This is a genomic window from Enterobacter sp. ECC_219_Taxon_10, assembly GCF_058354905.1.
In genome coordinates this window covers 1,142,642-1,199,679 of sequence record NZ_CM178005.1, presented here as the reverse complement: position 1 = coordinate 1,199,679, position 57,038 = coordinate 1,142,642, and the positions used below count along the sequence as shown (strand labels likewise).

The 57,038-nt window shown below is 56.8% G+C and carries 53 protein-coding genes and 1 other annotated feature (1 of these 54 cut by a window edge); of the genes, 30 read left to right on the top strand and 23 right to left on the bottom strand.

Annotated features, from left to right (window positions below; translation table 11 throughout):
* The 4 genes from AC4ICF_RS05575 to fimA all read right to left on the bottom strand — a co-directional run.
* On the bottom strand, positions 1-650 hold the start of the coding sequence (locus AC4ICF_RS05575) for a fimbrial biogenesis usher protein (protein ID WP_316380793.1). 1,912 nt of this gene lie to the left of the window's left edge; the window shows 650 of its 2,562 coding nt (coding positions 1-650); its start codon is at positions 648-650; its stop codon lies beyond the left edge, outside the window.
* A gap of 14 nt (positions 651-664) precedes the next feature.
* Positions 665-1,357 (bottom strand): type 1 fimbria chaperone FimC, encoded by a 693-nt coding sequence (gene fimC, locus AC4ICF_RS05570; protein ID WP_116341493.1) that lies wholly within the window; start codon positions 1,355-1,357, stop codon positions 665-667.
* Positions 1,358-1,391: 34 nt separating this feature from the next.
* Positions 1,392-1,937, bottom strand: a complete 546-nt coding sequence (fimI, locus tag AC4ICF_RS05565) for a type 1 fimbrial protein subunit FimI (protein ID WP_116341495.1) — start codon at positions 1,935-1,937, stop codon at positions 1,392-1,394.
* A 68-nt stretch (positions 1,938-2,005) separates the two neighbouring features.
* Complete coding sequence (gene fimA, locus AC4ICF_RS05560; RefSeq protein ID WP_028012226.1) at positions 2,006-2,569, bottom strand: type 1 fimbrial major subunit FimA; 564 nt, start codon at positions 2,567-2,569, stop codon at positions 2,006-2,008.
* A 309-nt stretch (positions 2,570-2,878) separates the two neighbouring features.
* Here fimA and folD point away from each other — a divergent pair, with 309 nt between their 5' ends.
* The 5 genes from folD (at position 2,879) to AC4ICF_RS05535 (ending at position 7,391) form a co-directional block, all read left to right on the top strand.
* Entirely contained in the window at positions 2,879-3,745 is an 867-nt protein-coding gene (folD, locus tag AC4ICF_RS05555) for a bifunctional methylenetetrahydrofolate dehydrogenase/methenyltetrahydrofolate cyclohydrolase FolD (RefSeq protein WP_116341497.1), read from the top strand.
* A gap of 1 nt (position 3,746) precedes the next feature.
* Positions 3,747-3,959, top strand: a complete 213-nt coding sequence (gene ybcJ / locus AC4ICF_RS05550; RefSeq protein ID WP_116341500.1) for a ribosome-associated protein YbcJ — start codon at positions 3,747-3,749, stop codon at positions 3,957-3,959.
* Positions 3,960-4,190: 231 nt separating this feature from the next.
* Positions 4,191-5,690: a PTS transporter subunit EIIC gene (locus AC4ICF_RS05545; protein ID WP_028012223.1), complete on the top strand. Its 1,500-nt coding sequence runs from the start codon at positions 4,191-4,193 to the stop codon at positions 5,688-5,690.
* An 83-nt stretch (positions 5,691-5,773) separates the two neighbouring features.
* Positions 5,774-6,790 carry a Mal regulon transcriptional regulator MalI gene (malI, locus tag AC4ICF_RS05540; protein ID WP_316380794.1) on the top strand — a complete coding sequence of 339 codons (1,017 nt, stop codon included), beginning with the start codon at positions 5,774-5,776 and terminating at the stop codon, positions 6,788-6,790.
* A gap of 73 nt (positions 6,791-6,863) precedes the next feature.
* Complete coding sequence (locus tag AC4ICF_RS05535; RefSeq protein WP_316380796.1) at positions 6,864-7,391, top strand: metal-dependent hydrolase; 528 nt, start codon at positions 6,864-6,866, stop codon at positions 7,389-7,391.
* Positions 7,392-7,470: 79 nt separating this feature from the next.
* Here the strand turns inward: AC4ICF_RS05535 and cysS are convergent, their stop codons facing one another.
* Positions 7,471-8,856 (bottom strand): cysteine--tRNA ligase, encoded by a 1,386-nt coding sequence (gene cysS / locus AC4ICF_RS05530; RefSeq protein ID WP_316380797.1) that lies wholly within the window; start codon positions 8,854-8,856, stop codon positions 7,471-7,473.
* 175 nt (positions 8,857-9,031) lie between these two features.
* Here cysS and ppiB point away from each other — a divergent pair, with 175 nt between their 5' ends.
* The 7 genes from ppiB to AC4ICF_RS05495 all read left to right on the top strand — a co-directional run bounded on the left by ppiB (position 9,032) and on the right by AC4ICF_RS05495 (position 14,960).
* On the top strand, positions 9,032-9,526 hold the full coding sequence (gene ppiB / locus AC4ICF_RS05525; RefSeq protein ID WP_000256009.1) for a peptidylprolyl isomerase B: 495 nt from the start codon (positions 9,032-9,034) through the stop codon (positions 9,524-9,526).
* Positions 9,527-9,529: 3 nt separating this feature from the next.
* Positions 9,530-10,252, top strand: coding sequence for a UDP-2,3-diacylglucosamine diphosphatase (gene lpxH / locus AC4ICF_RS05520; RefSeq protein WP_116341510.1), 723 nt, complete (start codon positions 9,530-9,532; stop codon positions 10,250-10,252).
* A 137-nt stretch (positions 10,253-10,389) separates the two neighbouring features.
* Positions 10,390-10,599 carry a YdgH/BhsA/McbA-like domain containing protein gene (locus tag AC4ICF_RS05515; protein WP_302218844.1) on the top strand — a complete coding sequence of 70 codons (210 nt, stop codon included), beginning with the start codon at positions 10,390-10,392 and terminating at the stop codon, positions 10,597-10,599.
* 171 nt (positions 10,600-10,770) lie between these two features.
* The gene (gene purE, locus AC4ICF_RS05510) at positions 10,771-11,280 is read left to right on the top strand and encodes a 5-(carboxyamino)imidazole ribonucleotide mutase (protein WP_116341514.1); all 510 of its coding nucleotides are present in this window, start codon (positions 10,771-10,773) and stop codon (positions 11,278-11,280) included.
* Positions 11,277-12,344 carry a 5-(carboxyamino)imidazole ribonucleotide synthase gene (gene purK / locus AC4ICF_RS05505; protein WP_316380799.1) on the top strand — a complete coding sequence of 356 codons (1,068 nt, stop codon included), beginning with the start codon at positions 11,277-11,279 and terminating at the stop codon, positions 12,342-12,344. The genes purE and purK overlap by 4 nt, the downstream gene beginning before the upstream one ends.
* 84 nt (positions 12,345-12,428) lie before the next feature.
* Positions 12,429-13,499, top strand: a complete 1,071-nt coding sequence (gene mnmH / locus AC4ICF_RS05500) for a tRNA 2-selenouridine(34) synthase MnmH (protein ID WP_316380800.1) — start codon at positions 12,429-12,431, stop codon at positions 13,497-13,499.
* 132 nt (positions 13,500-13,631) lie between these two features.
* Positions 13,632-14,960: an IS4 family transposase gene (locus AC4ICF_RS05495; RefSeq protein ID WP_491466159.1), complete on the top strand. Its 1,329-nt coding sequence runs from the start codon at positions 13,632-13,634 to the stop codon at positions 14,958-14,960.
* A 102-nt stretch (positions 14,961-15,062) separates the two neighbouring features.
* Here AC4ICF_RS05495 and AC4ICF_RS05490 read toward each other — a convergent pair whose 3' ends face one another.
* The 3 genes from AC4ICF_RS05490 to ybbA form a co-directional block, all read right to left on the bottom strand.
* Positions 15,063-16,208 carry a porin gene (locus tag AC4ICF_RS05490; RefSeq protein ID WP_316380362.1) on the bottom strand — a complete coding sequence of 382 codons (1,146 nt, stop codon included), beginning with the start codon at positions 16,206-16,208 and terminating at the stop codon, positions 15,063-15,065.
* Between the two features lie 183 nt (positions 16,209-16,391).
* Positions 16,392-18,806 carry a putative ABC transporter permease subunit YbbP gene (gene ybbP, locus AC4ICF_RS05485; protein ID WP_163331044.1) on the bottom strand — a complete coding sequence of 805 codons (2,415 nt, stop codon included), beginning with the start codon at positions 18,804-18,806 and terminating at the stop codon, positions 16,392-16,394.
* Complete coding sequence (gene ybbA, locus AC4ICF_RS05480; RefSeq protein ID WP_041912055.1) at positions 18,803-19,489, bottom strand: putative ABC transporter ATP-binding protein YbbA; 687 nt, start codon at positions 19,487-19,489, stop codon at positions 18,803-18,805. The genes ybbP and ybbA overlap by 4 nt, the downstream gene beginning before the upstream one ends.
* Between ybbA and tesA the strand changes: the two genes are divergently transcribed.
* Genes tesA through AC4ICF_RS05465 form a run of 3 tightly spaced genes read left to right on the top strand, consistent with a single transcriptional unit; the run spans position 19,460 to position 21,796 of the window.
* The gene (gene tesA, locus AC4ICF_RS05475; RefSeq protein ID WP_061098994.1) at positions 19,460-20,083 is read left to right on the top strand and encodes a multifunctional acyl-CoA thioesterase I/protease I/lysophospholipase L1; all 624 of its coding nucleotides are present in this window, start codon (positions 19,460-19,462) and stop codon (positions 20,081-20,083) included. The genes ybbA and tesA overlap by 30 nt on opposite strands.
* 28 nt (positions 20,084-20,111) lie before the next feature.
* Positions 20,112-20,882 carry an SDR family oxidoreductase gene (locus AC4ICF_RS05470; protein ID WP_316380360.1) on the top strand — a complete coding sequence of 257 codons (771 nt, stop codon included), beginning with the start codon at positions 20,112-20,114 and terminating at the stop codon, positions 20,880-20,882.
* 59 nt (positions 20,883-20,941) lie between these two features.
* The gene (locus AC4ICF_RS05465) at positions 20,942-21,796 is read left to right on the top strand and encodes a co-chaperone YbbN (RefSeq protein ID WP_116341526.1); all 855 of its coding nucleotides are present in this window, start codon (positions 20,942-20,944) and stop codon (positions 21,794-21,796) included.
* Between the two features lie 49 nt (positions 21,797-21,845).
* On the opposite strand, the gene fetB is transcribed toward AC4ICF_RS05465, so the two are convergent.
* Together fetB and fetA are read right to left on the bottom strand one after the other, a co-directional pair.
* The gene (gene fetB / locus AC4ICF_RS05460) at positions 21,846-22,628 is read right to left on the bottom strand and encodes an iron efflux ABC transporter permease subunit FetB (protein WP_316380359.1); all 783 of its coding nucleotides are present in this window, start codon (positions 22,626-22,628) and stop codon (positions 21,846-21,848) included.
* The gene (gene fetA, locus AC4ICF_RS05455; RefSeq protein ID WP_116341530.1) at positions 22,621-23,292 is read right to left on the bottom strand and encodes an iron efflux ABC transporter ATP-binding subunit FetA; all 672 of its coding nucleotides are present in this window, start codon (positions 23,290-23,292) and stop codon (positions 22,621-22,623) included. The genes fetB and fetA overlap by 8 nt, the downstream gene beginning before the upstream one ends.
* Positions 23,293-23,538: 246 nt before the next feature.
* Between fetA and AC4ICF_RS05450 the strand changes: the two genes are divergently transcribed.
* The 3 genes from AC4ICF_RS05450 to AC4ICF_RS05440 all read left to right on the top strand — a co-directional run bounded on the left by AC4ICF_RS05450 (position 23,539) and on the right by AC4ICF_RS05440 (position 25,870).
* Positions 23,539-24,396 (top strand): hypothetical protein, encoded by an 858-nt coding sequence (locus tag AC4ICF_RS05450; RefSeq protein WP_316380358.1) that lies wholly within the window; start codon positions 23,539-23,541, stop codon positions 24,394-24,396.
* Positions 24,397-24,506: 110 nt separating this feature from the next.
* The gene (locus tag AC4ICF_RS05445; protein WP_061099000.1) at positions 24,507-25,421 is read left to right on the top strand and encodes an SPFH domain-containing protein; all 915 of its coding nucleotides are present in this window, start codon (positions 24,507-24,509) and stop codon (positions 25,419-25,421) included.
* Positions 25,418-25,870 carry an NfeD family protein gene (locus tag AC4ICF_RS05440; RefSeq protein ID WP_116341534.1) on the top strand — a complete coding sequence of 151 codons (453 nt, stop codon included), beginning with the start codon at positions 25,418-25,420 and terminating at the stop codon, positions 25,868-25,870. Before AC4ICF_RS05445 ends, AC4ICF_RS05440 begins: the two co-directional genes overlap by 4 nt.
* Here AC4ICF_RS05440 and cueR read toward each other — a convergent pair.
* Entirely contained in the window at positions 25,867-26,277 is a 411-nt protein-coding gene (gene cueR, locus AC4ICF_RS05435) for a Cu(I)-responsive transcriptional regulator (RefSeq protein ID WP_080328025.1), read from the bottom strand. The two genes, AC4ICF_RS05440 and cueR, sit on opposite strands and share 4 nt — an antisense overlap.
* A gap of 108 nt (positions 26,278-26,385) precedes the next feature.
* On the opposite strand from cueR, the gene copA reads away from it, so the two are divergent.
* From copA to AC4ICF_RS05415, 4 genes are all read left to right on the top strand, one after another.
* The gene (gene copA, locus AC4ICF_RS05430) at positions 26,386-28,884 is read left to right on the top strand and encodes a copper-exporting P-type ATPase CopA (RefSeq protein ID WP_316380357.1); all 2,499 of its coding nucleotides are present in this window, start codon (positions 26,386-26,388) and stop codon (positions 28,882-28,884) included.
* A 50-nt stretch (positions 28,885-28,934) separates the two neighbouring features.
* Positions 28,935-29,729, top strand: a complete 795-nt coding sequence (locus AC4ICF_RS05425) for a TraB/GumN family protein (protein WP_166710300.1) — start codon at positions 28,935-28,937, stop codon at positions 29,727-29,729.
* A 198-nt stretch (positions 29,730-29,927) separates the two neighbouring features.
* On the top strand, positions 29,928-30,407 hold the full coding sequence (ybaK, locus tag AC4ICF_RS05420; RefSeq protein WP_163331038.1) for a Cys-tRNA(Pro)/Cys-tRNA(Cys) deacylase YbaK: 480 nt from the start codon (positions 29,928-29,930) through the stop codon (positions 30,405-30,407).
* Positions 30,408-30,557: 150 nt separating this feature from the next.
* On the top strand, positions 30,558-31,715 hold the full coding sequence (locus AC4ICF_RS05415) for a DDE-type integrase/transposase/recombinase (RefSeq protein ID WP_316380356.1): 1,158 nt from the start codon (positions 30,558-30,560) through the stop codon (positions 31,713-31,715).
* An 85-nt stretch (positions 31,716-31,800) separates the two neighbouring features.
* Here AC4ICF_RS05415 and ushA read toward each other — a convergent pair whose 3' ends face one another.
* On the bottom strand, positions 31,801-33,453 hold the full coding sequence (gene ushA, locus AC4ICF_RS05410; RefSeq protein ID WP_316380355.1) for a bifunctional UDP-sugar hydrolase/5'-nucleotidase UshA: 1,653 nt from the start codon (positions 33,451-33,453) through the stop codon (positions 31,801-31,803).
* Between the two features lie 169 nt (positions 33,454-33,622).
* Between ushA and AC4ICF_RS05405 the strand changes: the two genes are divergently transcribed.
* Together AC4ICF_RS05405 and ybaL are read left to right on the top strand one after the other, a co-directional pair.
* A complete protein-coding gene (locus AC4ICF_RS05405; protein ID WP_316380354.1) occupies positions 33,623-34,843 on the top strand; it encodes an MFS transporter in 1,221 nt (406 codons plus the stop codon).
* 232 nt (positions 34,844-35,075) lie between these two features.
* Positions 35,076-36,752, top strand: a complete 1,677-nt coding sequence (gene ybaL, locus AC4ICF_RS05400; RefSeq protein WP_116341546.1) for a YbaL family putative K(+) efflux transporter — start codon at positions 35,076-35,078, stop codon at positions 36,750-36,752.
* Positions 36,753-36,867: 115 nt separating this feature from the next.
* Here ybaL and AC4ICF_RS05395 read toward each other — a convergent pair whose 3' ends face one another.
* The 9 genes from AC4ICF_RS05395 to AC4ICF_RS05355 all read right to left on the bottom strand — a co-directional run bounded on the left by AC4ICF_RS05395 (position 36,868) and on the right by AC4ICF_RS05355 (position 46,269).
* Positions 36,868-38,172 (bottom strand): inosine/guanosine kinase, encoded by a 1,305-nt coding sequence (locus AC4ICF_RS05395; protein ID WP_116341548.1) that lies wholly within the window; start codon positions 38,170-38,172, stop codon positions 36,868-36,870.
* A gap of 62 nt (positions 38,173-38,234) precedes the next feature.
* Complete coding sequence (hemH, locus tag AC4ICF_RS05390) at positions 38,235-39,197, bottom strand: ferrochelatase (RefSeq protein WP_316380353.1); 963 nt, start codon at positions 39,195-39,197, stop codon at positions 38,235-38,237.
* A gap of 124 nt (positions 39,198-39,321) precedes the next feature.
* Entirely contained in the window at positions 39,322-39,966 is a 645-nt protein-coding gene (adk, locus tag AC4ICF_RS05385) for an adenylate kinase (RefSeq protein ID WP_006809841.1), read from the bottom strand.
* 228 nt (positions 39,967-40,194) lie between these two features.
* Complete coding sequence (gene htpG, locus AC4ICF_RS05380; RefSeq protein ID WP_116341552.1) at positions 40,195-42,069, bottom strand: molecular chaperone HtpG; 1,875 nt, start codon at positions 42,067-42,069, stop codon at positions 40,195-40,197.
* Between the two features lie 110 nt (positions 42,070-42,179).
* On the bottom strand, positions 42,180-42,785 hold the full coding sequence (recR, locus tag AC4ICF_RS05375) for a recombination mediator RecR (RefSeq protein ID WP_006809843.1): 606 nt from the start codon (positions 42,783-42,785) through the stop codon (positions 42,180-42,182).
* Complete coding sequence (locus tag AC4ICF_RS05370) at positions 42,785-43,117, bottom strand: YbaB/EbfC family nucleoid-associated protein (RefSeq protein ID WP_003858972.1); 333 nt, start codon at positions 43,115-43,117, stop codon at positions 42,785-42,787. Before AC4ICF_RS05370 ends, recR begins: the two co-directional genes overlap by 1 nt.
* Positions 43,118-43,171: 54 nt before the next feature.
* Positions 43,172-45,100 (bottom strand): DNA polymerase III subunit gamma/tau, encoded by a 1,929-nt coding sequence (dnaX, locus tag AC4ICF_RS05365; protein ID WP_316380352.1) that lies wholly within the window; start codon positions 45,098-45,100, stop codon positions 43,172-43,174.
* Positions 43,778-43,842, bottom strand: a sequence feature (DnaX frameshifting element). (Overlaps the previous gene by 65 nt.)
* Positions 45,101-45,188: 88 nt before the next feature.
* Positions 45,189-45,740 (bottom strand): adenine phosphoribosyltransferase, encoded by a 552-nt coding sequence (apt, locus tag AC4ICF_RS05360; protein ID WP_012016353.1) that lies wholly within the window; start codon positions 45,738-45,740, stop codon positions 45,189-45,191.
* Between the two features lie 151 nt (positions 45,741-45,891).
* Positions 45,892-46,269 (bottom strand): DUF454 family protein, encoded by a 378-nt coding sequence (locus tag AC4ICF_RS05355; RefSeq protein WP_116341556.1) that lies wholly within the window; start codon positions 46,267-46,269, stop codon positions 45,892-45,894.
* 50 nt (positions 46,270-46,319) lie between these two features.
* Here AC4ICF_RS05355 and priC point away from each other — a divergent pair, with 50 nt between their 5' ends.
* Positions 46,320-46,847: a primosomal replication protein N'' gene (gene priC / locus AC4ICF_RS05350; protein ID WP_316380351.1), complete on the top strand. Its 528-nt coding sequence runs from the start codon at positions 46,320-46,322 to the stop codon at positions 46,845-46,847.
* 14 nt (positions 46,848-46,861) lie between these two features.
* Entirely contained in the window at positions 46,862-47,038 is a 177-nt protein-coding gene (gene rsmS / locus AC4ICF_RS05345; protein WP_316380350.1) for a pleiotropic regulatory protein RsmS, read from the top strand.
* Positions 47,039-47,089: 51 nt separating this feature from the next.
* Here the strand turns inward: rsmS and mscK are convergent, their stop codons facing one another.
* A complete protein-coding gene (gene mscK / locus AC4ICF_RS05340) occupies positions 47,090-50,458 on the bottom strand; it encodes a mechanosensitive channel MscK (protein ID WP_166710290.1) in 3,369 nt (1,122 codons plus the stop codon).
* Between the two features lie 112 nt (positions 50,459-50,570).
* A complete protein-coding gene (acrR, locus tag AC4ICF_RS05335) occupies positions 50,571-51,224 on the bottom strand; it encodes a multidrug efflux transporter transcriptional repressor AcrR (RefSeq protein ID WP_116341564.1) in 654 nt (217 codons plus the stop codon).
* Between the two features lie 140 nt (positions 51,225-51,364).
* On the opposite strand from acrR, the gene acrA reads away from it, so the two are divergent.
* From acrA to hha, 4 genes are all read left to right on the top strand, one after another.
* Positions 51,365-52,558, top strand: a complete 1,194-nt coding sequence (gene acrA, locus AC4ICF_RS05330) for a multidrug efflux RND transporter periplasmic adaptor subunit AcrA (RefSeq protein WP_061099016.1) — start codon at positions 51,365-51,367, stop codon at positions 52,556-52,558.
* Between the two features lie 22 nt (positions 52,559-52,580).
* A complete protein-coding gene (acrB, locus tag AC4ICF_RS05325; protein WP_061099017.1) occupies positions 52,581-55,727 on the top strand; it encodes a multidrug efflux RND transporter permease subunit AcrB in 3,147 nt (1,048 codons plus the stop codon).
* Between the two features lie 510 nt (positions 55,728-56,237).
* The gene (tomB, locus tag AC4ICF_RS05320; protein WP_008499288.1) at positions 56,238-56,612 is read left to right on the top strand and encodes an Hha toxicity modulator TomB; all 375 of its coding nucleotides are present in this window, start codon (positions 56,238-56,240) and stop codon (positions 56,610-56,612) included.
* A 27-nt stretch (positions 56,613-56,639) separates the two neighbouring features.
* On the top strand, positions 56,640-56,858 hold the full coding sequence (gene hha, locus AC4ICF_RS05315) for a hemolysin expression-modulating protein Hha (RefSeq protein ID WP_008499287.1): 219 nt from the start codon (positions 56,640-56,642) through the stop codon (positions 56,856-56,858).
* The last annotated feature ends 180 nt before the right edge of the window (positions 56,859-57,038 follow it).

Below are 57,038 nucleotides of genomic sequence, written 5' to 3'. Positions count from 1 at the left end.
CGCTTGCCGTTATTTTGCGTGTAGCGCCATGCGCCGTTGTTACGTAAACGCCAGGCACCATAGTTCAGCCCGCTCTGCAGGTTCAGGTAATAGCTGTCGTCTTCGCTTCCCCGGTTGCCCGTGAAGCTGTAGTTCACCAGCGCGGCGGGAATGCCTTCATCCCACTGTTCAGGCGGAATATAGCCGCGCGCGCTGTTCTGCATCGCCACCTGCGGGAGGCTGACGTTAAGGCGCTGCGAGGCAAAGTTAAATACCGTTTCGCTGCCGGGAATGGCCGTGGTCAACGGAACGCACGTTTCACCCTGCACGTTAGCCAGTTCGGGAAATGCGGCAACGTTGACGCCAAAGCGATCGAGCATCGCGCGCGTAATGCACGGCGACAAACCGCCCGCCATCGGCGGCATGTTCTCGGCCTGCTCAAAACGCACGTCCTGGGTGCCGATAAACTCATCGTTACGCCAGATATCCACGCGATAAATGCCGGGCGCCTGCTGGTGCCCCTGTTCAAAACGCGACAAATCCGCCACGCTGGCGGTGTCGTCGGACAAGAAGGCCGGGTTGAAGTAGCTTTCGCTCCAGCCGGCCTGCGGCCAGAGCGCGGCCATCAGCGCCAGTGCAACCGGGCAGTAACGTCCCTGGTGATTTTTCATCGCCCTGACTCTGCTCACAGGTTGACGCTGCGCGCTGGTGTAATGGCGCCGTAGTCATTCACGCTCTGCCAGGAGAGCGTACCGCCGGCCCCGGCGGGCAGCACCTGCTGAGCCGAGTTTTTCGGCGCCACCATCAGGTTTTCCAGCGTCTGGCCGCCCAGCTTCAGGTTGACCAGGGTGATGTAGTACGGAGAGGCGTTGCTGACTTTAAGATGGTTCCCCACGCGCTCAAAACGCAGCTGGGACAGCGCCTCATCCGGCTGCATCGCCAGGTTAGTCGGGCGCACAAACAGCTTGATGCGTGAGAGGATCGCCAGCTGCAGCACGTTATTGTTTTCTGTTTTCGCTTTGTTCACTGACGGGATCGCCTTCACGTTCATGTAAAAGAGCGATTCGCGATCGGCAGGCAGCGCCGGACCGGCGTAAATAATACGCAGCGTGTTTTCACTGTCCGGCTCGCTAACGAACAGCGGCGGCGTGACGGCAAAGGTTTTTTCCTTTTGACCGCTGGCATTTTCGATCCACGCGTTAATTAAATAGCGTTCTTGTTTATTGCTGTTGGTGATCGCCAGCGACGTTTGCTTCGCATCCGCCGGATAAATAACGCGCGTGGCCCCCAGCGCAATACCGCCGGAAGCATTCGCGCAAGCAGAAACCATCATTAAAATAAACGATAAAAGCAGTCCTGGTTTAATTAGCATATTCATCAAAACCGTACCTTTAATAATGTGTTCGCAGGTGTTATGGATAAATCAACGTAAACCAGACATCCGACTGTATATTGCCTGGCACGAGGTGTTCGGAAATAGCGCGATAGCGGGCGCTAAAATGAAATGCGAGCTCGCTGGTATTGACCGGCAGCCAGCTAATGGCCGTCGCATTCGGGATAATCTGACGCTGCTGCTCATCAAAAAGCGCCAGCCCCACGCCGCTGCTGACAGGCGTTTCACCTGGCCGCGATGTCGCCAGAAAAACCTGCGGATCTTCCGCGGGCGTCACGCCCTGAAACTGGATCCCCACGGTGCGCGAGACATCCACGCTGCAGTCCAGCAGCCGCACGGTGAAAGGCACATTAACCGTTGAAAAGCTGCCCACACCGGAAAATGAATTGGTTCGGTACTGCCCCATGTCGATGCGCATATTCTGGCTGTCGGGCGCCACGGCGCAGCCGCCGTTTACCAGCTCCCCCCGAAGATGCACCTTGCCGCCTTCGATCACCACGGTATGTGCCGATGCCGGGCAAGCCATCGCGAGGGTTAACAGCAGTAGTGTTCCAGTCCTTGTCATCCTTCGTTCCTGGCAGTAGCGTATGACGGGCCTCGTCCCTGAGGCCTGAACATCCCTGTGCGAGGGTATTATTCGTATTTCATTACGAAGGTGGCGTCAGCGTTCGCCTGGCCTGGCTCGGTGGTCGCAGCCGTTGATTTGTAGCGCGCGGTGAATTGCAGGGTGTTAGTCCCTTTAATCAGGTCTTTCGCGGCAGAGAAGGTCGCACCGTCCGGGGTCAGCACGCTGGATTTGCTGTCGAGGATTTCAATACCCACGCCTTTCGCGGTGTTGTCGTTGTTACCGGACGTCACGGCCAGCAGGGTTTTGTCAGTCGCGTCGATCTGGCCGGTGAAGGCAACGGCAGCGGTTTTAGCAACCAGCGGATCGCAGTCATTCAGTTCGATGTTGAACGGAATATTAGAGGTGGTGTCGCCCACTTTGGTGAATTTCGCGGTACGATACTGACCGAGATTAACCGTCTGCTCGGAAGAATCGGTATTTACTGAACAAGCAGCATTAACCAGTTCACCTTTAAAATGCACGGTACCGCCATTTACGGTAACCGGCGTAACCGGGTCGGCTGCATTAGCGGCACCCGCGACCAGGGCCAGTGTTGCAATAACAGAAGAAGCAATGTTGCTGAGTTTCATGTCTATTCCTTTAAAATGTAAATAACCCTTCCCGCGAAAATCGGGAATAAGAAATACGTTCAATTGATTAATTGAAAGCTTATTTCGGAGAAGACAAAGTAGCTCAGGACGTGATTTTTAAATATGTCAAAACACTGCCATTTCGCCAGGTCACATCCTAATACCGCCTAAGAAATTGACCATCCCTTAAGAAGGGTTTTTGCGCCTCGCGGATGAAAACTCGTAAAGGGTGACTGACAGCGGCGCTCGCTTCTGACAAAATACACGCCATCCCCCCTTTCAAACGTTACAGACGGAATCTTCTCTCTGATGGCAGCAAAGATTATTGACGGTAAAACGATTGCGCAGCAGGTGCGCTCTGAGGTCGCGGAAAAAGTGAAGGCGCGTAAAGCGGCAGGATTTCGCGCCCCCGGGCTGGCCGTTGTGCTGGTTGGCAGCAACCCGGCATCGCAGATTTATGTCGGCAGCAAACGCAAAGCGTGTGAAGAGGTGGGGTTCGTCTCCCGCTCTTACGATTTGCCGGAAACCACCAGCGAAGCGGAACTACTGGAACTTATTGACACTCTGAATGCCGATAAAGAGATCGACGGCATTCTGGTTCAGCTGCCACTGCCGGCAGGTATCGATAATGTGAAGGTGCTGGAGCGTATCGCGCCGGATAAAGACGTTGACGGTTTCCATCCGTATAACGTGGGTCGCCTGTGCCAGCGCGCGCCGCGTCTGCGCCCGTGCACCCCGCGCGGCATCGTGACGCTGCTGGAGCGTTATAACATCGACACCTACGGCCTGAACGCCGTCGTCATCGGTGCGTCCAACATCGTGGGCCGCCCGATGAGCATGGAGCTGCTGCTGGCGGGCTGCACCACCACCGTGACCCACCGCTTTACCAAAAACCTGCGTCACCACGTCGAGAATGCCGACCTGCTGATCGTCGCAGTGGGCAAGCCGGGCTTTATTCCGGGCGAGTGGATTAAAGAGGGCGCGATTGTCGTGGATGTAGGGATTAACCGTCTGGAAAACGGCAAGGTGGTCGGCGACGTGGTCTACGAAGATGCGGCGGCTCGCGCCTCTTACATCACGCCAGTACCGGGCGGCGTTGGCCCGATGACCGTCGCAACGCTGATTCAGAATACTTTGCAGGCATGCGAAGAGTACCACGATGTAGAGGAAGCATAAGATGGCCACATTTTCATTAGGCAAACACCCGCACGTTGAGCTGTGCGATCTGCTCAAACTCGAAGGCTGGAGCGAAAGCGGCGCGCAGGCGAAAATCGTTATCGCCGACGGGCGGGTTTTAGTCGACGGCGCGGTGGAAACCCGCAAGCGCTGCAAGATTGTCGCGGGACAGACCGTGAGCTTTGAAGGTCAGAGCGTGACCGTGACGGCCTGAGTCCCCCCCTCACCCTAACCCTCTCCCCAAAGGGGAGAGGGGATCAAAAACCCCCTACCTCCATCACGGTTAATTATCGATCAACTTCAAATAATCACTATTTCATCTGTTGAAAGGTGAGAATTCAGTTGCGCAGTTTTCACTCTTTCCCCACGATAAGTAGAACGTTCTACTAAAACGTTCTACTTACAATAACAGCGCCAAAAAAAGCGCTACTCGGGGGAAATCAGCATGAGTCTGATATCAGGGTTTGTTAAATCGCTGTCTAAATTATCAATGATTGGTCGCGCCTTAATGCTGCCAATTTCACTGCTTCCCGCCGCGGGCCTGCTGCTGGCCTTCGGCGATAAGTTCCACCTGCCGCTAATGATGAACGCCGGCGGGGTTATCTTTGATAACCTGCCGATGCTGTTTGCCATAGGCTCCGCCGTGGGTCTGGCGTCCGAATCCGGCATCGCGGCGCTCTCCGCGGCAGTCTCGGTGTTTGTCACCAACATCACCATCAGCACCGTGCTGAGCATTACGCCGGAAATGGCCTCACAGGGCGGGAAATACGCCATGGTGGTTGGTATCCCGACGCTGCAGATGGGCGTCTTTGGCGGTCTTATCTGCGGGATCCTCGCAGCCTGGTGCTATAACCGCTTCCACACCATGCAGCTGCCGGAGTTCCTCGGCTTCTTCTCCGGGAAGCGCTTTGTGGCAATCGCCACGGCGTTCCTCTCTTTCCTGATGGGGCTGCTGCTGCCGTACGTCTGGCAGCATATTCAGGCCGGTATCGACGCGCTCTCCGTGATCGTGAACGGCGACAACCAGGCGGCATCGACCTTTATCTTCGGCCTGGTGGAGCGCGCGCTGATCCCGCTCGGCCTGCACCATATCTGGTATCCGTCCTTCTGGTATTCGTTCGGGGATTACACCACCCAGGCGGGCCAGGTGATCCACGGTGACCAGACCATCTGGTTCAAGATGCTCGAAGAGGGCGTGAAATCCTTCAGCAGCGACACCTACCAGAACGCCGGTAAGTTCATGCAGGGCGAGTTCCCGCTGATGCTGTTCGCGCTGCCTGCGGCGTGCCTGGCGATGTACCACGAAGCGCACACCAAAAATAAGAAAATCGCGGCCGGTATTCTGTTCTCTGCGGCGCTCACCTGCTTCCTGACGGGGATCACCGAGCCGGTAGAGTTCACCTTCATCTTCGTGGCGCCAATTCTGTACGTCTTTAACGCCATCATGGCGGGCCTGGCGTACATGACCATGTACCTGCTGCACGCGCATATCGCCAAATCGTTCTCGGCGGGCTTTATCGACTACCTGTCGTTCGGGATCCTGCCGTCGTTTAACGGCTATCAGACCAACTTCCTGAGCGCCATTATCATCGGCATCCCGATGGCGCTGATTTACTACTTTACGTTCCGCTTCGTGATCCGCCGCTTCGACGTGAAAACGCCGGGCCGTACGGAAGTGACCGCCAGCGCGAATGACAAGTCCGATTCCGAACTTGCCACTGAAATCATCGGCCTGCTGGGCGGCGCGCAGAACATTGACTCCGTCGGCTCCTGCATCACCCGCCTGCGTTTGGAAGTGGCGAAGAGCGATGCGGTGGACAGGGACGGACTGAACGGTCTCGGCGCGCGCGGCGTGGTCTTCGTCGGCGATAACGGGATTCAGGTGATTTTCGGTGCCAGAGCACAGTTTATCGCCCAGACCATGTCCACCATGATCGGCAAATAATAAGATGCCTGAACGACACGTCTCCTGTACGCTGGGAGCCGTGTCTTATCCGGCTGATAATCGGTAAATTTCAGGGAGCGGTTTTGAAGAAAGTCAGCATCATTGATGTCGCAAAGCACGCGGGCGTGTCGGTCTCTACCGTCTCGCTGGTGCTACGCCAGAAAGGGAAAATCTCAGAGGCGACGATCGAGAAGGTCAATGCCGCCATCACGACGCTGGGCTATGTTCATAACGTTGCCGCTGCCAACCTTCGCGCCAACACCTCCAATCTGATCGGCCTGATCCTGCGTGACTTCAGCGACAGCTTTTCCATCAAGGTGATGGCGAGCATCGTTCAGGAGCTGGAGAAGCAGGGTTATATGGTTTTTCTCGGCCAGCCGCTGAACGACCGTGAACATCTCGAACGCACCCTGCTGTCATTTAAGCAGCAGGGCGTCGCGGGCGTTATTTATCTGGCGTCTGACACCTGTAACGCCGCTTTACCGGAGCAGATCCGCCAGTGCCCGCTGCCGCTGGTGGTGGTCTCGCAGTCCCTGCTGGATGAAAAATGCAATCTGGTCATGCGCGACAACCGCCAGGCGGCGAACCTGGCCGCGCGCTATCTTATCGAGCGCGGACACCGCACGATCGCCTACATTGGCGGGCGCGAGGGTTGTCTTATCCGCGAGCAACGCCTGCTCGGCTTTCGTAGCGCGATGACGCAAAACGGGCTGGTCTGGCGCGATGAATATTCACCGGCCTGCAGCGACGACACCCAGGCCGCCGCGATGGCGACGCGCCAGCTGCTGGAAAAAAACAACGCCATCACCGCCCTGCTTTGCCACTCCCCGGATGCGATGATCGGATCCATTTCCGGCATTCATCAGGTGGGCCGCACCGTGGGGAAAGACGTCTTCTTAACCCAGCAGGTCGCGCTGATCGGTTTTGAAGATATGCTGCACGTTAACCTCACCTCCCCTTCCTTCACCTACGTCTCCTCGGCCAGCGATGAAACCGGGCGACAGGCGGCAGTGCTGATTATCCGCAAGCTTAAGGAGCCGGATCTGCAAACCCAGCGCATTACGCTTTCCGGGCAGCTTATCGCACGCGAGTCGGCGTAAAATCAGAATTTAGCACCGGTTTGCCGCAGCGAATTCGCTGCTATATTGCCATGATTTGCCATGGATAAATGTAATGCCTACCGTTATTACTCACGCTGCTGTCCCTCTTTGCCTGGGCTTAGGTCTGGGAACCAAGGTCATCCCTCCCCGCCTGCTGTTTGCCGGTATCGTTCTCGCCATGCTGCCGGACGCCGACGTGCTGGCGTTTAAATTCGGCGTTGCCTACGGAAATGTTTTCGGTCATCGCGGCTTTACCCACTCCCTGTTGTTCGCCTTTGCGGTGCCGATACTTTGCGTGCTGATTGGCCGACGATGGTTCCGGGCCAGCCTGACGCGGTGCTGGCTATTTTTAACGGTGTCATTGCTGTCGCACAGCCTGCTGGATTCGATTACCACGGGCGGGAAAGGCGTCGGCTGGTTATGGCCGTGGTCGGATGAACGCTTCTTTGCGCCGTGGCAGGTGATTAAGGTCGCGCCGTTTGCGCTGTCGCGCTATACCACGCCGTACGGGCATCAGGTGATCGTTTCAGAATTGCTGTGGGTGTGGCTGCCGGGGGTAGTGCTGATGGGGTTGCTGTGGTGGAGAAAGCGTGCGCGCTGATGCCCTCCACCCACAGTGAGAGGGAGACAACCGAACGATCCCCTCTCCCTTAGGGAGAGGGTTAGGGTGAGGGTGGAAATTACTTACGACGCCAGGTCGTTCCCTGCGGGCCGTCTTCCAGAATGATGCCCATCTCGGTCAGACGGTTACGCGCCGCATCTGCCGCCGCCCAGTCTTTCGCCTGACGCGCTTCCAGACGCGCTTTGATAAGCCGCTCAATTTCCGCCACTTCGCCGTCGTCCGCCTGCGCGCCGCTCTGCAGGAACACGTCCGGCTCCTGCTCCAGCAGGCCGAGCACGGAAGAGAGCTTGCGCAGATGGGACGCCAGCGCATTCGCCGCGGCCATGTCCTCTGACTTCAGGCGGTTCACTTCACGCGCCATGTCGAACAGCACGGAGTAGGCTTCCGGGGTGTTGAAGTCGTCGTTCATCACCTCAACAAAGCGCGCTTCGAATGCTTCGCCACCAGACGCAGGCACTGATTTGTCGGTGCCGCGCAGGGCGGTGTACAAACGCTCCAGCGCCGAGCGCGCCTGCTTCAGGTTCTCTTCGCTGTAGTTCAGCTGGCTGCGATAGTGACCGGACATCAGGAAGTAGCGCACGGTTTCCGCGTCGTAATACTTCAGCACGTCGCGCACGGTAAAGAAGTTGCCCAGCGATTTCGACATCTTCTCGCGGTCAACCATCACCATCCCGGAGTGCATCCAGTAGTTCACGTACTCGCCGCCGTGGGCGCAGGTGGACTGCGCGATTTCGTTTTCGTGGTGCGGGAACATCAGGTCCGAACCGCCGCCGTGAATGTCGAAGTGCTTGCCCAGCTGTTTGCAGTTCATCGCGGAACATTCAATGTGCCAGCCCGGGCGGCCTTCGCCCCACGGGGATGGCCAGCTTGGTTCGCCCGCTTTGGACATTTTCCACAGCACGAAGTCCATCGGGTTACGCTTCACGTCCACCACGTCCACGCGCGCGCCGGCCTGGAGCTGATCCAGATCCTGACGGGAAAGCGAACCGTAGGCTGGGTCCGTCGGCACCGAGAACATCACGTCACCGTTGTCAGCAACGTACGCGTGACCGCGCTCAATCAGCTTCTCGGTGATCTCGATAATTTCGTGAATATGGTGGGTCGCGCGCGGCTCGCTGTCCGGACGCAGAATATTTAAGGCGTCGAAGTCTTTGTGCATCTCAACGATCATGCGATCCACCAGCGCAACAAAGCTTTCGCCGTTTTCATTAGCGCGCTTGATGATTTTATCGTCGATGTCGGTAATGTTACGCACGTACTTCAGGTTATAGCCCAGGAAGCGCAGGTAGCGAGAGACGACGTCGAACGCGACAAAGGTACGGCCATGGCCGATATGACAGAGATCGTAAACCGTAATACCACACACGTACATGCCGACTTCCCCGGCATGGATAGGTTTAAATTCCTCTTTCTGGCGCGTCATTGTATTAAAGATTTTTAACATCGAAGATTCCATGTAAACACGTGTGTGGGTTGTTTGTTCCCTATAATACCCATAATTCGGAATAGGATCAGCACACAATGCAAGGTGATCGCGTCCTGTGGTTATGCTATAACAAGCCCCTATATATGACCCGAAGGCGGGTCGACGTACCACAATAACGGAACAGGATGCAAAAATGGTTACTTTCCACACTAATCATGGCGATATCGTAATCAAAACCTTTGATGACAAAGCGCCTGAAACAGTTAAAAACTTCCTGGACTACTGCCGCGAAGGTTTCTACAACAACACCATTTTCCACCGCGTGATCAACGGTTTTATGATTCAGGGCGGCGGTTTCGAGCCTGGCATGCGCCAGAAAGAGACCAAAGAAGCGATCAAAAACGAAGCGAACAACGGCCTGAAAAACACCCGCGGTACGCTGGCAATGGCCCGTACTCAGGCACCACACTCTGCCACCGCGCAGTTCTTCATCAACGTGGCGGATAACGACTTCCTGAACTTCTCTGGCGAAAGCCTGCAGGGTTGGGGCTACTGCGTCTTCGCAGAAGTGGTTGAAGGGATGGACGTGGTTGACAAGATCAAAGCCGTCTCTACCGGCCGCAGCGGTATGCACCAGGACGTTCCTAAAGAAGACGTTGTGATTACAAGCGTGACCGTCAGCGAGTAATTCGTGGCGACACTCTTTATTGCGGATCTGCATCTGCAAACAGAAGAACCGGCGATAACCGCCGGTTTTCTGCGTTTTTTACGCGGTGAAGCGAAAAGCGCCGATGCGCTGTACATCCTGGGCGACCTGTTTGAAGCCTGGATTGGCGACGACGACCCAAACCCGCTGCACCGTGAAATGGCTGCCGCCATTAAAACGCTGGTGGATTCCGGCGTCCCCTGCTACTTCATTCACGGCAACCGTGATTTCCTGCTCGGCAAGCGCTACGCCCGTGAAAGCGGTATGACGCTGCTGCCGGAAGAGCAGGTGCTCGACCTCTATGGCCGCAGGGTGCTGATCATGCACGGCGATACGCTCTGCACCGACGATACCGGCTACCTGGCGTTTCGCGCCAAAGTCCACACCCCGTGGATCCAGAAGCTGTTCCTTGCCCTGCCGCTGTTTATCCGCAACCGCATCGCCGCCAGAATGCGCGCGGGCAGTAAAGCCGCCAACAGCAGCAAGTCCCTGACCATCATGGACGTTAATCCGCTGGCGGTGGTGAACGTGATGGAAAAGCATGGCGTTCAGTGGTTGATCCACGGTCATACCCATCGTCCTGACGTGCATTCCCTTATCGCCAACGGTGAACCGGCCCATCGCGTGGTACTGGGCGCGTGGCACAGCGAAGGCTCTATGGTCAAAGTCACGCCAGAGGGCGTGGAGCTTATCGCGTTTCCGTTTTAACCCCCTCACAAGTATTTCTATTTTTTTGAATAATATCGGCAAATTGTTTCGATTTTAATCAGCCCGTGGTCGGCCTATTATTTATCACATCAGGGCAACACGCCCTATCCCAGACAAAATATTTAAGGAATACGACCATGAAATCCATCAAAACTTTCGTTGCAGTTACTGCTCTCTCCCTGGTTTCTTTCGGTTCTTTCGCTCAGAGCGTGAGTGCAACCGGCTCAACCCTTGACCGCGCAGAAGCGAAAATTGCTGCCCAGGCTGCTGAACAAGGTGCGTCATACAAAATCACCAGCGCGCAGTTCAACAACCGCGTGTACATGACCGCAGAACTGACGAAATAATGATTGTCGCTCGACGAAAACAGACCGCCAGATCGCGGTCTGTTTTGTTATGAATTGATGGCAACAACGGCTCAAGATTTAACCGCGCAACCGTTTTCCTTGCCCGTATAACATGCTATTCTCTGTGCCCTCGAAAGCAGTGTGTTTCGCACCACAGGAGTTTTAAGACGCATGTCTTCCCGCAATAATCCGGCGCGTGTCGCCATCGTGATGGGGTCCAAAAGCGACTGGGCTACCATGCAGTTCGCCGCCGAAATCTTTGAAATCCTGAATGTACCGCACCACGTTGAAGTGGTCTCCGCGCACCGTACGCCGGACAAACTGTTCAGCTTCGCCGAAAGCGCTGAAGAGAACGGTTATGAGGTGATCGTTGCCGGTGCGGGCGGCGCAGCACATCTGCCAGGCATGATTGCCGCTAAAACCCTGGTGCCGGTTCTGGGCGTCCCTGTTCAAAGCGCCGCGTTAAGCGGTGTCGATAGCCTTTATTCCATCGTCCAGATGCCGCGCGGTATTCCTGTCGGCACGCTGGCGATTGGCAAAGCGGGCGCGGCGAATGCCGCTCTGCTGGCCGCGCAAATTCTTGCAACGCACGACAAAGATTTACGCCAGCGTCTGGCGGCGTGGCGTAAAGCCCAGACCGACGAGGTGCTGGATAACCCGGACCCGCGGGGTGCAGCATGAAGCAGGTTTGCGTCCTCGGTAACGGCCAGCTGGGCCGTATGCTGCGTCAGGCCGGTGAGCCGCTGGGTATTGCTGTCTGGCCCGTCGGGCTGGACGATGAACCTGAGGCCGTCCCGTTCCACCAGAGCGTGATCACGGCAGAAATCGAACGCTGGCCGGAAACCGCGCTGACCCGCGAGCTGGCGCGCCATAACGCCTTTGTGAACCGCGACGTGTTCCCGATTATTGCCGACCGTCTGACGCAAAAGCAGCTGTTCGACAAGCTCGGTCTGCCGACCGCACCGTGGCAGCTGTTGTCCGACAAAAGCGAGTGGAATGACGTGTTCGCGATGCTGGGCGAACTGGCGATTGTAAAGCGTCGCGTGGGCGGCTACGACGGCCGCGGCCAGTGGCGCCTGCGCGCGCATGAAACCGCCGAGCTGCCGGACGACTGCTACGGCGAGTGCATCGTTGAGCAGGGCATCAACTTTAGCGGCGAAGTGTCGCTGGTTGGCGCGCGCGGGCACGATGGCCGCACGGTGTTTTACCCGCTGACGCATAACTTGCATCAGGACGGCATTCTGCGCACCAGCGTCGCCTTCCCGCAGGCCAATGCCGACCAGCAGGCGCAGGCGGAAGAGATGCTTTCCGCCATCATGCACGAGCTGGGCTACGTGGGCGTCATGGCGATGGAGTGTTTCGTCACACCATCGGGTCTGCTGATCAACGAGCTGGCTCCGCGCGTGCACAACAGCGGCCACTGGACGCAAAACGGCGCCTCCATCAGCCAGTTCGAACTGCATCTGCGCGCGATCACCGACCTGCCGCTGCCGAAGCCCGTCGTTAACAGCCCGTCGGTGATGATCAACCTGATCGGGACCGATCTGAACTACGGCTGGCTAAAGCTGCCGCTGGTGCACCTGCACTGGTATGACAAAGAGGTCCGCGAGGGTCGTAAGGTCGGTCACCTGAACCTGAACGATACCGATACGGACCGCCTGAGCGCCACCCTGGAAGCGATCGTTCCTCTCCTGCCGCCGGAATATGCAAGCGGCATTGTCTGGGCACAGTCAAAGCTTAAGTAAGACATCCACGCCGGGGAGTTGACCTTCCCCTTCCCCGGCGTACAATCCCCGCCCATTGCTGCTGAGTTTTCTTCTGGAATAACCATGAACGATGGAACGGACTATCGCGCGATCCTCGCGTCTGATACCCCTTTAATCGACGTTCGCGCGCCGATCGAATTTGCCCAGGGCGCGATGCCTGCGGCAGTCAACCTGCCCTTAATGAACGACGACGAGCGCGCCGCCGTTGGCACGTGCTACAAACGCCAGGGCCCCGAAGCCGCGCTCGCGCTCGGCCATCGCCTGGTGAACGGTGAAACGCGCGACGCGCGTATCCGCGCCTGGCGGGAAGCCAGTCTTGCCCATCCTGAGGGCTTTCTCTGCTGTGCGCGCGGCGGCCAGCGCTCGCATATCTCGCAGGCCTGGCTTAAAGAGGCTGGCGTCGACTACCCGCTGATCCGCGGCGGCTATAAGGCCCTGCGCCAGATGGCGATTCAGGTGACGATCGAGCAGTCGCAAAAGCCGATGGTGCTAATCGGCGGCTGTACCGGAAACGGTAAAACGCTGCTGGTGAAGCAGCACCCGCAGGGCATCGATCTGGAAGGGCTGGCACACCATCGCGGTTCGTCGTTTGGCCGCACGCTCACGCCGCAGCTTTCCCAGGCCAGCTTTGAAAACCACCTTGCGGTTGAGCTATTGAAAAAAGACGCTGCGCGCTGGGTGCTGGAAGATGAAGGCCGGATGATTGGCTCCAACCACCTGCCGGAGTGCCTGCGCGACCGCATGGTTGAAGCCCCTATCGTTGTCGTCGAAGACCCGTTTGAAATTCGTCTTGAACGCCTGCGCGAAGAGTATTTCGACCATATGTGGGCGGACTTTTCTGCTGCCTACGGCGAGGAAGCGGGCTGGAAAGAGTACAGCGAGTATCTGCATCACGGCCTGTTCGCCATTCGCCGCCGTCTGGGGCTGCAGCGGTATGCAGAATTCACCGCGCTGTTAGATTCCGCGCTGTTGGAACAACAACGCTCTGGCAGCACGGACGCGCACTTCAGCTGGCTTGCACCGCTGCTGAAGGACTATTACGACCCGATGTACGGCTATCAGCTGGAGAAGAAAGCGGAGAAGATTGTGTATCGCGGGACGTACGAAGAGATTGCTGAGTGGCTTGATCGCTGAAAAAGAAAGCCGGGTGGCGAGGTAAAAGCAAAACGGCAACCAGGGTTGTAATGCCGATCAGTTAAGGATCGGTTGACCGATCCAGTGGCTGTGTAAGAATCCGGAAATGCTCACCCGTTTCCGGATTTTTTTATGCACATTGGACAGGCTCTTGATCTGGTATCCCGTTACGATTCTCTGCGTAACCCTCTGACTTCTCTGGGCGACTGTCTTGACCCGGAACTGATTTCCCGCTGCCTTGAAGAATCCGGCACCGTCACGTTACGCAAACGGCGCCTTCCTCTGGAAATGATGGTCTGGTGCATTATCGGTATGGCCCTTGAGCGCAAGGAGCCGCTTCATCAGATCGTTAACCGGCTGGATATCATGTTACCCGGCAACCGTCCGTTCGTTGCCCCCAGCGCCGTGATCCAGGCCCGTCAGCGGCTGGGAAGCGAAGCCGTCCGCCGCGTGTTCACGCAAACAGCGCAGCTCTGGCATAACGCCACGCCGCATCCGCACTGGTGTGGCCTGACCCTGCTGGCCATCGATGGTGTGTTCTGGCGAACACCGGACACGCCGGAAAACGACAGCGCCTTTCCCCGCCAGACGCATGGCGGAAACCCGGCCCTCTACCCGCAGGTTAAAATGGTCTGTCAGATGGAGCTGACCAGCCATCTGTTGACGGCAGCGGCCTTCGGCACGATGAAAAACAGCGAAAATGAGCTCGCGGAGCAACTGATAGAGCAGACCGGCGATAACACCCTGACGTTAATGGATAAAGGCTACTACTCGCTGGGGTTGCTGAATGCATGGAGCCAGGCAGGAGAACACCGTCACTGGATGCTCCCTCTCAGAAAGGGAGCACAGTATGAAGAGGTCAGAAAGCTGGGTAAAGGCGACTATCTGGTGAAGCTGAAAACCAGCCCACAGGCACGAAAAAAATGGCCGGGTCTGGGAGATGAGATGACAGCCCGCCTGCTGACCGTGACGCGCAAAGGGAAAGTCAGCCATCTGCTGACGTCGATGACGGACGCCATGCGCTATCCCGGAGGAGAAATGGCAGACCTGTACAGCCATCGCTGGGAAATAGAGCTGGGGTACAGGGAGATAAAACAAACGATGCAACTGAGCAGGCTGACGCTGAGAAGTAAAAAGCCGGAGCTTGTGGAGCAGGAGTTATGGGGCGTGTTACTGGCGTATAATCTGGTGCGATATCAGATGATTAAAATGGCGGGCCATCTGAAAGGATACTGGCCGAATCAGCTGAGCTTCTCAGAATCATGCGGCATGGTCATGAGAATGCTGATGACGCTGCAGGGCGCTTCACCAGGGCGTATCCCGGAGCTGATGCGTGATCTTGAAAGCATGGCGCAACTGGTAAAGTTGCCGACAAGAAGGGAAAGGGCCTTCCCGAGGGTGGTAAAGGAAAGGCCCTGGAGATACCCCACAGCCCCGAAAAAAAGCCAGTCAGTTGCTTAACTGACTGGCATTACAACCAGGGTTGCCGTTTTTAATGTTTGTTCCCTCTCCCCGTGGGAGAGGGTCAGGGTGAGGGCATCAGGCCGCACCCTACAAGACCACTTAGAAGTCGTAACGCAGACGCACCAGGTTCATGTCGCCCAGGTTGTCGGTGCTGGAGGTGAACACGTGTTCGTAATCCACGCGGAAACCGTAATCCAGCAGGAAGCTGATACCCACGCCGTTGTCGATACGCTGGTAGTTGCGGCCGTTCACGTACTCAATACGGTCACCCATGAAGTAAGGCTGGATGGATTTCACCGCGTACTGACCGATTGGGAATTTATACCCTGCGAAGTACTCAATACCCCACGCGTCGCCCGCAAAGTAGTCGTTAACAGACACTTTTTTGGTGGTCAGGAAGTTCTGGTACCAGCCGCCGCCCGCGGAGAAGGTCCAGTTGTCCGGCGTCCAGCTCAGTGCGGTACCGACGATATTCTGATCGTAGGTTTTGCTGTCGCCGTTGTCCGGGTTACGCATGTCGGCGCGGGTGTAGTTCCACGCTGCGCCCCAGGTCAGATCGGTGGTCAGGTGGTAATCGATACCCAGCGAGCCGCCGCCTTTACGCTTGTAGCGCAGGCCGTTGCCCGGCAGGTATTCGCTGTCTTCAAACAGGTAGGATGCGTAAATGTCCGCATCGCCCACGGTTTTCTTATATTTCAGCATCTGGCGTGAACGGTAAGAGCCGTCGTAGTCGCCGTTGATCCCGTTACCCGGTGCCTGACCGATCATGTCGTAGTCCCAGATATCGGTTTTCACGCCAACCACATCATAGTAAACGCTGTTCTGTTGACCGAAGGTCAGCGTACCCCAGGTATCGCTCTTCAGACCGGTGTAGAGCATACGGCGAGTGGTGTCGTGGGCGCCGTCTGCATAGTGATGATCCCAGTTAAACTGGGCAGGAATGTTCACTCCCAGCTCGTAGTAGCTGATCCAGCTAATGTCATCAAACAGGTAGTAATCAGCCGCGAAACGGAAACGGGTGCCGCCGTCAAAGCCGTTACGCTTGTAGCTGTTTTTACCGTCGTCGCCGGTCATGTTCTGGAACTGAGGACGGATACTGCCGCCAACGGTGAAGTTCAGACGGCTCAGCGGGTTACCCGCCTGAGGATCCTGCTTAAGAACGGTGATTTCAGCCTGAGAGGCGAACGTCGTTAATGCCACTGCCGCGCCAATCGTTACCGCCAGCGCTGATTTTTTTATAGTCATTATTTTTCCTTAATAGACACGCTGCTAAATATTTAGCTGGTGAATATTAACTGGAAATAATCGGGCTGTGGGGACGGGTTTTTAATGTTTTGTGCTACTAAATGAGTGGGTATTATCATTTTGTGCTATTTAAACATTACGCGCCGGCATTAAAACCCGGCGCGCAACTATCACCGTGCTAAATCAACTCACAAACTGACGGAACAGCGCTTTACCCTTTAACAGCCGCGTGCCGAGCCAGCCTCCGCAAAGAGAAAGCAGCACCGCACCGCAGAGCGGCAGGATCAACCAGAGGCGCCAGTCAGGCTCCCACGGGAAGTCGAAGACCTTTGTCTGCAGCACCGCCAGCGCCGTCTCAGCGCCAATCGCCGCGACCAGACCCGCCACCAGCCCCAGCAGCGCAAACTCGCTCCAGAGGGTCATGCGCAGCAGGCGCTTACCCGCCCCGAGCGTGCGGTAAACTATCAGCTCCTGATGACGCTGCCGCATGCCCACCTGCACCTGAGCCAGCAGCAGCAGCACGCCGCAGATCGTCACCAGCACGACCATGACCTCAAGCGCGCGGCTGACCTGCTCCAGCACCTGCCCCACCTGTTTCAGGATCGCGCCAATATCCAGCAGGCTGACCGTCGGGAATTCCCGGTTAAGCTGCGTCAGCATGCCGTTGCCGTTTTCCCAGCGGAAGCTGGTCAGCCAGCTCTGCGGCTGTCCGTCCAGCGCGCCCGGCGGGAAGATAAAGAAGAAGTTTGGTCGCAGGCTTTCCCAGTCCACTTTACGCAGGCTGGTAACTTTCGCGGTAAAATCCTGGGTATCACCGGTGAAGGTCACGCTGTCCCCGAGCTTCACCTTCAGGCGCGTCGCCAGCCCCTCTTCCATCGACACCTCCCCCGCTTTCGGCGGCCAGCTACCGGCCGTAATCGGGTTATGGTCTGGACGTTTCTCCTGCCACGTCAGGTTCAGTTCGCGGTTCAGCGACTCGTCCTTGTTCCCCTCGGTTGACTGGCCGTTGATCTGCGTCAGACGCGCGCGAACGATGGGGTAGAACGACTCGGGGATAATGTGATGCTCCGACAGGAAGCCCTTCAGCGGCGCGACCTGTTCCGGCGCGATGTTGATCAGGAAATAGTTCGGGCTTTCCGGGGGAAGCTGCTGCTGCCAGCGATCCAGCAGATCCCCGCGCAACACTAAAAGCAGCGCCAGCAGCATAAACGACAGAGAAAAAGCCGACAGCTGGCTTAGCGTTGACCAGGGCTGATGCAGCAGGCGGTTGACCGCAAGCCGCACGGGCAGGGATTTTACCGTCAGCCTTTTCAGGACGTTGAGCAGTATCCAGCCCAGCACGCCGCACAGCAGCGCCAGCACAACCGCCCCGGCCAGCACCGCCCACAGCAGCGTGCTGCCGCCCATCAGCCAGGCCAGCAGCCCGACAGCGACGGCAATAATCACCGGAAGATAGAACTTCAGCGGCCAGACGTTCGCCACCACATCATTGCGCAGCACGCGCAGAGGCTGCGTCGCGAGCAGCAGCCTGTACGGACGCAGCCCCACCAGCACCGAAATCACCGTCATCGCGCCAATCGCCCACAGCCACGGCCAGAGGCTGGCCGGGGGCAATGCGGTCGGGAGTACCGGTTTCAGCATCACCATCAGCAGCTTTTCAAACAGCAGCCCCATTATCCCGCCGCTGAATGCTGACAGCACCAGCAGCATCAGCCACTGGCCAACGATCAGCTTGCGCAGCTGCTTGCGCCCCGCGCCGAGGGTTTTAAGGATCGCCACCAGGTCGTAGCGGCTGCGGCAGTAATGCCCCATAGCCACGGCAACCGCCGCCACCGCCAGCAGCAGGGTCAACAATGCCGACAGCAGCAGGAACTGCTGAGAACGCTCCAGGGATTTACCGAGCGCCCCCTCGTCCTGCTCCAGCCCGTACCAGCGGTGCTCCGGCTTGAGCTGCGGCAGAAGCCATTTTTCATACGCCTCAAGTTGGGCAGGCGTGCCGCCAAACTTGTAGCGCCAGGTCACGCGGCTTCCCGGCTGGACGGCATGGGTTGCCGGAACATCCGCGGTGTTCATCAACAGGCGCGGCGCAAGCTGGAACGGGTTAAAGCCGGAGTCGGGCTCCTGCACCACTTCCCCGGCGATTTTCAGCGTCGCGTCGCCCACGTCGATACTGTCGCCGGGTTTCAGGTTCAGAAGCGCCATCAAGCGCGATGCCAGCAGCACCGTACCGGGCATCGGCTTTAACCCCGGCGGGCTGGTTTGTAATTCACCGTACATCGGGTAGACGTCGTCCACGGCTTTCACGCTGGCGAGCTGAGGGGTGTCTCCCGCGAAGGTCATGGTCTGGAAGGTGATTTGCTCCCCCACCTTCAGCCCTTCTTTGCGCGCTTCCTCAATCCAGCCAGGCGGAACAGGACGCGAGCTTTGCAGCGCCCGGTCCCCTGCCATAAATTCGCGGCTCTGCTGGCTAAGCCCTTTTTCCATGCGGTCGCTGACGCTGCCGAGCGCCAGCACGCAGGCCACCGCCAGGCTTAACGCCAGCCAGACAATCAGCAGCGAGGGCGAGCGCCACTCGCGCCAGAACCAGCGGGCAATCATGCTTCCTCCTGAAGGATACCGTTCACCAGCCGCAGGCGACGGTCGCAGCGGGCGGCCAGCTGCGGATCGTGCGTCACCAGAATAAGCGTGGTGCCATGTTCACGGTTCAGCGAAAACAGCAGGTCAGCAATTTTGTCGCCGGTTTTACGGTCAAGGTTGCCGGTGGGCTCATCGGCAAACAGCACCTCGGGGCGTCCGTTAAAGGCGCGCGCCAGCGCCACGCGCTGCTGCTCGCCGCCGGAAAGCTGGGCGGGAAGATGGTCGAGGCGCTTGCCCAGACCGAGCTGTTCCAGCAGCGCCTTCGCATGCGTGCGGCTTTCGCGACTCTTTTCGCCGCGCAGCAGCGCCGGGAGCTCGACGTTTTCCAGCGCGTTCAGCGTCGGGATCAGCATAAAGGACTGAAAGACAAAACCGATATGACGCGCGCGCAGCGCGGCTCGCGCCTCTTCATCAAGCTGGTGCAGCGGCTGCCCGACAAGGTGGACTTCTCCGCTGCTGCCGTCATCCAGACCGGCCAGAATCGCCAGCAGCGTGGATTTGCCGGAACCGGATTCGCCAATCAGCGCGATGGTTTCGGCGCGTTTGACAACGAGTTCAACTCCGGTAAGGATTGAAAGCTCCTGCTCCCCCTGACCGACGGACTTCTTAAGACGATGAACTTCAACACTGTTTTCCGCTGGCATTTGCCCTTCCTGTTTTTGATGCTGATGACCTTCCGCGCGGCGGCAGCGGACACGTTACTGATTCTTGGCGACAGCCTGAGCGCGGGCTACCGCATGGCGGCCAGCGCGGCCTGGCCGGCTCTGCTCAATGACAAATGGCAAAGCAAGACAACCGTTGTCAACGGCAGCATCAGCGGCGATACCTCTCAGCAAGGGCTGTCGCGCCTGCCTGCGCTGCTCAAGCAGCATCAGCCGCGCTGGGTGCTGGTTGAGCTGGGCGGTAATGACGGCCTGCGCGGCTTCCAGCCTCAGCAAACCGAGCAAACGCTGCGCACCATTTTGCAGGACATCAAGGCGGCAAACGCCCAGCCGCTGCTGATGCAAATTCGCCTGCCCGCCAACTACGGTCGTCGGTATAATGAGGCCTTTAGCGCGATCTACCCTAAGCTTGCCAAAGAGTTTGATATTCCGCTCCTGCCATTTTTCATGGAAGAGGTCTATCTCAAACCCCAGTGGATGCAGGACGACGGTATCCACCCCAATCGCGATGCGCAGCCGTTTATTGCCGACTGGATGGCAACGCGGCTGGCTCCTTTAGTTAAACATGACTCCTGATTAAGCGGAGATCCTGACAGGTAAAGTTATGCAAAAATCGGTCTTAATTACAGGATGTTCCAGCGGAATCGGTCTTGAAAGCGCGCTCGAATTAAAGCGCCAGGGATTTCGGGTGCTGGCAGCCTGCCGCAAGCCTGACGATGTCGAGCGCATGAACGCAATGGGCTTCACCGGCGTACAGCTGGATATGGACTCGCCGGAGAGCGTTGAACGCGCCGCCGACGAGGTGATAGCCCTGACCGACAATCGTCTGTACGGGCTCTTTAACAATGCCGGCTACGGCGTATATGGCCCGCTGGATACGCTCTCGCGTGAAACGCTGGAGAAACAGTTTTCAACCAATTTCTTTGGCGTGCATCAGCTCACCATGCGTCTGCTCCCGGCCATGCTGCCGCACGGCGAAGGGCGCATCGTAATGACATCGTCGGTGATGGGGCTGATTTCTACCCCGGGGCGCGGCGCCTACGCCGCCAGTAAATATGCGCTGGAAGCCTGGTCCGATGCCCTGCGCATGGAGTTACGCCACAGCGGCATCAAGGTCAGCCTGATTGAGCCCGGCCCGATCCGCACCCGCTTTACCGAAAACGTGAACCAGACGCAGGCGGATAAGCCGGTCGAAAACCCCGGCATTGCCGCACGCTTTACCCTCGGGCCAGAGGCGGTGGTTGCCAAAGTGCGCCATGCTTTTGAGAGTGAACATCCGAAGATGCGCTACCCGGTGACGCTGGTCACCCATGCCGTAGGCTGGTTAAAGCGCCTGCTGCCGGGCAGGATAATGGACAAAATTTTACAGGGTTGAGTTGAAGCGACGACGCTTATCCCCCATGTAAAGAACAAACCGACAAAAGAGAAAGCCGCATGTCCGTACAGAATATCGTCAATATTACTGAAGCAAACCTGCAACAGGTCCTCGAACAGTCAATGACCAAACCGGTGCTGTTCTACTTCTGGTCTGAGCGCAGCCAGCATTGTCTACAGCTGACGCCGGTGCTGGAAAGCCTTGCCGCCCAGTACAACGGGCAGTTTATTCTCGCTAAGCTGGACTGTGACGCCGAGCCGATGGTCGCGTCGCAGTTTGGTCTGCGCGCCATTCCAACCGTCTACCTGTTCCAGAACGGTCAGCCTGTTGATGGCTTCCAGGGACCGCAGCCGGAAGAGGCTATCCGCGCCCTGCTGGATAAGGTGCTGCCGCGCGAAGAAGAGCTTAAAGCGCAGGAAGGCATGGCGCTGATGCAGGAAGGCAAATACGACGAAGCACTGCCTTTGCTGAAAGAGGCGTGGCAGTTGTCGAACCAGAACAGCCAGATTGGCCTGCTGCTGGCGGAAACGCAGATTGCCCTGCACCGTTCAGAAGACGCAGAAGCCGTGCTCAAGACGGTTCCAATGCAGGATCAGGACACCCGCTATCAGGGACTGGTAGCGCAGATTGAGCTGCTGAAGCAGGCAGCGGACACCCCGGAAATTCAGCAGCTGCAGCAGCAGGTCGCCGACAACCCGGCGGATGCCGCGCTGGCAAGCCAGCTGGCGCTGCAGCTGCATCAGGTAGGACGTAACGAAGAGGCGCTGGAGCTGCTGTTCAGCCACCTGCAGAAAGATCTGGCAGCCGCAGACGGCCAGGCGCGCAAGATGTTCCAGGAGATCCTGGCCGCGCTGGGCACCGGAGACGCGCTGGCGTCGAAGTATCGTCGTCAGCTGTACGCGCTGCTGTACTGATAAAAAAGCCCGGTGGCGGCTCCGCCTTACCGGGCCTACAAAAGACGGTTTACACCGACTTTTTCAACTGCGTCACCACCAGTTGGTGACGCGCGTTGTAGAACTTCCGATACGTCAGGTAGCAGGCAATGATGGTTGACAGGCTCGCCGTGGAAAGCAGCATAAACGTCACCATAATCTGATACTTAATCGCTTTTACCGGATCGATACCGGCAAAGATTAGCCCCGACATCATGCCCGGCAGGCTCACCAGCCCCACCGTTTTGGCTGAATCCACGGTAGGGATCAGCGATGAGCGAATGCTCTCACGGATCAGCCGCGCCGAGGCCACCTTTGGCGTCGCCCCCAGGCTTAACTTCTCCTGCAGCTGCTGCTGTTCGCTGCTGAAACGCTGGCCGAGGTTGTTGTAGCACAGCCCAACGGCCACCATCGCGTTCCCCGCAATCATCCCGGAGATAGGGATAACCTGCATCGGCGTAAACTCAATCGAGCCGGAGAGCACCAGCACCGCCAGGGTGAGCGCCGTCCCGGTGGTAATCGCCATAAACGACGAGATAAACGCCTTATCAATATATTTACTGCGTTTCTGCGCGTTCCACGCCGCGTTAAAGCAGATAAAGAGCACCATCAGCAGCGTCAGCACCGCGTGGTTGACGTTGAAAATATACTTAAGCACATAGCCGACGATGATGAGCTGAATCACCGCGCGGCAGATGCTCCAGACAATATCTTTTTCCAGCCCCAGCTTTTCCCGGTAGCTGACCACAATTGCAATCAGCACCAGCACCATCGAAAACGCCAGAGATTCATTGGTAATGTTATGCTCACCCACGGTTGGCCTCCTGCATTTTCCCGCCGTGCGGCTGGAGCGTAATCACGTCATCCGCATGGGTAATTTCGTTTGAGTCATGCGTCACCCACAGCACGGCAATATTCTGCTCGCGGGCGTAACGATGAATAATCTCGTTGACGTTGCGTTTGTTGGCGTCATCGAGCGCGCTGGTGATTTCATCCAGCAGCAATACTTTCGGTAAGAACTGCAGATTACGGATCAGCGAGACGCGCTGCTTCTCTCCGCCCGATAGCTCACTGACGGATTTGGTCAGCGTCTCCTTCGCCAGGCCAAAACGGGCCAGATCGTTGATGAATTTTTCCGGCTCCGGCGTTTTATTGCGGATTTGCCACGGAAAAATCAGGTTGTCAAAAACCGTGTCGCCAAAAAGCGTTGGCGTTTGTACGCAATAAGAGACCTGCTGGCGATAGCTTTCCGGAGAAAGGGACGCAATATCTTGCCCTTCAAACAGAATGGTCCCCTCCGTTGGGCTCAGAAGTGAGGCCACAATCTTCAGTAAGGTACTTTTACCGCAGCCTGACGGCCCCGTTATTAGCTTGAACTCACCGGGAGAAAGGTTAAAGCCGACGTGCTGAAGGATCGTGTTATTCGCGACACGAAAGCCGACGTCCTTTATCTGCAAAACTGCATTTTCGTTGTTCATATTTTTTCCAGTAACCACCGAGCGTTATTAGCATAATCCGTGCCGCACGTTCGTCACAACGCGTTTTAGCGCCCCCTTTCGCCACCAAGACTTCCCATTGTGTTTAACGTGCATTCATTAGACATGCTTTACACTTTCGCTTTACAGTTTACGCCGTGACCTTAGCGACACTTCCGCATCCCTGGTTTAGAACATTCGTTAAAGTGGTGTTAAGCTCTGCCCGCAACACAATAAGGAAGTACCAGAATGTCTAATATTCACACTTTTTATGAGTTTTCTGAACTTGAACCTGGCGTGAAAACCATCGATCAGCTTCTTGCCGCTATTGCTTCAGAATCCGTTACGGCTTATGTGTTCGGGGGAGAGCTTGTCCGGTTTGTTAAGGGCCTGCTGAAGATGAAGCCGGTCATTCAGCTGAAGAATTGCCGCTTTGCGTTTGACAACGGCACTCGCTTCGTTGAAATCGACGGTAAAGGAAATGTCAAAGAGTTCGAGCCGGGCAAGGTTCCGGCCTGGTTCCAGTCTCCCGGTGAGTTTGCCCGCGGCCAGTGGCTGGTCAACCATGATTTTGCTGACCTGATGACGCCGGAATTTATCCGCGCGTTTATCGAACGCTTCCCGGACGTAAGCAAACGACGCGAACACGCGAACCTGCTGTTCGATCTGCAGCTTAATAAGCTGGCGCCCGCGCAGCCCGCAGCGAAAAAGACAGGCAACGTTCAGGGCAAAACGACCAAACCCAAAGTCACCGATCTGCAGTCTTTCGAACTCTTCAGCCAGTTTTATGCACGCATGAAAACGGCAGTCTGTGAAGACCAGTTCCCGACGCTGCAAATTCTGACGGGACACGACGCCGTCAACGACGCGCCCAGCTCTCTGAAAGGCGCGGTACGCACCTGGTTCAAAGGGATCACCGGTCAACTTCCGCCGAACAACAAGCGCGTTGGCGCGGGCAATGCGGAACTGTTCTGCGCACCGATCCGTGAGCAGCTGCACCAGGTAGAAGAGATTGGGCTGGAAACCTTCTATCACGGCCTGTCGAAAGCCATCGCTGATGCGGGTGACGATGCGCTGATCGCTGACTTTACCTACAGCTACCACTGACACACCGCCCCGCCCGTCGGACGGGGCGAATTTTAGCCCATTAGCCGATATACTTACGAATAGCAAACACGCTCTTTTTCTCACCAAAGCATGCAAAACAGGAGGTTTTTATGCTCATCGTTGTTCCCGTCCTTATATTCGTTGCGCTGGTTATCGTGGGCGCTGGCGTCAAAATTGTCCCGCAGGGTTATCAGTGGACCGTAGAGCGCTTCGGCCGCTATACCAACACGCTGCAGCCCGGCTTAAGCCTGATTATCCCGTTCATGGACAGAATTGGTCGCAAGATCAACATGATGGAACAGGTGCTGGATATCCCCTCTCAGGAAGTGATCTCCAAAGATAACGCCAACGTCACCATTGATGCCGTCTGCTTTATTCAGGTGATTGATGCCCCGAAAGCGGCCTATGAGGTGAGCAACCTGGAGCTGGCGATCGTCAACCTGACCATGACCAACATCCGTACCGTGCTCGGCTCGATGGAGCTGGACGAGATGCTTTCCCAGCGCGACAGCATCAATACCCGCCTGCTGCACATTGTCGACGAGGCCACGAACCCGTGGGGGATCAAAGTTACCCGTATTGAGATCCGCGACGTGCGCCCGCCGGCTGAGCTTATCGCCTCCATGAACGCCCAGATGAAGGCCGAGCGCACCAAGCGCGCCTATATTCTGGAAGCCGAAGGGGTCCGTCAGGCGGAGATCCTCAAAGCGGAAGGGGAAAAACAGTCGCAGATCCTGAAAGCCGAAGGCGACCGTCAGTCCGCGTTTTTACAGGCGGAAGCGCGTGAACGTTCCGCAGAAGCGGAAGCCCGTGCGACGCAGATGGTCTCCGAGGCGATTGCCGCCGGGGACATTCAGGCCGTGAACTACTTCGTGGCGCAAAAATATACCGATGCGCTGAAAGAGATCGGCTCCGCGAACAACAGCAAAGTGGTGATGATGCCGCTGGACGCCAGCAGCCTGATGGGCTCTATCGCGGGGATCGCCGAACTGATCAAAGACAGCGGAAACGAGCGTAAAAAATGATTGAGCTCATCGTTGCACATCCTCATGCCTTCTGGCTAAGCCTCGGTGGCTTATTGCTGGCGGCGGAAATGCTGGGCGGCAACGGCTACCTGCTCTGGAGCGGTGTTGCCGCTGTCATTACTGGCCTGCTGGTCTGGATCCTTCCTCTGGACTGGGCGTGGCAGGGCGCGCTGTTTGCCGTGCTGACGCTGGTCGCCGCCTGGCTGTGGTGGCGCTGGCTTAACCGCCAGGTAAAAGAGCAGAAACCGCTGGACGCGCATCTTAACCAGCGCGGACAGCAGATTATCGGCAAGCGCTTTACGCTCGACGCCGCGCTGGTGAACGGGCGCGGGCATATGCGCGTGGGCGACAGCTCGTGGCCGGTGGTGGCCGACAACGACCTCAGCGCCGGAACACAGGTTGAGGTCATTGCGGTGGAAGGCATTACGCTGCGGGTGAAAGCCTGCTAAGCGTGGGTTTTGCGATGGCAGCAGCCGGCAAGATTATCGATAATCGGGCAGTCGGCGCTGTCATCCCCCGGACAGGATTCCGCCAGCTGCAACAGCTGTTCGCGCATCGCCTGCAGCTCGATGATGTGGCGTTCAATCTCTGCCACTTTTTCCAGCGTGCGTTTTTTTACGTCGGCGCTGTGGCGCTTCGGATCGTTAAACAGGTTAACCAGCTCGCCGCACTCTTCCAGGTTAAACCCCACCTGTCTTGCCTGGCGCAGCAGCGTCAGTTCATCGAGATGCAGCTGCGTATAGCTGCGGTAGCCGTTTTCACTGCGCAGCGGTGGCGTCACCAGCCCCTTCTCTTCATAAAAGCGGATTGCCTTGCTGGTTAAGCCCGTTTTTTTTGCCACGTCACTGATATTCACATTTCCCCCTTGACCTTCCCCTTGATGGAAGGTTTAACCTTCATAACAGTTAGCGAAAAGCGTTACTCCGGTCAACAACTGACCAATATATTATACGGGAGTTTTGTTATGTCTCACACTATCGACCTTACGCTGGACGGCCTCTCCTGCGGCCACTGCGTCAAACGCGTGAAAGAAAGCCTGGAACAGCGTCCTGATGTGGAAAGCGCTGAAGTGACTATCGATCATGCCGCCGTAACCGGCAGCGCCAGCGCCGATGCGCTGATTGATACCATTAAACAGGCCGGTTACGGGGCGGAGTTAAGCCACCCAAAGGCTAAACCGCTGGCAGAGTCATCATCCCCGTCGGAAGCACTGACAGCGGCCACTCCTGAGCTTCCGGCAGCTGATGATATTGATGACAGCCAACAGCTGCTGATCAACGGCATGAGCTGCGCCAGCTGCGTCTCTCGGGTACAAAACGCCTTGCAGGCCGTACCGGGCGTCGCGCAGGCACGGGTCAATCTTGCGGAGCGTACTGCGCTGGTGATGGGCAGTGCCTCCGCCGCAGATTTAGTGCAGGCCGTTGAGAAAGCGGGCTACGGGGCGGAGGCCATCGAAGACGATGCCGAGCGCCGCGAGCGCCAGCAGGAAACGGCTATCGCCACCATGAAGCGCTTCCGCTGGCAGGCAATCGTTGCCCTGCTGGTCGGTATTCCGGTGATGGTCTGGGGCATGATGGGTGACAACATGATGGTCACCGCTGAAAACCGCACGCTGTGGCTGGCGATAGGCCTGATTACTCTGGCGGTCATGGTCTTTGCAGGCGGGCATTTCTATACCAGCGCCTGGAAGAGTCTGAAAAACCGCACTGCGACGATGGATACGCTGGTCGCGCTCGGTACCGGCGCGGCGTGGCTCTATTCAATGAGCGTGAACGTCTGGCCCCAGTGGTTCCCGATGGAAGCGCGGCATCTCTATTATGAAGCGAGCGCGATGATTATCGGCCTGATTAACCTGGGCCATATGCTGGAAGCCCGCGCCCGTCAGCGCTCCTCGAAAGCGCTGGAACGCTTGCTCGATTTAACCCCGCCGACGGCCCGCGTGGTTACGGACGACGGGGAAAAAAGCGTCCCGCTGGCCGAGGTTCAGCCCGGCATGACGCTGCGCCTGACGACGGGCGATCGCGTTCCCGTTGACGGTAAGATAACCCAGGGCGAAGCCTGGCTGGATGAAGCGATGCTGACCGGCGAGCCTATCCCTCAGCAGAAATCAGACGGCGACGCCGTTCATGCTGGCACGGTGGTGCAGGACGGCAGCGTGCTGTTTACCGCCAGCGCCGTCGGCAGCCACACGACGCTGTCGCGTATCATCCGCATGGTGCGCCAGGCGCAGAGCAGCAAGCCGGAAATTGGCCAGCTTGCTGACAGAATCTCGGCCATTTTTGTGCCGGTGGTGGTCGGCATTGCCCTGCTGAGCGCGGCTATCTGGTATTTCTTCGGCCCGGCACCGCAGATTGTTTACACCCTGGTGATCGCCACCACAGTGCTGATCATCGCCTGTCCGTGCGCCCTTGGCCTTGCGACGCCGATGTCGATTATCTCCGGCGTCGGACGCGCCGCCGAGTTTGGCGTGCTGGTCCGTGATGCAGATGCCCTGCAGCGGGCGAGCACGCTGGATACCATTGTCTTTGATAAAACCGGCACACTAACCGAGGGCAAACCGCAGGTTGTGGCCGTGAGCACCGCTGGCATTGCGGAAGAGGACGCGCTGCGCCTTGCCGCCGCGCTGGAGCAGGGTTCCAGCCACCCGCTGGCCCGCGCCATTCTCGATAAGGCGAATGCTTCTGCCCTGCCGCAGGTCAGCAATTTCCGCACCCTGCGCGGGCTAGGCGTCAGCGGTGAAGCCGACGGCCACGCGCTGCTGCTGGGTAACCAGGCGCTGCTAAATGAAAACGGTGTTGATACCTCCGCGCTGGAAGATGAGCTGAAAGCGCAGGCCTCTCAGGGCTCCACCCCGGTTCTGCTGGCGGTGGATGGCAACGCTGCCGCGCTGCTGGCCGTGCGCGATCCGCTTCGCCAGGACAGCGTGGATGCCTTACAGCGACTGCACCGCGCGGGCTATCGTCTGGTGATGCTGACCGGGGACAACCCGACCACCGCCAACGCCATCGCGAAAGAAGCCGGTATAGATGAGGTGATTGCGGGCGTGCTGCCGGATGGCAAAGCGGACGCCATCAAGAACCTGCAAAGTCAGGGTCGCCAGGTGGCGATGGTGGGCGACGGCATCAACGATGCCCCGGCGCTGGCCCAGGCGGACGTGGGGATTGCCATGGGCGGCGGGAGCGATGTCGCCATTGAAACCGCCGCCATTACGCTGATGCGCCACAGCCTGATGGGCGTTGCCGATGCGCTGGCCATTTCGAAAGCCACGCTGCGCAACATGAAGCAGAACCTGCTGGGGGCATTTATTTATAACTCGCTCGGTATCCCGGTTGCCGCAGGCATTTTGTGGCCGCTGACCGGCACCCTGCTGAACCCGGTTGTTGCGGGTGCTGCGATGGCGCTCTCGTCCATCACCGTGGTGAGCAACGCCAACCGTCTGCTGCGGTTTAAACCGAAAGATTGAACCTTGTTCTCGTACGCGCTAGCATGACCCTTTCCGGTCATGGAGCGCGTATGAGTCTGTTTAATCGTATAAAAGCATCGTTTCGCGCCCTCTTCCCCCGCCGCTATGACTGGCCCGGTATGGATATTACGCTTCCGGGTGGGCAACACCTTCACCTGGTCGGCAGCATCCATATGGGCACGCAGGGGATGTCACCCCTGCCACCCGGTCTGATAAAACGCCTGAAGCGCGCCGACGCGCTGGTCGTCGAGGCGGACATTTCCGGCCATGAGTCGCCGTTTGCCGGGCTTGAAAGCGATCTCCCACTGGCGGAACGTCTGAATGAGGCCCAGCTTGCGGAACTGACGCGCGTCGCGGATGAAACTGGCGTGTCGCTCCCCATGATTGATACCCTGCCGCTGTGGCAAATTGCCATGGTACTGCAGGCCACGCAGGCGCAGCGTCTGGGCCTGCGCGGTGATTACGGCATTGATTATCAGCTACTGAACGTGGCGCGGGCGCGCCGTATGCCCATCATCGAGCTGGAAGGGACGGACAGCCAGATTGCGCTCCTGCGCCAGCTTCCTGATGACGGTCTGATGCTGCTGGATGATACCCTCACCCACTGGCACACCAACGCGCGCCTGCTGCAAACCATGATTGGCTGGTGGCTGGATGCACCGCCCGCGGACGGTAAGCTGGCGTTACCGTCGACGTTCAGCGAATCGCTGTATGATGTGCTGATGAATGCGCGCAACAAAGCCTGGCGAGAGACGCTGCATGCTTTACCTGCGGGGGAATACGTGGTGGCGGTCGGGGCGCTGCATTTATACGGCGAAGGGAATTTGCCGTCGCTGTTGAAATAAAAAAATGGCCAATATCTCTATTGGCCCGTCAAAGAGGAATTTCATCGTTTTTATTATACCGAAGTGACCTTCGGCTGAGCCGATTGTCGCTCAAAGTGACCATCACTGCCAACACTATTGCGCAAGATGGTGCTATTTTTTAGACAAACGTCAGGCGTATGCTGGCCGCATGAATTGTCTGTCGTAAGAAGGATAGCTATGACTCCCGCCGTTAAATTACTCGAAAAACACAACATTTCTTTCCGGATCCACACCTACGATCACGATCCGAACGAAACCAACTTTGGTGATGAAGTGGTGCGAAAGCTGGGGCTGAACGCTGACCAGGTCTATAAAACGCTGCTGGTCGCGGTGAATGGTGATATGAAGCACCTCGCCGTGGCGGTTACCCCGGTGGCGGGACAGCTGGATCTGAAGAAAGTCGCCAAAGCGCTGGGGGCGAAGAAGGTGGATATGGCCGACCCGATAGTTGCGCAACGCACCACGGGCTATCTGGTGGGTGGGATCAGCCCGCTCGGACAGAAAAAACGCCTGCCGACGCTGATTGATGCGCCTTCCCAGGAGTTTGAAACCATCTTTATATCCGGCGGCAAACGCGGGCTGGATATCGAGCTGGCGGCGGGCGATCTGGCGAAAATGCTGGACGCGAAGTTTGCGGATATTGCGCGCCGGGAGTAAAAGAAAAGCCGGGTGGCGGCTACGCCTTACCCGGCCTACATTTTGACCCGTAGGCCCGGTAAGCGCAGGGTATGAACCGGAAACATGGGTAACACTTTAGACCGGATACATGGGTAACAGTTATAACTGGCATAGAAGAGGAGACTCGCTATGCCCTGGACTGAGACCCGACCTATGCAACGCCTTGATTTTATCCGTGCCTGCCATGCAGGTACGGACTCATTCTCCGCTCTTTGCCGCCTTTTTGGCATCAGCCGTAAAACCGGCTATAAATGGCTTCAGCGTTTTGACCCCTCTGACCTGTCATCTCTCTCTGACCGATCGCGTGCACCACACTCCCACTCCCGGACGGTTCCTGATGATATTGCCGGACACCTGACTGCCCTGCGTCAAAAACACCCTGACTGGGGCCCTAAAAAACTGCGGATGTGGCTGCTCAATCATCACGTCGATTTTACCGTACCTGCTGCCAGCACTATCGGCGATATCCTCAAGCGTGAAGGCCTGGTTCCGGATAAAAAGCGAAAACGCAGAACACCGGGTAATCGGCAGCCTCTGACCATCATCAGTGAGAACAATCAGGTCTGGAGTGCTGATTTTAAAGGCAAGTTCAGGCTGCTGAGCCGGGAATACTGCCATCCCTTCACCCTGACCGACAATCACAGCCGGTATCTTCTGAGCTGCCGGGGAACGGACCGGGAGAGCGAGCCCTTCGTCAGGCAGTGCCTGACGGATGCGTTCCTGGAGTACGGTCTGCCGGAAGTCCTGAGAACGGATAATGGTCAGCCGTTCGCGGGAACAGGTATCGCCGGGTTAAGTCGCCTTGCAGTCTGGCTGATAAAGCTGGGCATCAGACCGGAACGTATCAGAAAGGGGCATCCGGAAGAAAACGGCCGTCATGAGCGAATGCACCGCTCGCTGAAAAGTGCAGTGAAACAGGGCAACACCTTCATGACGATGGAAGAACAACAGCGGTGGTTCAGTGACTACCGGGAAGAGTTTAACTACGAAAGGCCGCATGAAGCCCTGGCGGGTGCAACGCCCGGAACGGTGTGGAAGCCTTCAGGCCGTCACTGGGATGGCAGGGTTCCTGAATATGCTTATCCGGAAGGAGGTACGGTCTACAGGGTGAAATCGAGGGGGACACTCTATATGGGGAAAAAGGGGACGGTGTTCCTGAGTGAAGCGCTGACTGATGAGTACATCATGCTGGAAGAACAAGATGATGGCCTTGAGGCCATCATCTTTAACGGAATAACGCTTGCGTACTATGACCGAAAAACCCAGAGTGTGCTCCGGATAGACTAAAAAGTGTTACCTATGTTCCCGGTCTGATCTGTCACCTTTGTATCCGGTCATACCGCAGCGCCACCGGGCAAAAAAACAACCCGCCCTACTGCCAGCTCACCTCGCCCTTCGGCTCATACGCGTTCACGTCAATCGGCGAATTCTGCTCGATGTACTGCTTCAGCACTTCCGCATCGATAAAGCCGGTGTTTACGTAGCCCGGTTTATTATCAATGTGCGGATAGCCGTCGCCGCCGGTGGCGTTAAAGCTTAACGTCGCCAGACGGTAGGTTTTCGCCGGATCGACCGGCTCGCCTTTGATTTTCAGATCGCTGAGCTTGCCGTCCTTCGCCACAAAGCTGACGTTGGCAAACTGCGGATAGGCACCCGAGTCCGGCTTCATCTGCGCCACGGCGGTCAGGTAGTCAACGACCTCTTTCCCGCTCATATCCGCATACACCACCACGTTGCCGAACGGCTGCACTTTCAGGACGTCTTTGTAAGTAATGTTTCCACCTTCGATCGAGTCACGAATGCCGCCGCCGCTCATTACACCAAAGTCGGCATTCGTGCGCGCCATTTGCGCCGCCAGCACCAGATGGCCCATGTTAGTCTGCACGAAGCGGACTTTGCTGCGGTCCCCTTCCAGACGACCGTTCAGCGTGCCGATTTTCACGTCCAGCTGCGCCTTACCTTTATTCTGGAACGGCGTCAGCAGGGAGAGCATCTGCTGGTTTTCAGCAATCTCTGGCGTGTAAAGTACCCGCTCGCTCTTCCCGTCCGGGTAGGTCACTTTCTTCTTCAGATTGACCGGAATGAGCTGATAGCGCACCAGCTTCATCTCGCCGTTACGGAACTCAAAATCCGCCCGACCCACGTATTTACCCCACTCGTGCGCCTGTACTATCCAGATACCGTTCTGACGGTCTGGCGCGCATGGCGTGCCCGGCACGTAGTCCACCTGCTTTTTGTTTTCGGAAGCCATACACACCGGATCCTGTGAGTGACCACCCACAATCATCGCCAGCGAGCCTGCCGGCAGGCTGCGCGCCATCTCCACGTCGCCGGGCGCATTGGAGCCGTGCTCGCCGTTATCGTAGTGTCCCATGTGGGTAGTGGCGATAATCACGTCCGGCTTTTCGTTCTGCTGCAGCTCCTGAATCACCAGCTTCGCTTCGTCTGCCGGTTTGCGGAATTCGATATCGGTGAAGAACTCAGGGTTGCCGATTTTTGCCGTATCGTCGGTGGTTAAGCCAATGACCGCGATTTTGAGATCCTGACGCTTAAACAGCGCCCACGGCTTAAACAGACGTTCGCCGGTGCTTTTCTGATAAATATTGGCGGAGAGGAACGGGAATTTGGACCATTTCTCCTGCTGACGCAGCACGCTCAGCGGGTTATCAAACTCGTGGTTACCCACGGCCATCGCGTCGTAACCGATTAAATTCATGCCGCGGAAATCGGGTTCAGCGTCCTGTAAATCGGATTCCGGCACGCCGGTGTTGATATCGCCCCCCGACAGCAGCAGCACGCTGCCGCCCTGGGCCGCCACCTCTTTGCGAATGCCGTCCACCAGCGTTTTTTGCGCCGACAGGCCGTATTCGCCGTATTCGCTGCGCCAGAAATGGCCGTGATGATCGTTAGTATGCAGAATAGTGATTTTATAGGTTTTATCTTTTTCATACGCCTGCGCGGGCAGGCTTGTCAGCCCCCATGCGGCGATGAGCGCCAGCGCGACGCCTCGCTTCATTAACTTCATCTTCTCTCTCCCTGACCAATAGACAAAGGCAAAAATTACAGTGACTAACAAGAATAGACAAATAAGTTTTCAGAATTGCGACTTTCTTCAAATGTCACACGCGGGTATGTTAGTCGGATAATAATTACACCCTGCATCTCTAATAACTAAAGACGTGGTACTTCTCTCTATGGCAATCAGTGAATCAACCCAGCCCGTTCCGGGCGCGCCGGCGTCGCCGCCAGCATCGCGCACCTCTTTTAAAGTCTTAGGCGCAATCAGCCTCTCGCACCTGCTCAACGACATGATCCAGTCGTTGATTCTGGCAATCTACCCGCTGCTGCAGTCCGAGTTTTCGTTAACCTTCGTACAGATCGGGATGATCACCCTGACCTTCCAGCTTGCCTCTTCGCTGCTACAGCCGGTGGTGGGCTACTGGACGGATAAATACCCGATGCCGTGGTCGCTGCCGATAGGCATGTGCTTTACCTTAAGCGGGCTGGTGCTGCTGGCCATGGCGGGGAGTTTTGAAACGGTGTTGATTGCCGCGGCGCTGGTGGGCACCGGCTCGTCCGTCTTCCATCCTGAATCCTCCCGCGTGGCGCGTATGGCTTCCGGTGGTCGTCACGGGCTAGCGCAGTCACTCTTCCAGGTAGGGGGCAACTTCGGTAGCTCCCTCGGCCCGCTGCTGGCGGCGGTGATTATCGCCCCGTACGGCAAAGGCAACGTGGCCTGGTTTGTGCTGGCCGCGCTGCTGGCGATTATCGTGCTGGCGCAGATCAGCCGCTGGTATGCCGCTCAGCATCGCGTAAATAAAGGGAAACCTAAAGCAAAGGTTATCAATCCCCTGCCGCGCAATAAGGTTATCCTGGCCGTCTCTGTGCTGCTGGTGCTGATTTTCTCGAAATACTTCTATATGGCGAGCATCAGCAGTTATTACACCTTTTATCTGATGCAAAAATTCGGATTATCGGTACAAAACGCACAGTTCCACCTGTTTGCCTTCCTGTTCGCCGTTGCGGCAGGTACGTTCATTGGCGGGCCGGTGGGGGATAAGATTGGCCGTAAATATGTCATTTGGGGCTCTATCCTCGGCGTGGCACCGTTTACCCTTATTTTGCCGTACGCGAGCCTTGAATGGACGGGGATTTTAACCGTGATTATTGGTTTTATCCTCGCTTCCGCCTTTTCCGCCATTCTGGTTTATGCCCAGGAGCTGCTGCCTGGCCGGATCGGTATGGTTTCCGGACTCTTTTTCGGTTTCGCCTTCGGCATGGGAGGGCTTGGCGCAGCGGTGTTAGGGATGGTTGCGGATCACACCAGCATCTTCCTGGTTTATAAAATCTGCGCTTTCCTGCCACTTCTTGGGATGTTAACCATATTCCTGCCTGATAACCGTCATAAATCCTGAATTACGGGTAGCTAAAGTTTTGCTTTGGCTACCTTTCCCCCTTACGCCATAAGGGTTTCCTCTTTATCCCCTCACTGAATTTATCAATATGCGCTTTTTTACGTGCATATTGCCGTTTTATTCAAACTTCAACAATTATTCATAAACATAAGGGTAAAAATTGTCATAAACTATTACCTGGCTTTTTGGTATTCACGCCAAAAATGGAACACCCACCACGAAAGGAGACGGAATGCACCACGCCACACCGCTTATTACCACCATTGTTGGTGGACTTGTGCTCGCTTTTATCCTTGGCATGATTGCCAATAAGCTGCGTATTTCTCCTCTTGTCGGCTATTTGTTAGCGGGTGTACTGGCGGGACCTTTCACGCCAGGCTTCGTGGCGGATACCAAACTGGCGCCTGAGCTGGCGGAACTGGGCGTGATCCTGCTGATGTTTGGCGTCGGTCTGCACTTCTCCCTGAAGGATTTGATGGCGGTAAAGTCGATTGCCATACCAGGAGCGATCGCCCAGATAGGGGTGGCGACGCTGCTGGGGATGGCGCTTTCCGCAGTGCTTGGCTGGTCGCTGATGACCGGCATCGTATTTGGGCTGTGCCTCTCAACCGCCAGTACCGTGGTGCTGCTGCGCGCGCTTGAAGAGAGGCAACTGATAGACAGCCAGCGCGGGCAGATCGCGATCGGCTGGCTGATTGTGGAAGATCTGGTGATGGTGCTGACGCTGGTCCTGCTGCCCGCCGTCGCCGGAATGATGGAAAAAGAGAACATCGGCTTCGCCTCGCTGGCGCTGGACATGAGCATCACCATCGGCAAGGTGGTGGCGTTTATCGCCATCATGATGCTGGTGGGCCGCCGTCTGGTGCCGTGGATCATGTCCCGCAGCGCGGCGACCGGCTCCCGCGAGCTGTTTACCCTCTCCGTGCTGGCGCTGGCGCTGGGTATCGCGTTTGGTGCCGTTGAGCTGTTTGATGTCTCCTTTGCCCTGGGCGCGTTCTTCGCCGGGATGGTGCTGAACGAGTCCGAGCTGAGCCACCGCGCGGCGCACGATACCCTGCCGCTGCGCGACGCCTTCGCCGTGCTGTTCTTTGTCTCCGTCGGCATGCTGTTTGACCCAATGATTCTGGTTCAGCAGCCGCTGGCCGTGCTGGGCACGCTGGCGATTATTATCTTCGGTAAGTCGCTCGCCGCCTTCTTCCTGGTGCGGATGTTCGGCCACTCCCCGCGGACGGCTTTGACCATCGCCGCCAGCCTGGCGCAGATTGGTGAGTTCGCCTTTATCCTCGCCGGTCTGGGTATGGCCCTCAACCTGCTGCCGCAGGCCGGGCAAAATCTGGTGCTGGCGGGAGCGATTCTGTCGATTATGCTGAACCCGGTACTGTTTGCCCTGCTGGAAAAATACCTCGATAAAACCGAAACGCTGGAAGAACAAACGCTTGAAGAGGCCATCGAGGAAGAGAAGCAGATCCCGGTAGATATCTGTAACCATGCCCTGCTGGTGGGCTTTGGCCGCGTCGGCAGCCTGCTCGGTGAGAAGCTGATGGCGCAAGGGATCCCGCTGGTGGTGATAGAAACGTCGCGCACCCGCGTCGACGAACTGCGCGAGCGCGGTATTCGCGCGGTGCTGGGCAATGCGGCGAACGAAGAGATCATGGAGCTGGCGCATCTGGACTGTGCCCGCTGGCTATTGCTGACGATTCCGAACGGCTATGAAGCGGGCGAGATTGTGGCCTCCGCGCGCGAAAAGTGCCCAACAATTGAGATTATCGCCCGTGCGCACTATGACGACGAGGTGGAGTACATTACCGAGCGCGGTGCAAATCAGGTAGTGATGGGCGAGCGCGAAATTGCGAATACGATGCTGACGCTGCTGGCGAAACCGCCGGCTGAAGAGGCTGTTACGGGGTAATTTGGTGCGGCCGCCCCTCACCCCGGCCCTCTCCCCACAGGGGCGAGGGAGAAAAGACGGTTCCGTGCTATCCCCTCTCCCCTGTGGGGAGAGGGTCAGGGTGAGGGGCCTTCTTTTACCTGTCCCAATAAGCCTCTTCGAGGCTGTCTTCCCGTTCCGGCAGCCCACGCGTTAAGCGCGGTGAATGCTGGTTCAGCACCTGATAGCTCACGCGGTTGGCATATTTACACACCTGCGCCAGCGACGAATAGGTCAGCCAGCTGAACTTGTGCTTGCTGGAATTCGGCACGTTGGTTTTGTGGTAGGCGTTAGCGGTAATGTCGTGCAGCAGCGCGGCCAGCGCGCCGTCACCTGCGCCGTTGGTGTTCATGATCTTCTCCGGCCCGCCCATGTACGGCGCGATGTGGGAGTAGATACGCAGTGGGTTCACGCAATCTTTATGGCGCATGCCGCGGCTGAACTCGTACTGGTTGAACTCGGCAATCGCGCCCGGCAGCAGCGGGTGCTGGGTTTTGCGTTTGCTCTCTTCCTCAGTGAAGCCCGCCATATACAGCCCGACAGGGCCGGCGGTGCAGAGCACCAGGTCCACCCAGTCCAGAGCTTTATCAGACGCCAGTAGCGGATCGCTTTCACCGGTCAGCGCTTCGGCCTCTTCTTCGTTCATCGCCAGAATCGAGACGTGCTCTTTCAGGAACGCCTGCCACCACTCCGGGTTATCGGCAATCACGAATTTCGTGCCCAGGGTTAACACCACCGGCACATCGTACTTTTTGGCGTACTCAATCGCCTTCATGGTCGCTTCCGGCATCGGCTCGCCCGGCTTACAGCGCACCAGGTAGGAGGTCAGAACCAGCGCAGAGGCGCCCGCGATCACCTCTTCGGGAATGCTTTCCGCGCGCAGCTTGTTCATATGACCCGGGCTGATGGCAAAGGTACGTTCGCCGGATTCGCCGATCAGCGTAAAACAGCGGCCAATCGGCCCGTCAACGCCCTGGAGATAGTTCAGATCGGTACGGCTGGAGGTGTTGCACAGGTAACGGTAGGCGTAGCCCCCGATTTCGATATTGCTGCACATCACGCCGAGCAGCACCGAGCGGTCGTCTGCCAGCACGGAGTAGTTGTGCATGGTGTTGCCGATGGTGCCGCCGGCAAACTGATGGGTAATCAGGTTTTCGCGCACCAGCTCCTGGTACAGCGCTTCGGCAACGTCGTCCTCAATGACCAGCGAGTGACCGGCGCTCAGACCGTAACGGGCGACAAACGCATCATCGACTTTCGCTTCAATGTCCACCAGCGTCTGATCGATACCGACGACCCACGCCGCGCTGGTTTCATTTTCTGGCTGGATTTGCTGCAGGAGCGGATCGCGGGCATCAACGGGGAAGTAATGTTTAGATTTGCGTTTACCGGGAAATTTCATGGTCTGAACTGTACGAAGAATATGGGCCGGGAATGGTAGCACAAACCCGGCCCGGAGTGCGATCAGCGGCTGTTCGTCACCAGCGAGACCATCATGTCGATATGTTCAGGCGAGTCGTTAAGCGCCGGAATGTACTCATACTTTTCGCCCCCGGCCTCAAGGAAAAACTCCCGGTTTTGCACCGCGATCTCCTCCAGCGTTTCCAGACAGTCTGCCGAAAAGCCCGGTGACATCACCTGGATGTGCTTCACGCCCTTCTCGCCGAGCATTTTAAGGGTTTCATCGGTGTACGGCGTCAGCCACGGCTCGCGGCCAAAGCGCGACTGGAAGGTCATCATCACCTTCTCCGGCTGCAGGCCGAGGGCGGAAACCAGCTCGCGCGTGGTATCGCGGCAGCGCTGCGGGTAATCATCCCCTTCATTAGCGAAACGCTGCGGGATCCCGTGGTAGGAAAGCAGCAGCAGATCCGGCTCGCCGTGTTTTTCAAACGACGCACGGGCGCTGTTGGCAAGTGCTTTAATATAAAGCTCGTTATCAGCGTAATCGCGAATAAAGGTCACGCCAGGAATGCGGCGGCGGGTTGCCAGAATGCGGGCCAGCTCGTCCCAGACGGCGGCCACCGTCGAGCAGGAGTACTGCGGGTAGAGCGCCAGCACGACGATATGGTCCACCCCCTGCGCCAGCAGCGAGTCCACCGCGCTTTTCAGGGACGGTTTGCCGTAGCTCATGCCGAGCGCGACGGGCATCTCCGGCAGGCGGGTGGCCAGCGCTTTTTCCTGACGACGGCTGTACACCATCAGCGGCGAGCCCTCTTCCATCCAGACGGACTGATAGAGTTTGGCAACGCGCGGAGAGCGAATCGGCAGAATGACGCCACGCAGCAGCGGCCACCACAGCAGTCTCGGAAAATCCACGACGCGCGTGTCGCTTAAAAATTGTCGCAGATAGCGTTTTACCGCGTCTGGAGTGGGTGCTTCTGGAGTGCCCAGATTGGCAAGCAGGATGCCGGTTTTCGCCTGACTCATTCACGCCTCTTAACCATTTGATAGGTTGTCAATTGTAGCGGAAATGCGTTTAAACGAAACCCATTGCTGTAATAGGTGAGATGAGAATATTTCTCACCCGGGAGCCCGGGTGAGAGGCGCGCAATTAGCCGAGGATTTTTTCCAGCTCTGCACGAACGTCAGCCACGGCTTTGGTGCCGTCAACTTTCGCGTATTTGGTGTTACCCGCCTGCGCTTCTTTAGTGTAGTAGCCGATCAGCGGCGCGGTCATCTGATGGTATTCCACCAGGCGTTTACGCACGGTCTCTTCCTGATCGTCTTTACGGGTGGTCAGCTCTTCGCCGGTCACGTCGTCTTTGCCTTCAACCTTAGGCGGGTTGAATTTGATGTGGTAAACGCGGCCAGAAGCAGCGTGCACGCGGCGGCCAACGATGCGGTCAACGATCAGCTCGTCCGGTACGTCAAACTCCAGAACGTAGTCCACGTTGATGCCCGCTTCTTTCATGGCGTCAGCCTGAGGAATGGTGCGTGGGAAGCCGTCCAGCAGGAAACCGTTACGGCAGTCTTCCTGAGCAATGCGCTCTTTGACCAGAGCAATAACCAGCTCGTCGGTTACCAGCTTGCCCGCGTCCATGATGTCTTTCGCTTGTTTACCCAGCTCGGAGCCAGATTTAACAGCGGCGCGCAGCATGTCACCGGTGGAGATTTGCGGAATACCGTATTTCTCCATGATGAACTGAGCCTGAGTTCCTTTACCCGCGCCCGGAGCGCCAAGCAGAATAATACGCATTGCGAAAATCCCCTCAAAAGTCGTTTCAATTTTTCAAAAGCGCTAAACAATACCACCAGAACGGGCATCGCTCAAGGAAGGCGGGAAGGCTGAAACGGTTAATGGGGGGAGATTATTTGGGTTAGTGCAGTTGATTCCCCTCACCCTAACCCTCTCCCCATAGGGGAGAGGGAATTTGAACACCCTCTCCCCTATGGGGAGAGGGCAGGGTGAGGGGGAGGTGTTTAATTACGCCAGCAGCAGCGCATTCACACGTTTAATGAACAGGTTAGGATCCTCCAGCGTGCCGCGCTCGGCCAGCAGGGACTGATCCAGCAGCAGTTCAACCCACTCGGCAAAGCGGGCGTCGTCCTGGGTATCCGCGGCGCGTTTCACCAGCGGATGATCCGGATTAAGCTCAAAGATATATTTCACTTCCGGCACCGCCTGGCCCGCCGCGGCGAACAGCTTCGCCATCTGGGTGCTCATTTCGTCGGCATCGGTGGTGACAATCGCCGGGGTGTCGGTCAGACGATGCGTGAAGCGCACCTCTTTCACGCGGTCGCCCAGCAGGGTTTTCACGCGTTCAACGAACGGCTCCAGCGCCTTCTCGGCTTCTTTCGCGCTTTCGTCCACTTCATCAGCCAGCTTGTCGATGGATTCGTCCGCTTTAGCGACAGACTGGAACGCCTTCCCGTCGAACTCGGTCAGGTAGTTCATCATCCACTCGTCGATGCGGTCAGAAAGCAGCAGCACTTCGATGCCTTTCTTACGCAGCAGCTCCAGGTGCGGGCTGCTCTTCGCCGCCGCGTAGCTGTCGGCGGTGATGTAGTAAATCTTCTCCTGCCCTTCTTTCATACGGGAGATGTACTCTTCCAGCGACACGGTCTGCGCGGAGGAGTCGGTGTGCGTAGAGGCAAAGCGCAGCAGTTTGGCGATGGTTTCAACGTTCGCCATGTCTTCAGCCGGGCCTTCTTTCAGCACCAGGCCGAACTGTTTCCAGAAGGTCTGGTATTTTTCGGCATCGTCTTTCGCCAGTTTTTCCAGCATCTGCAGCGCACGTTTGGTCAGGGCGTTGCGCAGGTTACGGGTGACGGTGCTGTCCTGCAGAATTTCACGCGAAACGTTCAGCGGCAGATCGTTGGAATCTATCAGACCGCGCACAAAGCGCAGGTAGTTCGGCATGAACTGCTCGGCGTCGTCCATAATGAATACGCGCTGCACGTACAGCTTCAGGCCGTGCTTGTGATCGCGGTTCCACATGTCCCACGGCGCCTGCGCCGGGATGTACAGCAGGCTGGTGTACTCCTGCTTACCTTCCACACGGTTGTGGCTCCAGGTCAGCGGGTCGGTAAAGTCGTGGGCGATGTGCTTGTAGAACTCGTTGTATTCGTCGTCTTTAATTTCCGACTTGTTGCGCGTCCACAGCGCCTGAGCCTTGTTGATCTTCTCCCAGGAAACCACGGTTTCACCGTCTTTCTCTTCCTGTTTTTCAATCTCTACCGGCAGGGCGATGTGATCGGAATACTTGCTGATGATGGAGCGCACGCGCCAGTCGTTCAGGAAATCGTCTTCGCCTTCGCGCAGGTGCAGGGTGATTTCAGTCCCGCGATCCGCTTTGGTGATGTCATCAACGGTGTACTCGCCTTCCCCTTTGGATTCCCACAGCACGCCGTTCTCGGCGCTGTCGCCCGCCGCACGGGTGCGCACGGTAACTTTGTCGGCCACAATGAACGCCGAGTAGAAACCGACGCCGAACTGGCCGATCAGCTGGCTGTCTTTCGCCTGGTCAGAGCCCATGGACTCGAGGAACGCTTTGGTGCCGGATTTGGCGATGGTTCCGAGGTGGTCGATCACCTCGTCGCGGTTCATCCCGATGCCGTTATCGGCGATGGTCAGGGTGCGGTTCTCTTTGTTGAAAGAGACGCGCACGCGCAGCTCGCCGTCGCCTTCGTACAGATCCGGGTTGGACAGCGCGCGGAAGCGCAGCTTGTCCGCCGCATCAGAGGCGTTGGAAATCAGCTCACGCAGGAAAATTTCTTTGTTGGAATACAGGGAATGGATCATCAGGTGCAGAAGCTGTTTTACTTCTGACTGGAAACCACGGGTTTCTTGTCCTTTCATCTAAGTCGACCTCAACAATGCCATTTAATGGGGTTTTAAAACGTTGAGGGAGAGATGGGGATAAGGGGAGAAATTTTCAAGCGGAGGCCGCGCGCGCAGCCTCCGTTTGGTCAGAAAATAATCTTGTGGCGTCCGGCCAGCGAGTGCGACAGCGTGGTGCCGTCCACCATCTCCAGCTCGCCGCCCACCGGCACGCCGTGGGCGATGCGGCTGGCATCAACGCCGTACTGCGCGCACAGCTCGGCGATGTAGTTGGCGGTTGCCTCCCCTTCCACCGTTGGGTTGGTGGCGAGGATCACCTCTTTGATCGTTTCGGACTCAAGACGCTGTTCAAGGCGGTCAAGACCGATATCATCCGGGCCAATGCCGTCGAGCGGGGAGAGATGCCCCATCAGCACGAAGTAGCGACCCGAAAACTGCCCGGTTTGTTCGATGGCGTAGATGTCCGCCGGACTCTCCACCACGCAAATCTGACCGTTTTCCTGACGACGCGGGTTCGTACAGATGTTACACACGTCCTGCTCGGTAAAGGTGCGGCAATCCGCACAGTGACCAATTTCTGACATGGCGCGGGTCAAAGCCTGCGCCAGGCGCATCCCGCCGCTGCGGTCGCGCTGCAATAGCGTAAACGCCATGCGCTGCGCCGACTTCGGGCCAACGCCCGGCAGGCAGCGCAGCGCTTCCATTAACTGCGTGAGCAGCGGACTGGTTTGCATCAGAATGGCATCTTGAAGCCAGGCGGCAACTGCATACCGCTGGAAACAGAGGCCATTTTCTCTTTCTGGGTTTCGTCGATACGGCGAGCGGCATCGTTAAACGCGGCTGCAACCAGATCTTCCAGCATCTCTTTGTCGTCTTCGAGCAGGCTCGGGTCGATTTCCACGCGACGGCAGTTGTGCGCACCGTTGATGGTCACCTTGACCAGACCGGCACCGGATTCACCCGTGACTTCCAGCTGAGCGATCTCTTCCTGCATCTTCTGCATTTTTTCCTGCATCTGCTGAGCCTGCTTCATCAGGCCACCCAGACCGCCTTTTCCACCAAACATAGGCTTCTCTCTTCTTTCACGTTTAAGGATTACAACCGTAAGTCAGACTCACGATCAAATGGGGCGAATACTCTCTTCATCCAGATCGGCGTCGAAGAACCGGCGCAGGGTCTGAATGTTGTTATCCGCAATTATCGCCTCGCGCGCCTGCGCGAGCTTCTCTTCATAAATGGCCTGGCGCCATTCGAGCGGCGTTTTCACTGCCGGATTATCATCTTCAATGATAGTCAATTCAACCGGTGAGCCCTGTAAAGCAGCAAGCGCCTCAGCCAGCGCCTTTTGCGCGCCAGGGGAATTGAGGTGCCGCTGGCCCGGACGCAGGTGCAGACACACCTGATTGCCGTCCTGCTCTTTCCAGGCGTTCAGCGCGACCTGCTCCACCAACTTCGGCAACTGGAGTTTGCTGACCTCGGCGGCCCAGGCGTCCCGCGCGATAGACTCTTCGGCAAGCTTCGCGGAAAGCTCCGGCGTTTTCTCATGCTCCAGCGCCTTTTTCAGCGCTTTTGGCGTGGCGACCTCTTCCTTCACCGTTTCAGTAATGGTGGTTGCCTTCCAGCGGTAAGCCTCTTCTTTCACCGGGGCTTTCTGCTCGAGCGCGGACGGTGCCGGACGCGACTGTACGCGCTCCGTTACCGAGGCCAGTCGTTCAAGCGCGGCGTTGTTCACCGGCCGCGCTCTTCCTGGCGCTGCCGGTTCACTCTTTTTTGGTTTGGTTACTCCCTGCGCACGCTGTAGCTGGCTGCGTGCGGCAAGCACCGAACTGGTGGCATCCGACAGCGGCACGTTTTGCTGCGGCGGCGGTGTCGGCTGCGGTGGCACCTGCTGCGGCGACATCACCGCCGTAGGGGCGACCGGGGCGAAAGACTGCCGCGGCACTTCAGGCTCCGGCAACGGCATGCGCGGGTGGAACGCCAGCGCGCGCAGCAGCGTCATTTCAACGCCCATACGTGGATCAGGCGCGTACGGCAGCTCTTTGCGGCCAATCAGCAGCGTCTGGTAATACAGCTGTACGTCGGCAGGCGGCACGGTGCGGGCAAGTTCACGCATCCGCTGTTCAATGGCGGCCATGTCCGCACCGATGGCGGACGGTGAAAGCTGCAGCATCGCCACGCGGTGCAGCAGGCTGAGCATCTCGACCAGCAGCGCTTCCCATTCAATCCCCCGCCCCGCGGCGGCGTTGACCAGCGACATCACGCGCTCACCGTTGGCGGCAATCATCGCTTCGATAAGCGACAGCGCCTGATCGTCATCCAGCGTGCCGAGCATGGTGCTGACCGCCTCGGTGGAGAGCTTACCGTCACCGCTGGCAATGGCCTGGTCGGTCAGGCTCAGCGCATCACGGAGGCTGCCGTCCGCCGCGCGGGCCAGCAGCTGCAGGGCGCGCGGTTCGTGGACAATATTCTCTTCATCAAGAATGTGCTCAAGCTGCGCGCGGATCTGCTCAACGTCCAGCGCCTTCAGATGGAACTGCAGGCAGCGCGACAGGATCGTGACCGGCAGCTTTTGCGGATCGGTGGTCGCCAGCAGGAATTTAACGTGCGCGGGCGGCTCTTCCAGCGTTTTCAGCAGGGCGTTAAAACTGTGGCGCGACAGCATGTGCACTTCATCGATCAGGTAGACCTTGAAGCGGCCACGCGCCGGGGCGTACTGCACGTTGTCGAGCAGATCGCGGGTATCTTCCACTTTGGTGCGCGAGGCGGCGTCAATCTCGATCAGATCGACAAAACGCCCCTGCTCGATCTCCCGGCAGTTATCGCACACGCCGCAAGGGGTGGCGGTGATCCCGGTTTCGCAGTTGAGACCTTTCGCCAGCAAACGGGCAATAGAGGTCTTACCGACGCCGCGGGTGCCGGAAAAAAGATAGGCGTGATGGATGCGACCTAGCGACAAGCCGTTCGCCAGGGCCGTCAGCACATGTTCCTGACCGACAACGTCAGCAAAGGTTTGTGGTCGCCATTTACGGGCTAACACCTGATAACTCATGGGCAGGCTCTGCAACGCTGGAAGGTGAATTTATGGAGGGGAATGCTACCACAACCTCACCCATTGAGCGAGGTTGTGAAAACCGGGATTAGTGACCCGGGAAAGGCACCAGGCTGTAGCTGGTAATGCCCTGTTTTTCCAGGCGCTGTTCACCGCCGAGATCGAACAGGTTGATGATGAATGCCGCGTCGGTCACTTCTCCACCCAGACGGCGGATCAACTTCACGGTGGCTTCAATGGTGCCGCCGGTTGCCAGCAGATCGTCCACCACCAGCACTTTGTCGCCTGGCTTGATGGCATCAACGTGGATTTCCAGCTGATCGGTGCCGTACTCCAGCTCGTAGCTCTCCGCGATGGTTTCACGCGGCAGCTTGCGCGGCTTACGCACCGGCACAAAACCCACGCCCATCTCCAGCGCAACCGGTGCGCCAAACAGGAAGCCACGGGCTTCGGTACCTACTACTTTGGTGATCCCGGCGTTTTTATAACGCTCGACCAGCAGTTCAATGCTGAGCGCGTACGCTTTCGGGTCTTCCAGCAAGCTGGTGACATCACGGAAAAGAATGCCAGGCTTTGGATAGTCCTGGATGCTTTTGATGCTGTTTTTCAGATATTCAAGCTGCTGTGCAGTTGCGGTCATCGGTTTGTGCCTAAATGAAACAGTGTTACTCACGGCGCGCAACGAGTCGGCAAAGGTAACAATTGTTTAACCTTTAACCAGGCGCGCCTGTGCTCGAAAACGGTCGAATTTACTGGCTGTACGCAATAATTGCAACAGCCATTATGAGGCTTCAGTGCTTTTGTTGCTTTTCATCAACCACGGGGATCCGCCACATGAAGATCAGCAGGCAGGTCAGGATGAACAGCAGCAGGATCCGCACCCACATCATTTTCACCAGCCAGAGTGAGATTGCGAAGGTGATGAGGATCACCGCGATCGCGCGAGGCTTGGCGCCGGGCGGCATGGCCCGGTGTTTTTGCCAGTGCCGCAGGTAACCGCCAAACCACGAGCGGTAGAGCAGCCAGTGGTGAAAACGCGGCGACGACCGGGCGAAGCACCAGGCCGCCAGCAGGATGAACGGCGTGGTAGGCAGCAAGGGCAAAACCACGCCCAGCGTGCCCAGCACTACCGCGAGCCAGCCAATGATGATTAAAATAGTACGCTGCATAATGCGAATCGTTATCAAACTGAACGGCTACTTTACCACTGGAGAGCGCCTTGAAAACAGTCTTGCTTCTTGAGACGCTGCAAAATCAGCTAACAACACTGCGGACTCAGGCCACGCCGCTGATGGGCCACGCCACGGTGAAGCCGCGCTTTGACCGTCAGCTGTTCCGCACCCGCAGTACTTTAATTCAGGATTATCTTGCGGAGGCGCAGACCAACCTTGACGAGCTTCGTCACGCGGTTGAGAGTGAACAACTGGAGCAGGCTCAGTGGCTCGCAGAGCATCTCACTGAGCAGATCACTGCCATGCATCGTGAAATCGCCGCCTGGCCGCTGCGCGCCTGGGACAGCGCCTCGCCTGGGCTCGGAAAATGGCAGCGCAAGCGGCTGGAGAACCAGGAGTTTGAGCGTCGCCTGTTTGAGATGAAGCGCGAGCGCGAAACGCGCCTGAACAACAGCGAAACGCTGGAAGAGCAGCAGCTATTGATGCGCGAGATTAGCGCGCTGGAAGGACGCATCGTTCGCTGCCGTCAGGCGCTGGATGAAATTGAGCGCGTGATTGAACGCCTGACCCGTTAACAGGAGCCACATCTATGTCACTGGAAAATGCACCTGATGAGGTCAAGCTGGCCGTCGATTTAATTATGCTGCTGGAGAATCATGAGATCCCGGCGGAGACGGTGCTGAAGGCACTGGAGATTGTGCGGCGGGATTTTGAAGGAAAGGTGAAGGTCGGTTGCCCTCACCCTCACCCTAACCCTCTCCCTTGAGGGAGAGGGGACCGTTAGGTACGGTTTGAAAGATCTGCATTGATTCGCTTTTTACCCTCTCCCCTCCGGGGAGAGGGCTGGGTGAGGGTCATCTCCCTTAATCTCGCGCTTCACTTCCGTGTGCTCATCGCCTTTCTCATTATGCAGGTGAACCTCAAGCTGGTTGAAGGCGATGTTAATGTTGTTTTCACGGCACAGGCGGTCGATCGCGCGGTTCAATTCGTCCACGGTGTAGCTGCGATCGCGCAGTTCACGCACGTATAAACGCAGTTCGTGATCCAGCGTGCTTGGCCCGAAGGTGGTGAAGAACACGTCTGGCGCTGGATCGTGCATGACCTTTGGATGCGATTTAGCGGCTTTTAGCAATACCTCTTTCACTTTATCCAGATCGGAACCGTAGGCCACGCCGAGGCGAATCACCACGCGCGTGGTGGTATCCGAGAGCGACCAGTTGATCAGACGCTCGGTCACGAACGCTTTGTTCGGGATAATCACCTCTTTACGATCGAAGTCGGTGATGGTGGTGGCACGAATACGGATCTTGCTGACCGTACCGGAGAAGGTACCGATGGTAACGGTATCGCCAATTCGTACAGGACGTTCGAACAGGATGATCAGGCCGGAGACGAAGTTACCGAAGATCTCCTGCAGGCCGAAACCAAGACCGACCGAGAGAGCGGCCGCCAGCCATTGCAGTTTATCCCACGAGACGCCCAGCGAGCCGAATACCGTCATCGCGCCGACAATAATGATGACGTAATTCAGGATGGTGGTGATGGCGTATGACGCCCCCTGGCGCAGGTTCAGCCGTGACAGAACCAGCACTTCCAGCAGACCCGGCAGGTTGCGAATTAGCGCCCAGGCCACCACCGAAGACACCAGCGCAAACAGCAGGCTGCCCATGGTGACGCTTTTCATCACCGCCGCGCCGGCTTCGGTACCGTTGTATTGCCAGAGGGTAATACTGTCGAGATAGGCGAAGACCGTAATTAAATCAGACCAGATCGCCCAGAACATCACGGCAAACAGGGCGATCATCACCAGCATGGTGATACGCAGCGTCTGCTGGTTAACCTGCTCCAGCGCGATGGTCGGCTCTTCCTGCGGCTCCGCGCCTTCGGCCCCCTCTTTCACCTGATGCTGACGACGCGCTATCGCACGGCGGTAAGCAATGCGGCGGGCCGCAACGCTTAAGCCGCGCAGCACGGTCTGATAGAGCAGGTTCCAGACGATCACCAGATAGACCGTCTCGATCCAGCGCCCGGACAGACGCAGCGTGGTGTAGAAGTAGCCCGTTGCCGTAAGCACCATCAGCGCCAGCGGAATGATCGCCAGCACCGTCACGGTGGCCAGACGAAGATTATGGGACTCTTTATCGCGCCAGCTGTCGCGGCACATCGGCCACATCAGGATGGCAATCAGCAGCAGGTTCAGCAGAATGACCAGCTGACCCAGCACATCATCCATCAGATGCAGCGGGGAAAGCTCAGAAATAACCGACCAGAAGTGCAGCGGCAGGAGCGCCAGGCTGACGCGCACAATTTGACGGCGCCAGTGGCTGGTTAGCTGAGCAGGCATGTTGAAGTGACGCACCGCCACGCCGTCTTTTTCCAGCACCTTCCAGCACACGCCAAATACCAGCCAGAACAGCGCCAGTTTTTTACTGAACGCCCAGAGCAGATCGCTGACGTTAAGCTGCATCGTGAGCAGAATCAGCCCCACGGCCAGAATGATCAGGCACACCGGCAGCGCGCGAATGAGATCGATCAGAATCGCTTTTGGCGTATGGAGCTGGCTGTCGTTGCGCAGTTGCCCCACTTCCGACGCCAGCTTCGCCTGGTACTGTTTCAGCCATTTCAAACGCCAGCGAATAAGACCGGCGATCAGCAGCAGCGGTAAACCGGCCAGGAAAGCAATCATTACCGCAGGCCAGGCTTTTTCCCAGTTCACGGTGATTTTCATGCTTTTAATCTGCGTTTTCAGCGTTTCCGGGAAGGACTTAATCCAGTCCCAGTCCATCGGCTTGTTGCTGTTCACCCAGAAAATCTGCTGCGTCAAAATCTCCTGCAGGCTTTTTGACACGCTGACCAGCTGCTGCTGGTTGATCTGCAGGTTAATCGCCATCATCAGCTGGTTGCCCAGCTGTTTGTTGAGCTGGTCCAGCAGTTCGCGGCGCATATCCACCACCTGGAGCAGCGCGTCATGCACTTCAGGGTTCACGTCGCTGGAATGGCCCTCTTCAATTTTGGCGACGAAAGTATCGCTCTGGAAAAGGGCATCGCGCTGCTGGTTGACGTCAAACTGTTCCAGACGTAAATCCGCAATGCGGTTGGTCATGTCCTCCAGCTCGTCGGCGGACGGCAGCGTCTGCTGCTGCTGGTAGAGAATACGCGACAGCAGGAGACTGCCCTTCAGGACCGCAATCTGCTCTTTAATATTGCGTTCCGCCTGTAGCGCGCGATCCAGCCAGTTTTTCACCTTGATATTTTGCTGAACCAGCGAGTTGCCGTTTTCCGTCGCCAGTATCAGGCGCTGGCTGAGCTGATGGTTAGCCTCAAGCTCCTGTTTCACCAGCGGGTTGGCCTGAATGCGGGCAGTTTCGTCCGGCGATACGGCCTCCTGGGCGGTTTTTTCCGTCAGGGTCAGGCGTTTGCTGTTTACCGCTTCCTGCAACAGCTGAAGCTGGTGTTCAAGGCGATTAATATTCGCCGTCACGTAATCACGCTGTTTCTGAAGCGTGTCCTGCAGCACCGTGTTCCCTTCCAGGCTTTTACGCTGCTGTTCGATTTGCGCATTGAGCAACGACTGCTGAACCAGCAGCAGGGTTTGCTGCGTCGGACGCAGCGTGCCTTCGCCCACCGTCGTGCCGTTCAGTCGGTTGCGGATCTGCTGCAGCTGCTGAGACGCGGTGTACATCGCATTTTGCACGCGCTCGGGCTGGGTTTGCAGGGAGACAAGCTGGCTGTTGTAGGTCGCGAGGTCGGACTGTGCGGTTTGCAGGTCGTCGAGCAGCTGGGCGACGCGCGATTCCAGCTGACGTAAAGAGAGCGTGGAAAGCGTCTTGCGCGTTTCGTCGTCGTTATCGACGTCACTCAGCGCGCTCAGCGCTTCCGTGGCCTTACGCATGTTCTCCGGCGCCTGCGCCACCTTCTGACGAAGTTGGGTGGTTTCTGCTTTAACGCGCTCAATCTTATCAATATTTTCCAGCGTTTCCGTTAGATCCTGCTGGGTGAGTTTCTCCTGAGGAGAGAGCTCTTTTTGTTTATTCAGAGTGTCGAGCTGCGACTGAATTTCACTGCGCGAGGGAATATCAGTGCTGTTATCTGCGCGAGCCCAGGTCAGCGGCGCAGTGGAGAAGAAAAACAGCATAGCGAAGAGCAATGCAAATACAGGATGTTGCGAGCGATTGATGGGCAGCATAGTTGTGAATGATGTCAGCAGATGACCGAAAATAGTCCGGCGTGAAGAATATCACGCTCGCCGGAAGCAGAATAGCGCGAACATTACCCTCTAAGATAAATCCTGGAATGACTCAGGCAGATAACGAAGGCGCGTCGCCGCGCAGCGTGGGGCAGAGCTGTAGCATTTCCAGTAAAATCGCCACGTAGCTGCGGGCTTCCTCTTTGAGGTCAAAGGACTGCGGCGCAAACAGCCAGTTTTCCATGAGCCCTGAAATGTAGCTGCGCATCAGGACAGCCGCCCGGCGGGTCAGCAGACTGGCTGGTAACAGTTTTGCCTGCATACACAGATTCAGGTTCTGTTCAATCCGGTCATAGCTCTCCAGGCTGAGGCTGCGCTGCGCCTGTTGCACCACCGCCATTTCGCCCACGAACTCGCATTTATGAAAAATAATTTCCATCATTAATCTGCGACGCTCTTCAACTACCGTTGCTTCAAGGATATATACTAATATTTCTCTCAATACTGAGAGTGGATCGTCAGGGAATTTTGCCCGATACTCACTCTCGAGATCGCTAATGCTGGACTCTGAAAGCTCCCAGATTTCACTGAACAGATCTGACTTGTCTTTAAAATGCCAGTAAATCGCTCCCCGCGTCACACCAGCGGCCTGAGCAATTTGCGCCAGCGAGGTTGAAGAAACACCCTGCTGAGAGAACAAACGTATCGCCACATCCAGAATGTGTTGTCGGGTTTCCAGCGCTTGTTGTTTAGTTTTTCGTGCCATAGGTGAGTGAATTTACAGGAGTTAGATTTACATACATTTGTGAATGTATGTACCATAGCATGACGATAATATAAACGCAGCAATGGGTTTTAGACTCAGGACCCTTGATCAATTTGAAATCGGACACTCGAGGTTTACATATGAACAAAAACAGAGGGTTAACGCCTCTGGCGGTCGTTCTGATGCTCTCAGGCAGCTTAGCGCTTACAGGATGTGACGACAAACCGGCTCAACAAGGAGCTCAGCAGGCGCCAGAAGTCGGCGTTGTGACACTCAAATCTGAACCTCTGCAGATCACCACCGAATTACCAGGCCGTACTAGCGCTTACCGCATTGCGGAAGTTCGTCCTCAGGTTAGCGGCATTATCCTGAAGCGTAACTTTACCGAAGGCGGCGATGTGCAGGCCGGTGAGTCTCTGTATCAGATTGATCCCGCGACCTATCAGGCTTCTTATGAAAGCGCGAAAGGTGACCTGGCTAAAGCACAAGCCGCGGCAAAAATTGCCCAGCTGACGCTGAACCGCTATCAGAAACTGCTCGGCACGAAGTACATCAGCCAACAGGATTACGATACCGCCCTGGCAGATGCCCAGCAGGCTAACGCAGCCGTGGTAGCAGCCAAAGCGGCAGTCGAAACCGCCCGCATCAACCTGGCCTATACCAAAGTGACCTCCCCTATCAGCGGACGTATTGGTAAATCTTCCGTAACGGAAGGGGCACTGGTACAGAACGGTCAGACCACTGCGCTGGCAACCGTGCAGCAGCTCGATCCGATCTACGTTGACGTGACGCAGTCCAGCAATGATTTCCTGCGCCTGAAACAGGAGCTGGCTAACGGCACCCTGAAACAGGAAAACGGCAAAGCCAAAGTGGAGCTGGTTACCAACGACGGTATCAAGTTCCCGCAGGAAGGTACCCTGGAATTCTCCGACGTGACGGTCGACCAGACCACCGGTTCCATCACCTTACGTGCGATTTTCCCGAACCCTGACAAAAATCTGCTGCCAGGTATGTTCGTTCGCGCGCGTCTGGAAGAAGGAACGAATCCAACCGCACTTCTGGTTCCACAGCAGGGTGTGACCCGTACGCCACGCGGAGATGCGAGCGCACTGGTTGTCGGGGCAGATAACAAAGTCGAAACGCGCAATATCACCGCTACCCAGGCGATTGGCGATAAATGGCTGGTGACGGAAGGTCTGAAAGATGGCGATCGCGTGATTGTTACTGGTTTGCAAAAAGTACGTCCTGGCGCGCAGGTAAAAGCACAGGAAGTGACATCTGACGATAAACAACAAGCTTCGGCCGCTGGCCAGTCAGAACAAACCAAGTCTTAACTTAAACAGGAGCCGTTAAGACATGCCTAATTTCTTTATCGATCGCCCCATATTTGCGTGGGTGATCGCCATTATCATCATGCTGGCCGGGGGACTTGCGATCCTGAAGCTGCCTGTTGCGCAATATCCAACGATTGCGCCACCGGCGGTGACGATCTCCGCAACCTACCCGGGGGCTGATGCGAAAACGGTGCAGGATACCGTAACTCAGGTTATCGAACAGAACATGAACGGTATCGATAACCTGATGTACATGTCCTCAAACAGTGACTCCACCGGTACGGTTCAGATTACCCTGACCTTTGAATCCGGTACGGATGCGGACATTGCGCAGGTTCAGGTGCAGAACAAACTGCAGCTGGCGATGCCTCTTCTGCCGCAGGAAGTGCAACAGCAGGGTGTGAGCGTCGAGAAATCGTCCAGCAGCTTCCTGATGGTTGTCGGCGTTATCAACACCAACGGCACCATGACGCAGGAGGATATTTCCGACTACGTTGGCGCCAACATGAAGGACGCCATCAGCCGTACGTCCGGTGTGGGTGACGTTCAGCTGTTCGGTTCCCAGTACGCGATGCGTATCTGGATGGATCCGAACAAACTGAACAACTTCCAGCTGACGCCGGTTGACGTGATTAACGCGATTAAAGCGCAGAACGCCCAGGTGGCAGCCGGTCAGTTAGGCGGTACGCCGCCGGTGAAAGGTCAGCAGCTTAACGCGTCCATTATCGCGCAAACCCGTCTGACCTCCGCCGATGAGTTCAGCAAAATTCTGCTGAAGGTGAACCAGGACGGTTCGCAGGTTCGTCTGCGCGACGTGGCCAAGGTTGAGCTGGGTGGTGAGAACTACGACATCATCGCGAAGTTTAACGGTAAACCGGCGTCTGGCCTGGGTATCAAACTGGCGACGGGCGCGAACGCCCTGGACACCGCGACGGCGATCCGTGCGGAACTGAAGAAGATGGAACCGTTCTTCCCGTCAGGTCTGAAAATCGTTTATCCGTATGACACTACGCCGTTCGTTAAAATTTCGATTCACGAAGTGGTTAAAACGCTGGTAGAAGCGATCATCCTGGTGTTCCTGGTGATGTATCTGTTCCTGCAAAACTTCCGCGCGACGCTGATCCCAACCATCGCCGTGCCGGTCGTTCTGCTGGGGACCTTTGCCATCCTTGCAGCCTTTGGGTTCTCGATAAACACCCTGACGATGTTCGGGATGGTGCTCGCCATCGGCCTGCTGGTGGATGACGCCATCGTGGTAGTAGAGAACGTCGAGCGCGTGATGGCGGAAGAAGGTTTGCCACCGAAGGAAGCCACCCGTAAATCCATGGGCCAGATCCAGGGCGCGCTGGTGGGTATCGCGATGGTGCTGTCCGCGGTATTTATCCCGATGGCCTTCTTCGGGGGCTCTACGGGTGCGATTTACCGCCAGTTCTCCATTACCATCGTTTCCGCGATGGCGCTGTCGGTCCTGGTGGCGTTGATCCTGACGCCAGCGCTGTGTGCCACCATGCTGAAGCCAGTTCAGAAAGGCGGTCACGGCGAGCATAAAGGGTTCTTCGGCTGGTTTAACCGCATGTTTGATAAGAGCACGCACCACTACACCGACAGCGTGGGCAATATCCTGCGCAGCACCGGTCGTTATCTGCTGCTCTATATCATCATCGTTGTGGGGATGGCTTTCCTGTTCGTTCGTCTGCCAAGCTCGTTCCTGCCAGATGAAGACCAGGGCGTGTTCCTGACGATGGCGCAGCTTCCGGCAGGGGCGTCGCAAGAACGTACCCAGAAAGTGCTGGATGAAGTGACGGACTACTACCTCACCAAAGAGAAAGCGAACGTTGAATCCGTGTTTGCGGTTAACGGCTTTGGCTTTGCGGGTCGTGGTCAGAACACCGGTATCGCCTTCGTTTCTCTGAAAGACTGGGCGGATCGTCCGGGCGATGAGAATAAAGTTGAAGCGATCACGGGCCGTGCCATGGGCACCTTCTCGCAGATTAAAGATGCGATGGTCTTCGCCTTTAACCTGCCAGCGATTGTTGAACTGGGTACGGCAACCGGTTTCGACTTCCAGCTGATCGACCAGGGCGGTCTGGGTCACGAGAAACTGACGCAGGCGCGTAACCAGCTGTTCGGCGAAGTGGCTAAACACCCTGACCTGCTGGTTGGCGTACGTCCAAACGGCCTGGAAGATACGCCGCAGTACAAGATCGATATCGATCAGGAGAAAGCGCAGGCGCTGGGCGTGTCCATCAGCGACATCAATACCACGCTGGGTGCGGCCTGGGGCGGTAGCTACGTCAACGACTTCATCGACCGCGGTCGCGTGAAGAAAGTGTACGTGATGTCAGAAGCGCAGTACCGTATGCTGCCGAACGATATTAATAACTGGTACGTTCGCGGCAGCAATGGCCAGATGGTGCCGTTCTCAGCCTTCTCGACGTCGCGCTGGGAATACGGTTCACCGCGTCTGGAACGTTACAACGGTCTGCCGTCGATGGAAATCCTGGGTCAGGCCGCGCCGGGCCGAAGCACCGGTGAAGCCATGAACCTGATGGAAGAGCTGGCAAGCAAACTGCCTGCGGGTATCGGCTATGACTGGACCGGTATGTCCTATCAGGAACGTCTGTCCGGTAACCAGGCCCCTGCCCTGTACGCCATTTCACTGATTGTGGTCTTCCTGTGTCTGGCGGCACTGTACGAGAGCTGGTCAATTCCGTTCTCCGTTATGCTGGTGGTTCCACTCGGGGTTATCGGTGCGCTGCTTGCTGCAACGTTCCGCGGATTGACCAACGACGTGTACTTCCAGGTAGGCCTGCTGACAACCATTGGCTTGTCGGCGAAGAACGCGATACTTATCGTTGAATTCGCCAAAGATCTGATGGAGAAAGAAGGCAAAGGGCTTATCGAGGCGACGCTTGAAGCAGTACGTATGCGTCTGCGTCCAATCCTGATGACCTCTCTGGCGTTCATCCTCGGCGTAATGCCGCTGGTTATCAGCTCCGGTGCGGGCTCCGGTGCGCAGAACGCGGTAGGTACAGGTGTAATGGGCGGTATGATCACCGCGACCGTACTGGCTATCTTCTTCGTCCCGGTGTTCTTCGTGGTGGTTCGCCGCCGCTTCAGCCGTAAGAATGAAGATGTTGAGCATAGTCATTCGGTAGAACCTCACTGATACCGGTTTCATATAATAAAAAGGCCGCATTTGCGGCCTTTTTCATTTTCAGAAAAAATCATAAAATAAGCTTATTGAGGTCCTAATTATTTTCTGCCATCTTAATCAGGCATATCATAATTAACTGATAACTTAATCGGTGAATTCAGAATTTTTCTAAATCTATTTCCCCGCTTAAGTTGTTAGGAATATTCCTAATTAAAAGTTCAGACAAACAAAACGCCAGTTCTGAACTTTTCTTCTGACCGTACGCTAAGCCAATGAAACGTAAGGAAGCGAAAAAAACAATCGTTAATCAGGATAAAAACGTCTGGTTCCGCATGAACATTTGCGTAGACGCTCGCAGCCTGCGGTTTTATTTGTAATTTTTCGTAATAGCGCGGTGAAATCCAGGAAGGAGTGGCTTATAGTTAGGTTATCAGGAACACAGCACTCATGTAGCTAAGTCAGTTGTATCCATCCCGACAATGATGTTCGGTGAGTAAGAAATCACTCAGAAGGGGATGCGCTATGGACGAGTACTCGCCAAAAAGGCATGATATCGCGCAGTTGAAATTTCTCTGCGAATCCTTGTACCATGACTGCCTTGCCAATCTTGATGAAAGCAACCATGGCTGGGTAAACGACCCAACGTCTGCCATCAATTTACAGTTGAATGAGCTGATAGAGCATATTGCTACCTTCGCACTTAATTATAAAATTAAGTACAATGAAGATAATAAGCTCATTGAGCAAATTGATGAATACCTGGACGACACCTTTATGTTGTTCAGCAGCTACGGCATTAACGCCCAGGATTTGCAAAAATGGCGTAAATCGGGAAACCGGCTATTCCGCTGTTTCGTCAACGTGAGCAGAGCTAACCCGGTTAGTCTTTCCTGTTAAAATTATTACAATTACTAAGGTGAATTTATGTCTGATAAACCACTCACAAAGATCGATTATTTGATGCGCTTACGACGTTGCCAGTCAATTGACACCCTTGAACGCGTCATTGAAAAGAATAAATACGAGCTTTCTGATAATGAACTGGCGGTATTTTATTCAGCCGCTGACCATCGCCTTGCAGAGCTGACGATGAATAAGCTGTATGACAAAATCCCCACTTCTGTGTGGAAATTTGTTCGTTAATCTTTGAAGTGTGTCTGTAGAGGTTCTACGCCACGTTATAAGCTGTATTCACCTGTCCCGTTATGCTCCCTGCGCGAAAGCCAGGTCTCCGTGTTAAACGCGCTCATCAGCAACAATGTTGTGACTCTGGTCACATCGGCTTTCCGGGAACGTTCCCCTGATTGCCAGTTGCGATTACCC

Coding starts and splice junctions, on each gene's coding strand:
- fimC (WP_116341493.1), bottom strand. CDS start 1,357: ATGAATATGCTAATTAAACCAGGACTGCTTTTATCGTTTATTTTAATG.
- fimI (WP_116341495.1), bottom strand. CDS start 1,937: ATGACAAGGACTGGAACACTACTGCTGTTAACCCTCGCGATGGCTTGC.
- fimA (WP_028012226.1), bottom strand. CDS start 2,569: ATGAAACTCAGCAACATTGCTTCTTCTGTTATTGCAACACTGGCCCTG.
- folD (WP_116341497.1), top strand. CDS start 2,879: ATGGCAGCAAAGATTATTGACGGTAAAACGATTGCGCAGCAGGTGCGC.
- ybcJ (WP_116341500.1), top strand. CDS start 3,747: ATGGCCACATTTTCATTAGGCAAACACCCGCACGTTGAGCTGTGCGAT.
- AC4ICF_RS05545 (WP_028012223.1), top strand. CDS start 4,191: ATGAGTCTGATATCAGGGTTTGTTAAATCGCTGTCTAAATTATCAATG.
- AC4ICF_RS05535 (WP_316380796.1), top strand. CDS start 6,864: ATGCCTACCGTTATTACTCACGCTGCTGTCCCTCTTTGCCTGGGCTTA.
- cysS (WP_316380797.1), bottom strand. CDS start 8,856: ATGTTAAAAATCTTTAATACAATGACGCGCCAGAAAGAGGAATTTAAA.
- ppiB (WP_000256009.1), top strand. CDS start 9,032: ATGGTTACTTTCCACACTAATCATGGCGATATCGTAATCAAAACCTTT.
- AC4ICF_RS05515 (WP_302218844.1), top strand. CDS start 10,390: ATGAAATCCATCAAAACTTTCGTTGCAGTTACTGCTCTCTCCCTGGTT.
- purE (WP_116341514.1), top strand. CDS start 10,771: ATGTCTTCCCGCAATAATCCGGCGCGTGTCGCCATCGTGATGGGGTCC.
- purK (WP_316380799.1), top strand. CDS start 11,277: ATGAAGCAGGTTTGCGTCCTCGGTAACGGCCAGCTGGGCCGTATGCTG.
- mnmH (WP_316380800.1), top strand. CDS start 12,429: ATGAACGATGGAACGGACTATCGCGCGATCCTCGCGTCTGATACCCCT.
- AC4ICF_RS05495 (WP_491466159.1), top strand. CDS start 13,632: ATGCACATTGGACAGGCTCTTGATCTGGTATCCCGTTACGATTCTCTG.
- AC4ICF_RS05490 (WP_316380362.1), bottom strand. CDS start 16,208: ATGACTATAAAAAAATCAGCGCTGGCGGTAACGATTGGCGCGGCAGTG.
- ybbP (WP_163331044.1), bottom strand. CDS start 18,806: ATGATTGCCCGCTGGTTCTGGCGCGAGTGGCGCTCGCCCTCGCTGCTG.
- tesA (WP_061098994.1), top strand. CDS start 19,460: ATGAACTTCAACACTGTTTTCCGCTGGCATTTGCCCTTCCTGTTTTTG.
- ybbA (WP_041912055.1), bottom strand. CDS start 19,489: ATGCCAGCGGAAAACAGTGTTGAAGTTCATCGTCTTAAGAAGTCCGTC.
- AC4ICF_RS05470 (WP_316380360.1), top strand. CDS start 20,112: ATGCAAAAATCGGTCTTAATTACAGGATGTTCCAGCGGAATCGGTCTT.
- AC4ICF_RS05465 (WP_116341526.1), top strand. CDS start 20,942: ATGTCCGTACAGAATATCGTCAATATTACTGAAGCAAACCTGCAACAG.
- fetA (WP_116341530.1), bottom strand. CDS start 23,292: ATGAACAACGAAAATGCAGTTTTGCAGATAAAGGACGTCGGCTTTCGT.
- AC4ICF_RS05450 (WP_316380358.1), top strand. CDS start 23,539: ATGTCTAATATTCACACTTTTTATGAGTTTTCTGAACTTGAACCTGGC.
- AC4ICF_RS05445 (WP_061099000.1), top strand. CDS start 24,507: ATGCTCATCGTTGTTCCCGTCCTTATATTCGTTGCGCTGGTTATCGTG.
- AC4ICF_RS05440 (WP_116341534.1), top strand. CDS start 25,418: ATGATTGAGCTCATCGTTGCACATCCTCATGCCTTCTGGCTAAGCCTC.
- copA (WP_316380357.1), top strand. CDS start 26,386: ATGTCTCACACTATCGACCTTACGCTGGACGGCCTCTCCTGCGGCCAC.
- AC4ICF_RS05425 (WP_166710300.1), top strand. CDS start 28,935: ATGAGTCTGTTTAATCGTATAAAAGCATCGTTTCGCGCCCTCTTCCCC.
- ybaK (WP_163331038.1), top strand. CDS start 29,928: ATGACTCCCGCCGTTAAATTACTCGAAAAACACAACATTTCTTTCCGG.
- AC4ICF_RS05415 (WP_316380356.1), top strand. CDS start 30,558: ATGCCCTGGACTGAGACCCGACCTATGCAACGCCTTGATTTTATCCGT.
- ushA (WP_316380355.1), bottom strand. CDS start 33,453: ATGAAGTTAATGAAGCGAGGCGTCGCGCTGGCGCTCATCGCCGCATGG.
- AC4ICF_RS05405 (WP_316380354.1), top strand. CDS start 33,623: ATGGCAATCAGTGAATCAACCCAGCCCGTTCCGGGCGCGCCGGCGTCG.
- ybaL (WP_116341546.1), top strand. CDS start 35,076: ATGCACCACGCCACACCGCTTATTACCACCATTGTTGGTGGACTTGTG.
- AC4ICF_RS05395 (WP_116341548.1), bottom strand. CDS start 38,172: ATGAAATTTCCCGGTAAACGCAAATCTAAACATTACTTCCCCGTTGAT.
- hemH (WP_316380353.1), bottom strand. CDS start 39,197: ATGAGTCAGGCGAAAACCGGCATCCTGCTTGCCAATCTGGGCACTCCA.
- adk (WP_006809841.1), bottom strand. CDS start 39,966: ATGCGTATTATTCTGCTTGGCGCTCCGGGCGCGGGTAAAGGAACTCAG.
- htpG (WP_116341552.1), bottom strand. CDS start 42,069: ATGAAAGGACAAGAAACCCGTGGTTTCCAGTCAGAAGTAAAACAGCTT.
- recR (WP_006809843.1), bottom strand. CDS start 42,785: ATGCAAACCAGTCCGCTGCTCACGCAGTTAATGGAAGCGCTGCGCTGC.
- AC4ICF_RS05370 (WP_003858972.1), bottom strand. CDS start 43,117: ATGTTTGGTGGAAAAGGCGGTCTGGGTGGCCTGATGAAGCAGGCTCAG.
- dnaX (WP_316380352.1), bottom strand. CDS start 45,100: ATGAGTTATCAGGTGTTAGCCCGTAAATGGCGACCACAAACCTTTGCT.
- apt (WP_012016353.1), bottom strand. CDS start 45,740: ATGACCGCAACTGCACAGCAGCTTGAATATCTGAAAAACAGCATCAAA.
- AC4ICF_RS05355 (WP_116341556.1), bottom strand. CDS start 46,269: ATGCAGCGTACTATTTTAATCATCATTGGCTGGCTCGCGGTAGTGCTG.
- rsmS (WP_316380350.1), top strand. CDS start 46,862: ATGTCACTGGAAAATGCACCTGATGAGGTCAAGCTGGCCGTCGATTTA.
- mscK (WP_166710290.1), bottom strand. CDS start 50,458: ATGCTGCCCATCAATCGCTCGCAACATCCTGTATTTGCATTGCTCTTC.
- acrR (WP_116341564.1), bottom strand. CDS start 51,224: ATGGCACGAAAAACTAAACAACAAGCGCTGGAAACCCGACAACACATT.
- acrA (WP_061099016.1), top strand. CDS start 51,365: ATGAACAAAAACAGAGGGTTAACGCCTCTGGCGGTCGTTCTGATGCTC.
- acrB (WP_061099017.1), top strand. CDS start 52,581: ATGCCTAATTTCTTTATCGATCGCCCCATATTTGCGTGGGTGATCGCC.
- tomB (WP_008499288.1), top strand. CDS start 56,238: ATGGACGAGTACTCGCCAAAAAGGCATGATATCGCGCAGTTGAAATTT.
- hha (WP_008499287.1), top strand. CDS start 56,640: ATGTCTGATAAACCACTCACAAAGATCGATTATTTGATGCGCTTACGA.